48 protein-coding genes (1 of these 48 running past the window's edge) are annotated in these 57,671 nt (G+C 53.0%); 35 read left to right on the forward strand and 13 right to left on the reverse strand.

Annotated features, from left to right (window positions below; genetic code table 11):
* Positions 1-245: 245 nt before the first annotated feature.
* A complete protein-coding gene (locus tag FPZ49_RS25535) occupies positions 246-1,898 on the forward strand; it encodes a hypothetical protein (RefSeq protein ID WP_144852496.1) in 1,653 nt (550 codons plus the stop codon).
* Between the two features lie 17 nt (positions 1,899-1,915).
* Here FPZ49_RS25535 and FPZ49_RS25540 read toward each other — a convergent pair whose 3' ends face one another.
* The gene (locus FPZ49_RS25540) at positions 1,916-2,230 is read right to left on the reverse strand and encodes a hypothetical protein (RefSeq protein ID WP_144852498.1); all 315 of its coding nucleotides are present in this window, start codon (positions 2,228-2,230) and stop codon (positions 1,916-1,918) included.
* 121 nt (positions 2,231-2,351) lie between these two features.
* Between FPZ49_RS25540 and FPZ49_RS25545 the strand changes: the two genes are divergently transcribed.
* The 12 genes from FPZ49_RS25545 to FPZ49_RS25600 all read left to right on the forward strand — a co-directional run bounded on the left by FPZ49_RS25545 (position 2,352) and on the right by FPZ49_RS25600 (position 13,931).
* Positions 2,352-3,197, forward strand: coding sequence for a sugar phosphate isomerase/epimerase family protein (locus FPZ49_RS25545; protein WP_144852500.1), 846 nt, complete (start codon positions 2,352-2,354; stop codon positions 3,195-3,197).
* Between the two features lie 170 nt (positions 3,198-3,367).
* Positions 3,368-4,057: a GntR family transcriptional regulator gene (locus FPZ49_RS25550; protein WP_144852502.1), complete on the forward strand. Its 690-nt coding sequence runs from the start codon at positions 3,368-3,370 to the stop codon at positions 4,055-4,057.
* Positions 4,058-4,077: 20 nt separating this feature from the next.
* Complete coding sequence (locus FPZ49_RS25555; protein WP_144852504.1) at positions 4,078-4,977, forward strand: dihydrodipicolinate synthase family protein; 900 nt, start codon at positions 4,078-4,080, stop codon at positions 4,975-4,977.
* Positions 4,978-5,027: 50 nt separating this feature from the next.
* Positions 5,028-6,197, forward strand: a complete 1,170-nt coding sequence (locus FPZ49_RS25560) for a mandelate racemase/muconate lactonizing enzyme family protein (RefSeq protein WP_144852507.1) — start codon at positions 5,028-5,030, stop codon at positions 6,195-6,197.
* Positions 6,198-6,327: 130 nt separating this feature from the next.
* On the forward strand, positions 6,328-7,866 hold the full coding sequence (locus tag FPZ49_RS25565) for an extracellular solute-binding protein (RefSeq protein WP_144852508.1): 1,539 nt from the start codon (positions 6,328-6,330) through the stop codon (positions 7,864-7,866).
* A gap of 151 nt (positions 7,867-8,017) precedes the next feature.
* Positions 8,018-9,181, forward strand: coding sequence for an oligogalacturonate lyase family protein (locus FPZ49_RS25570; protein ID WP_144852511.1), 1,164 nt, complete (start codon positions 8,018-8,020; stop codon positions 9,179-9,181).
* A gap of 1 nt (position 9,182) precedes the next feature.
* Positions 9,183-10,025, forward strand: a complete 843-nt coding sequence (locus FPZ49_RS25575; protein ID WP_144852513.1) for a fumarate hydratase — start codon at positions 9,183-9,185, stop codon at positions 10,023-10,025.
* A 21-nt stretch (positions 10,026-10,046) separates the two neighbouring features.
* Entirely contained in the window at positions 10,047-10,601 is a 555-nt protein-coding gene (locus tag FPZ49_RS25580; RefSeq protein ID WP_144852515.1) for a Fe-S-containing hydro-lyase, read from the forward strand.
* A complete protein-coding gene (locus FPZ49_RS25585) occupies positions 10,552-10,878 on the forward strand; it encodes an aldo/keto reductase (RefSeq protein WP_261381613.1) in 327 nt (108 codons plus the stop codon). Before FPZ49_RS25580 ends, FPZ49_RS25585 begins: the two co-directional genes overlap by 50 nt.
* A gap of 133 nt (positions 10,879-11,011) precedes the next feature.
* Complete coding sequence (locus FPZ49_RS25590) at positions 11,012-12,382, forward strand: ABC transporter substrate-binding protein (protein WP_144852519.1); 1,371 nt, start codon at positions 11,012-11,014, stop codon at positions 12,380-12,382.
* A 209-nt stretch (positions 12,383-12,591) separates the two neighbouring features.
* Positions 12,592-13,284 carry an ABC transporter substrate-binding protein gene (locus tag FPZ49_RS25595; RefSeq protein WP_144852521.1) on the forward strand — a complete coding sequence of 231 codons (693 nt, stop codon included), beginning with the start codon at positions 12,592-12,594 and terminating at the stop codon, positions 13,282-13,284.
* Between the two features lie 26 nt (positions 13,285-13,310).
* Positions 13,311-13,931 carry an extracellular solute-binding protein gene (locus tag FPZ49_RS25600; protein WP_144852523.1) on the forward strand — a complete coding sequence of 207 codons (621 nt, stop codon included), beginning with the start codon at positions 13,311-13,313 and terminating at the stop codon, positions 13,929-13,931.
* Between the two features lie 50 nt (positions 13,932-13,981).
* On the opposite strand, the gene FPZ49_RS25605 is transcribed toward FPZ49_RS25600, so the two are convergent.
* The 3 genes from FPZ49_RS25605 to FPZ49_RS25615 all read right to left on the reverse strand — a co-directional run bounded on the left by FPZ49_RS25605 (position 13,982) and on the right by FPZ49_RS25615 (position 15,974).
* A complete protein-coding gene (locus FPZ49_RS25605; RefSeq protein WP_186446098.1) occupies positions 13,982-14,413 on the reverse strand; it encodes a threonine/serine exporter family protein in 432 nt (143 codons plus the stop codon).
* Entirely contained in the window at positions 14,410-15,192 is a 783-nt protein-coding gene (locus FPZ49_RS25610; RefSeq protein ID WP_261381614.1) for a threonine/serine exporter family protein, read from the reverse strand. Before FPZ49_RS25610 ends, FPZ49_RS25605 begins: the two co-directional genes overlap by 4 nt.
* 137 nt (positions 15,193-15,329) lie before the next feature.
* Positions 15,330-15,974 (reverse strand): DUF3967 domain-containing protein, encoded by a 645-nt coding sequence (locus tag FPZ49_RS25615; protein ID WP_186446095.1) that lies wholly within the window; start codon positions 15,972-15,974, stop codon positions 15,330-15,332.
* Between the two features lie 220 nt (positions 15,975-16,194).
* On the opposite strand from FPZ49_RS25615, the gene larA reads away from it, so the two are divergent.
* From larA to FPZ49_RS25630, 3 genes are all read left to right on the forward strand, one after another.
* Positions 16,195-17,460, forward strand: coding sequence for a nickel-dependent lactate racemase (gene larA, locus FPZ49_RS25620; protein ID WP_144852529.1), 1,266 nt, complete (start codon positions 16,195-16,197; stop codon positions 17,458-17,460).
* A gap of 76 nt (positions 17,461-17,536) precedes the next feature.
* The gene (locus tag FPZ49_RS25625; RefSeq protein WP_144852532.1) at positions 17,537-18,685 is read left to right on the forward strand and encodes an MFS transporter; all 1,149 of its coding nucleotides are present in this window, start codon (positions 17,537-17,539) and stop codon (positions 18,683-18,685) included.
* Positions 18,686-18,782: 97 nt separating this feature from the next.
* Positions 18,783-19,721, forward strand: coding sequence for a metallophosphoesterase (locus FPZ49_RS25630; RefSeq protein WP_144852534.1), 939 nt, complete (start codon positions 18,783-18,785; stop codon positions 19,719-19,721).
* A gap of 105 nt (positions 19,722-19,826) precedes the next feature.
* Here FPZ49_RS25630 and FPZ49_RS25635 read toward each other — a convergent pair whose 3' ends face one another.
* Positions 19,827-20,711: a helix-turn-helix transcriptional regulator gene (locus tag FPZ49_RS25635; RefSeq protein ID WP_144852536.1), complete on the reverse strand. Its 885-nt coding sequence runs from the start codon at positions 20,709-20,711 to the stop codon at positions 19,827-19,829.
* Between the two features lie 113 nt (positions 20,712-20,824).
* Here FPZ49_RS25635 and FPZ49_RS25640 point away from each other — a divergent pair, with 113 nt between their 5' ends.
* From FPZ49_RS25640 to FPZ49_RS25655, 4 genes are all read left to right on the forward strand, one after another.
* Complete coding sequence (locus tag FPZ49_RS25640; RefSeq protein ID WP_144852538.1) at positions 20,825-22,417, forward strand: hypothetical protein; 1,593 nt, start codon at positions 20,825-20,827, stop codon at positions 22,415-22,417.
* A 43-nt stretch (positions 22,418-22,460) separates the two neighbouring features.
* Entirely contained in the window at positions 22,461-23,159 is a 699-nt protein-coding gene (locus FPZ49_RS25645) for a rhamnogalacturonan acetylesterase (protein WP_144852540.1), read from the forward strand.
* 87 nt (positions 23,160-23,246) lie between these two features.
* Positions 23,247-23,900, forward strand: a complete 654-nt coding sequence (locus tag FPZ49_RS25650; protein ID WP_144852542.1) for an SGNH/GDSL hydrolase family protein — start codon at positions 23,247-23,249, stop codon at positions 23,898-23,900.
* Between the two features lie 294 nt (positions 23,901-24,194).
* Positions 24,195-25,553: an ABC transporter substrate-binding protein gene (locus FPZ49_RS25655; protein ID WP_144852544.1), complete on the forward strand. Its 1,359-nt coding sequence runs from the start codon at positions 24,195-24,197 to the stop codon at positions 25,551-25,553.
* Between the two features lie 164 nt (positions 25,554-25,717).
* Here the strand turns inward: FPZ49_RS25655 and gcvPB are convergent, their stop codons facing one another.
* Genes gcvPB through gcvT form a run of 3 tightly spaced genes read right to left on the reverse strand, consistent with a single transcriptional unit; the run spans position 25,718 to position 29,718 of the window.
* Positions 25,718-27,193: an aminomethyl-transferring glycine dehydrogenase subunit GcvPB gene (gcvPB, locus tag FPZ49_RS25660; protein ID WP_144852546.1), complete on the reverse strand. Its 1,476-nt coding sequence runs from the start codon at positions 27,191-27,193 to the stop codon at positions 25,718-25,720.
* Positions 27,190-28,542 (reverse strand): aminomethyl-transferring glycine dehydrogenase subunit GcvPA, encoded by a 1,353-nt coding sequence (gene gcvPA / locus FPZ49_RS25665; RefSeq protein ID WP_144852548.1) that lies wholly within the window; start codon positions 28,540-28,542, stop codon positions 27,190-27,192. Before gcvPA ends, gcvPB begins: the two co-directional genes overlap by 4 nt.
* Positions 28,543-28,593: 51 nt before the next feature.
* The gene (gcvT, locus tag FPZ49_RS25670) at positions 28,594-29,718 is read right to left on the reverse strand and encodes a glycine cleavage system aminomethyltransferase GcvT (protein ID WP_144852550.1); all 1,125 of its coding nucleotides are present in this window, start codon (positions 29,716-29,718) and stop codon (positions 28,594-28,596) included.
* A gap of 181 nt (positions 29,719-29,899) precedes the next feature.
* On the opposite strand from gcvT, the gene gcvH reads away from it, so the two are divergent.
* On the forward strand, positions 29,900-30,298 hold the full coding sequence (gene gcvH, locus FPZ49_RS25675) for a glycine cleavage system protein GcvH (protein WP_144852552.1): 399 nt from the start codon (positions 29,900-29,902) through the stop codon (positions 30,296-30,298).
* Between the two features lie 67 nt (positions 30,299-30,365).
* Here gcvH and FPZ49_RS25680 read toward each other — a convergent pair whose 3' ends face one another.
* Entirely contained in the window at positions 30,366-30,851 is a 486-nt protein-coding gene (locus FPZ49_RS25680) for a GAF domain-containing protein (protein WP_144852554.1), read from the reverse strand.
* A 224-nt stretch (positions 30,852-31,075) separates the two neighbouring features.
* Here FPZ49_RS25680 and FPZ49_RS25685 point away from each other — a divergent pair, with 224 nt between their 5' ends.
* Together FPZ49_RS25685 and FPZ49_RS25690 are read left to right on the forward strand one after the other, a co-directional pair.
* Positions 31,076-32,431, forward strand: coding sequence for a plastocyanin/azurin family copper-binding protein (locus FPZ49_RS25685; RefSeq protein ID WP_144852556.1), 1,356 nt, complete (start codon positions 31,076-31,078; stop codon positions 32,429-32,431).
* 90 nt (positions 32,432-32,521) lie between these two features.
* On the forward strand, positions 32,522-33,880 hold the full coding sequence (locus tag FPZ49_RS25690; protein WP_144852558.1) for a multicopper oxidase domain-containing protein: 1,359 nt from the start codon (positions 32,522-32,524) through the stop codon (positions 33,878-33,880).
* 76 nt (positions 33,881-33,956) lie between these two features.
* On the opposite strand, the gene FPZ49_RS25695 is transcribed toward FPZ49_RS25690, so the two are convergent.
* The gene (locus tag FPZ49_RS25695) at positions 33,957-35,648 is read right to left on the reverse strand and encodes a methyl-accepting chemotaxis protein (RefSeq protein WP_144852560.1); all 1,692 of its coding nucleotides are present in this window, start codon (positions 35,646-35,648) and stop codon (positions 33,957-33,959) included.
* A gap of 77 nt (positions 35,649-35,725) precedes the next feature.
* Positions 35,726-37,018: an MFS transporter gene (locus FPZ49_RS25700; protein WP_144852562.1), complete on the reverse strand. Its 1,293-nt coding sequence runs from the start codon at positions 37,016-37,018 to the stop codon at positions 35,726-35,728.
* Positions 37,019-37,125: 107 nt separating this feature from the next.
* On the opposite strand from FPZ49_RS25700, the gene FPZ49_RS25705 reads away from it, so the two are divergent.
* The 8 genes from FPZ49_RS25705 (at position 37,126) to FPZ49_RS25740 (ending at position 46,596) form a co-directional block, all read left to right on the forward strand.
* Positions 37,126-38,388, forward strand: coding sequence for an ATP-binding protein (locus FPZ49_RS25705; protein WP_144852564.1), 1,263 nt, complete (start codon positions 37,126-37,128; stop codon positions 38,386-38,388).
* A gap of 186 nt (positions 38,389-38,574) precedes the next feature.
* Positions 38,575-39,915: a M20/M25/M40 family metallo-hydrolase gene (locus FPZ49_RS25710; RefSeq protein ID WP_144852566.1), complete on the forward strand. Its 1,341-nt coding sequence runs from the start codon at positions 38,575-38,577 to the stop codon at positions 39,913-39,915.
* Positions 39,916-39,958: 43 nt separating this feature from the next.
* On the forward strand, positions 39,959-41,494 hold the full coding sequence (locus FPZ49_RS25715; RefSeq protein ID WP_186446097.1) for a glutathione ABC transporter substrate-binding protein: 1,536 nt from the start codon (positions 39,959-39,961) through the stop codon (positions 41,492-41,494).
* Between the two features lie 63 nt (positions 41,495-41,557).
* The gene (gene nikB, locus FPZ49_RS25720) at positions 41,558-42,478 is read left to right on the forward strand and encodes a nickel ABC transporter permease (RefSeq protein ID WP_144852569.1); all 921 of its coding nucleotides are present in this window, start codon (positions 41,558-41,560) and stop codon (positions 42,476-42,478) included.
* Between the two features lie 15 nt (positions 42,479-42,493).
* Positions 42,494-43,402 carry a nickel transporter permease gene (nikC, locus tag FPZ49_RS25725; RefSeq protein WP_144852571.1) on the forward strand — a complete coding sequence of 303 codons (909 nt, stop codon included), beginning with the start codon at positions 42,494-42,496 and terminating at the stop codon, positions 43,400-43,402.
* A gap of 15 nt (positions 43,403-43,417) precedes the next feature.
* Complete coding sequence (locus tag FPZ49_RS25730) at positions 43,418-44,422, forward strand: ABC transporter ATP-binding protein (RefSeq protein ID WP_144852573.1); 1,005 nt, start codon at positions 43,418-43,420, stop codon at positions 44,420-44,422.
* Positions 44,397-45,362, forward strand: coding sequence for an ABC transporter ATP-binding protein (locus FPZ49_RS25735; RefSeq protein WP_144852575.1), 966 nt, complete (start codon positions 44,397-44,399; stop codon positions 45,360-45,362). Before FPZ49_RS25730 ends, FPZ49_RS25735 begins: the two co-directional genes overlap by 26 nt.
* A 46-nt stretch (positions 45,363-45,408) precedes the next feature.
* On the forward strand, positions 45,409-46,596 hold the full coding sequence (locus FPZ49_RS25740; RefSeq protein ID WP_144852577.1) for a M20 family metallopeptidase: 1,188 nt from the start codon (positions 45,409-45,411) through the stop codon (positions 46,594-46,596).
* A 65-nt stretch (positions 46,597-46,661) separates the two neighbouring features.
* On the opposite strand, the gene FPZ49_RS25745 is transcribed toward FPZ49_RS25740, so the two are convergent.
* Positions 46,662-47,573: a LysR family transcriptional regulator gene (locus tag FPZ49_RS25745; RefSeq protein WP_144852579.1), complete on the reverse strand. Its 912-nt coding sequence runs from the start codon at positions 47,571-47,573 to the stop codon at positions 46,662-46,664.
* A gap of 97 nt (positions 47,574-47,670) precedes the next feature.
* On the opposite strand from FPZ49_RS25745, the gene FPZ49_RS25750 reads away from it, so the two are divergent.
* A complete protein-coding gene (locus tag FPZ49_RS25750; protein WP_144852581.1) occupies positions 47,671-49,074 on the forward strand; it encodes an NAD-dependent malic enzyme in 1,404 nt (467 codons plus the stop codon).
* Positions 49,075-49,129: 55 nt separating this feature from the next.
* Here FPZ49_RS25750 and FPZ49_RS25755 read toward each other — a convergent pair whose 3' ends face one another.
* Positions 49,130-52,882 (reverse strand): S-layer homology domain-containing protein, encoded by a 3,753-nt coding sequence (locus FPZ49_RS25755; protein WP_144852583.1) that lies wholly within the window; start codon positions 52,880-52,882, stop codon positions 49,130-49,132.
* A 314-nt stretch (positions 52,883-53,196) separates the two neighbouring features.
* Here FPZ49_RS25755 and FPZ49_RS25760 point away from each other — a divergent pair, with 314 nt between their 5' ends.
* From FPZ49_RS25760 to FPZ49_RS25770, 3 genes are all read left to right on the forward strand, one after another.
* A complete protein-coding gene (locus FPZ49_RS25760) occupies positions 53,197-55,359 on the forward strand; it encodes a hypothetical protein (protein WP_144852585.1) in 2,163 nt (720 codons plus the stop codon).
* A 4-nt stretch (positions 55,360-55,363) separates the two neighbouring features.
* Positions 55,364-57,439, forward strand: coding sequence for a beta-galactosidase (locus FPZ49_RS25765; protein WP_144852605.1), 2,076 nt, complete (start codon positions 55,364-55,366; stop codon positions 57,437-57,439).
* A gap of 188 nt (positions 57,440-57,627) precedes the next feature.
* On the forward strand, positions 57,628-57,671 hold the 5' portion of the coding sequence (locus tag FPZ49_RS25770; RefSeq protein WP_144852587.1) for an ABC transporter ATP-binding protein. Its footprint extends 976 nt past the window's final position; only the first 44 of its 1,020 coding nucleotides appear in the window; the start codon lies at positions 57,628-57,630; its stop codon lies off the right edge, out of view.

Raw genomic sequence — 57,671 nt, forward strand, 5'->3', positions numbered from 1 at the left:
AGGGCTGAAAAGTTTACTTTCTCGTTATCTGGAACTTTGTTAACCTTTTGGAACCGCCGTATGCGGACCCGCATGTACGGTGGTGTGAGAGGACGGGGGCTAGCCGCCCCCTCCTACTCGATTGTATACCTTAATCGGAGTTCATGTTGCTCGTCGGAAAAATGTTCATTGTTTTTACCGCGGCTGGTAGGTATAGTGGATTCGAGATCACCGTATCAACCGTACCCTGAGAATGGAGTTGACCTATGAATTCAACATCGATGCTTGAGCAGATGACCTACGAACAGCGTTACCTTATTCATCAAGCAATGGCGGATCTGGACCCGCAATACGATGAAACCGCTCAGCTATTGGTGTACTCCAGCGGCCGGCACAATGTGCGGGAGAGCAGCCATTATTTGATCGGTCTTTTGATCCGTAATGCGCCAGGTGATGTGGCAAGAGCCTGCGATATTATTGAGCGAATCATCGACAATCAGTATGATCTGCCCGACGAAATTTACCACGGGACCTTCAAGCGCGCACCGCAAGAGCCGAACCCACCATGCGGGAGCCTGCCGTGGAAGTCGTTTGCGCCGGGGTTTGCTTATTTTCTCGATACGACCTTAGCCCAAATATCGGCGGAGCTAAGCCAAGGGAACAAGGAGCTGGAGCGGCGTTTTCAAGCGGCTGTGGACCATGTCCTGCCTACAGTGTGGACAACCTACGACCCGAACTGGCGGGAGTTTATTGCATGTGATTTTGCCGCCGTTCTGGCTTATTTCGAAGAGCTGCTGCCGGCTGAGCTGGTGCGGCGGATGGAAGCGTCCATGGTCTTGGCGGTCAGGGGTTCGATTGACAGGCGCCGCTCGGATGCCATTCCGATGAATACCAATATTGAATTGATGCATATTTTTATCTGCGATTTTTATGGGCACCGGTTGAACAATCCGGCATGGATCGAGCATGCGCACGAGGAAGCCCAGCGCTTTTACGAGTCGTTTGTGGAATTCAAATCGTTCGCGGAATTTAACTCGACCACCTACTACAGCGTGGATCTTATGGCTTTGGGGCTATGGAGAGCCTGCGGAAAATCGGAATCGATTCGAGCGATTGGCCGCGAGGTGGAGTTGGGACTATGGGAAAATATCGCCTTATTTTATAACGCGGAGATGGCCAATTTGTCGGGTCCGTTCACACGGGGCTACGAGATGGAAATGACTGAGCACAGCATGCTTGGTGTGATCTTTTTTCTGGTGCTTGGCAGGGGATACGAGCATTTGGTCGTTCCCAATGTGGAGTCGGCGTCCGATCCGCTGCTGGCGCTGGTAGGCTTCCAAGTGCCCGAGCATGTGAAACCATATCTGCTGCAGCATCAAGGGGACCGGCAGGTGGAGAAGCAGTTCCGGGAGCTGTGTGAACGGAGCAAGCCCGGTGAGAACACGCCGCTTTGCACCGCCACGGCATGGATCGAGCGGGATGTGATGATTGGGGGCATGGCCGGTAGTCTAAATACGAGCGGTCAGCTGCATCCAGCAACCCTATATTGGAAAACGGAAGCCGGGAAGCTGTACACGATGAGGCTGCTTCGGCGCGAGCCCGGCGGCCGGTGGGGCGCTCACTATAGAGGGATTACCTACAACGCCAAAGCAGAGAAGGACCAGCTCAGCGTTCAAGTGCAATTCGATACGCCGAGAGAGCTCGAGCTGTTCTTTGAAATTAGCGGGGAGCAGCTAGATTCTGCTGAGATCACGGACTCTTTCTGGAGATTGCCCGGTCTAAACCTGGAAGTTGAAGCGAATGCGCCATCGCCAGTAATTGTACAGCGTGACGGGGGGCTGGAAATTGTTTATCCTTATCAACCTGCGGCGGGCACAATCGGGCAGATGAGCTTTATTTTGAAACGGGTACAGACATAAAATGAATGCCGGGAGGCTCAATCGTACTTATCCTCATCCAAGCGGCACTGACGCTCTACGATGAGCTCGGCTTCCGTCTCGAAATTCAAGTACAGCGGAGCCGGCAGCTCGTCGGTGAGCTCTTTCATCAGAGGCAGCTCCAGCAGCTGCTCTAGCGTTTGCGGCGGCGATCCGAGCCCGTCGTACCATTCGCGTACCGCGTCGATAAACCGGTAAAAGGCGGCTTCAAAGGCGTTAGCGGACTCTTCAGCGTCGTCACCGGAGGCCCTCGACATGGCATTCCAATGGTTTAAAGCGATTGTTAAGGTTTGCTTGACTTTGACCTGGTCCATCACGGATTCACTCCTTTAATGTATCTTTCTCTTCAGACAAGACTATCCGAATTCGGCTTTGACATCAAGTTTGGCCTAGCAAGAGGCTTTGATAAAATACGAGACAAGGAGAGGTTTCGGCATGATCGTAGGCTTAGGGGAATGGGGACTTCATTATAGGACCATTGAGGAGCATTGCAAAATTACGAAAGATTTCGGGCTGCGCTACTTGGAGCTGGGCATCGGAGGCGACTTCCCGGGCAGGATTTCAAGGGAAGCGGGACAGAAGGAGATCGACGAAGTGATGGCTTGTCTTAACGACTATCACATACTGGCCCCTTATGTAGCGCTGGAAAATGATTTTACGCTCGAGGACCCGGAGGCCGTGCAGCAATCCAAAGAGCGCGTAGCCGGCGATATCCGGCTATCGGCTAAGCTCGGTGCGACCCATGTGCGGCTGTTCACCGGCTTCGAGCTGGCTTCGAACATGACGGAGGAGCGCTGGGCTCGCATGATCGGTGCGTTCCATGAGATGCACGCGCTGTGCTCGAAGCTTGGCCTTGTGATCTCGATCGAGACGCACGGTCGCAACACCCCGGTGGGCAACGGATTTATTCACGAGCCTACAACGTCGACGGATTGGGCGTGCCTTCAACGCCTGCTTGCCGAGCTTCCTCCGGCAGTCGGCTTTAACTTTGACCCCGGCAACCTCAAAGCCTGCGATCCGGCGCGTCCGCTCACGGACTATGCCAAGCTGCTCGGCAGCCGGATCAACTACTGTCACCTGAAGGACTGGAAGCCGGTAGACAACCACTGGATCGCCTGCGCGCCGGGGGATGACGACCTGGATTATGACACACTGCTGAAGGCGGTGCCGTTTCAAGGCGCCTATCTGATTGAGTACGAGCAAACCGGCGACGTCATCGAAGGCATCGGCCGCAGCTTGAACTATTTGCGCTCCATTCGCCCGGATTTGCGGGTGGAGTAGCATAAGGGCCACCCATTGGGGTCAATACGGACCTCATGGGTGGTCTTTTTTTAAAAACTGACTATTGAAAAAAGTAAACGCTTACGTTATTATCTGATATATCATGTATCAGATTTCTGGAATCTCAAACTCTATCAATAACGATGAATCGCCAAAAAGAGGATGATGGCATGGAATTCAACAACACCATTTCGGATTACATAACGTCCCGAACCCGCTCTATTCGCGAAGTGGTGTATGAGACGTTGAAGGAATCGATTGTATCGGGTCAGCTTGTTCCCGGGCATCACTTGAGAGAGCGGGAGCTGGCGAAATCGTTTGGCATCAGCACCACGCCTTTGAAGGAAGCACTGAGACGATTGGAGCAAGAAGGGCTCGTGACGACAAGCGCGAGAAAAGGCACCTATGTCGCTAGCGATATTATGACCTCGATCGAGGAGATCAACTGGGCCCGGTCCGCGCTGGAGGGTGTTGCCGCAAGATTGGCTGCGTTGAAATTTACCGAACAAGAGGCGGCGGAATTCACTGCGATCATCGACCAAATGAAGCAAGCAACCCAGCAAAAGGACGCTGAGGCGCTGATTGTCTTGAACGACAGCTTTCACGAGATGATCCGCACCATGGCGAAAAATAACTATATTTATCAGCAGATCAAGTCGATTCGTTCGTTCGCTCTTAGCTTTCGAAAGAAAGCGCTTTCACATCCGGACGAGCTGAATCGCGCATACTTTGAGCATAAGTGGATTTATGACCACGTTATGAAAAGGGACGCCGAAGGCGCAGAGCAGGCGATGATCTCCCATATCCGCCGTACGATCTCTTTCGTCAAAGAAACGAATCAGATGCCCCCCACAACTTAGCGAGAGAGGTGCTGCAACCGATGTTCACAGAGCTGAAGCAGAAGCTGAAAGGGATTAACGCGATTAATGTGACGCCCTTTACAGAGCAGCAGGAAATTGATTGGGATGCGCTGAGACTCAACGTTGAATTTTTGGTCGAGCAGCAGATTGAAGCGGTGTACCCGTGCGGGAATACCGGAGAATTTTATGCCCTTATGATTGAGGAAGCGAAAGCGGTTACGACATACGTGACCGAAGTGGTCGCGAAGCGGAGCCTGGTGATTGCCGGCGTAGGCTACGATGCAAAGACGGCTTGCGAGCTGGCGAAGCATGCGGAAGCCGCGGGTGCGGACGGTTTGATGGTGCATCAGCCGGTCCATCCGTACTTAATGCAGAACGGACTAGTGAATTACTATAAGCAGATTGCAGCCAGCACGAAGCTGCCCCTGATTTTGTATGTGAGAAGTGAGCAAATCACGGAGGCGGTCCTGCGCGAAGTGGCGGCACTGCCGAATGTCGTTGGTGTCAAATATGCCGTCAACCACCTGCCGTCGTTCACCAAGGCGGTTCGAGCCGTGAAGGAACCGATCGTATGGATTTGCGGCACAGCGGAGGTATGGGCGCCGTACTTTTTTGCCGCAGGGGCTGAAGGCTTTACCTCCGGTCTGGTGAACGTCGATACCCGCCGTTCCTTTGAAATGCTTGGTTACCTGAAGGTAGGGAACTTCAAGGAAGCGCTGGACGTTTGGGAAGACGTCTATGCCTTCGAGGAGCTTCGGGCCAAGCATAACAACGGCAACAATGTCAGTGTCGTGAAGGAAGCCATGTATCAGCTCGGATTATTGCCGACGAATACGGTCCGGCCGCCGATCGGTACGCTGACGGAGTCGGAGAAGCAAGAGGTTAGCGCCATGCTTCGTCGATGGGGCTTAACCCAATAATTCCTAGATTGAAAGCATCAGATTAACACCAATTTGAAGGAGATTTCATCATGATAGTTACGGACGTGAGATTAACCGTAGTCGGAATGCCCAGACAGACAGGCTTTATCAGCAAGCATGCGATCGTAGAGCTCGCAACCGATGAAGGAATCACGGGAATCGGCGAAATGTCAGACTTCTCCCACCTGCCGCAATATTCGATCGACGTGCGGGATTTGACAGGCGTGCTGAAAAAAATCCTCGTCGGCCAAAATCCATTCGATATTTCCTTGATCAACCGCGAGCTGCTGAGCCATTTTCCGGAGACGATGTTCTATTACGAGAAGGGCAATTTTATCCGTAATGGCGTGGATGCCGCGCTGCACGATCTCTGCGCCAAGTCACTAGGCATATCCGTGGCAGATTTTATCGGAGGACGGCTCAAGGACAAGATCAAGGTCTGCTACCCGATCTTCCGTCACCGGTTTATGGAAGAAGTGGAGGAGAATCTTGCCGTTGTGCGTGAGCGGTTCCGCCAAGGCTTCGACGTTTTCCGGCTGTATGTCGGTAAAAACCTCGATGCAGACGAAGCGTTCCTGGATGGTGTGCGAAGAGAGTTCGGCAGCCAAGTGACGATCAAGTCGCTCGATTTCAGCCACCTGCTGGACTGGAAATCGGCAGTGCAAGCAACCAAGCGCTTGTCGCAATATAACTTCCAGCTCATCGAAAGCCCGGCGGTGCAAAATGATTTCGAAGGCCTGCGCAATTTCCGCATGAAGGTTGATCATCCGATCAGCGAGCACGTGTGGAGCTTCCGCCAGCAGTATGAAATGATCCGCCACGACTCGATTGATATTTTCAACATCTCGCCCATTTTTATCGGCGGCATCACGAGTGCGCGTAAGGCAGCGGCGGCCGCTGAAGTGGCAGGTAAGGGCTGCTTGATCGGCACCACGCAGGAATTGTCGATCGGTACAGCGGCGATGGCGCATCTGGGCAGCTCGCTGGTGAACCTGAACTTTACCTCCGACCCGACCGGTCCGGAATTGTACGTCGGCGACATTGCGAAGCAGCCTGTGAAATATGAGAATGGTTACTTGTTGGTTCCAGACCGCAACCTGCCAGGACTTGGCATGGAGCTGGATTGGGAGCAAATTGAAAAATATAAAGTAGACGATTTAAGCTGGGGCAGCGTATCCGTACATCAGCTCCAGGACCGCACGTCACAGACGGCAAAGTAAGGTAGCTTTTGGCCTTTGAGGTTGCCCGGCGAATAGCAAGAGGAAGAAGCGTTCGCCGGGCGGGCATCCAGAGCGTTCTGACATCGAGCTTTACATCTTTTTTAACATATAAGAGAGAGGGAGTTTTTCGATGAAACGTAAACAATGGATTGCGACACTGGGGGCATTCACGCTCGCAGCGGGTGTTATGGCGGGATGCAGCGACGGAGGAGCAGCGACAAAGAAAGATGCAGCTACTCCGGCCAAAAAAGAGGATACGGCTTCTCAAGCGCCGCTTGATATCACGCTGGCGGTTCCACAGGTAGGAGACATTCCTGAGAAGGGGAATGTAATTGAACAGGAAATCGAGAAGTACACCAATACGAAGCTTAGTTTTCAATGGATTCCAAGCTCCACCTACGATGAGAAAATCAACGTAATGATCGCCAGCGGCGATTTGCCGAAAGTGATGCGCGTCAACTATGTTGCAACCGTTATCAGTGCCGCACAGAATGGAACGTTCTGGGATATCACGCCTTACCTCAAGGATTACAAAAACTTAGCCGCTCAAAACCAGCAGTACTATGAAAACATCAAGATCGACGGCAAGCTGTACGGAATTCCGTTGTACCGTGAAATGGGACGTCCGGCCGTCATTTACCGCAAAGACTGGTTCGACGCGCTGGGTCTGAAGACTCCGAAGACGCTGGACGACTGGTACAACTTAGCGAAAACGCTTACGACAGGCGACCCGGATAAGAACGGCAAGAACGATACCTATGGCTTCATGCTGGATAAAAAATTCAACGATGGCGTAAACTCGGTACTGACTCGGATTGCCGTTACACAAGGCGGGGTCAATAAGTACGGAGTAGACGGCAGCGGTAAAATCACACCGGAATTTTTGACTCCACAGTTTGTGGATACGATGAAATTGTTCAAGCGCTTGTATGCTGAGAAGCTGATCAACCAAGATTTCCCTGCACTCGATGGCGCCGATATGGATAAGAAATTCGAGTCCGGCACCGTGGGGATCAAGATTAACGGTGTAGCAACGAACGCAGCAAACATTATGGACCGCCTGACGAAAGTAGTTCCTACTGCGAATCTGGAGATTACGCATTGGGAAGGACCGCAAGGCAACAAAATTGCCGCCCAAAGCGGTAACAACGGCTTCCTTGTGTTCCCTAAATCTGCAGTAAAAACCGAAGCGGATTTAAAGCGCCTGCTTACCTTCTTTGATAAGCTGCTGGATGAGAAAATGTCCACGCTGCAAAAGCGCGGGATTGAAGGCAAGCACTACAAGAAAGTGGACGGCGGCTTAGTAGAATGGGTCGACCTGACGGCATTCAACCGTGAAGTAAAACCATACCGCGATGACCTGCTTAACTTTGAAACCTACAACGTTCCACAGCTGAAAGATACACCGCTGGCTATGAAGGGCTACAAGATGGAGCCGGAAGGTCTGAAGTTTGCCGTGAACAATCCGGTCCTGACGCTGTCTTCCAATACGTATTCGGAGCGCGGTAAAGAGCTGGATACGATGATGAACGACGCTGAAACCCAATACATCGTCGGCAAAATCGATGATGCTGGCTGGGCTGCTGCGGTCGACAAATGGCGCAAAGCAGGCGGCGACAACTTGATCAAAGAATACGAAGCTTCCTGGGCTAAAGTAAATAAAAAATAGTAATCATTTACGATCATAAGCAAGGCAGTTTAGAGCTTATTCTTAAGTTCTAGCTGCCTTGCCCTTATTTTAGCGAACAAGTTAAATACGGAAGATTGAGTGTTCTCCGTTCCTCTGGTTAATTAATACGTAGTGCGAAAGGAGTGACAGTATGATCGGTAGAACGTTCCCGTCGGAAAAAAGGGCCTATATGGATGAGACCACAGGCAAGCGCATCTGGCAGCTGACATCGGGCGGCTCCAACAATTATCATCTCTATTTCACGGACAACTCGTTTTCTCTAGGAGATCAAGAAATTTACTTCCTATCGGATCGCTCTTCGCCCAAGCCGGAAGTGTACAATTTTTTTCGGATGGATCTGAAGTCAGGCCTCATTACGCAATTGACGGATGAAACCGGCGGCATTCAAAAGCACACCAAAAGCCCGGACAGCGAGCTTCTCGTCTATGTGACCGGCAACCGGTTGAGGAAACTCAACACGCGGACCCTGCAGTCCGAAACGCTGTATGAAGAGACGGGCCAATTTAAGCTGGGCTCGCCGTTCATTAGCCCTTGCAAGACGTATGTCGGAATTATTCGCAACGAAGATGTCCAGATCGAGCGCGGGGCGAATTATGCCGGGTTTAAGGAATCGATGTTCGCGGTCAAGAAAGCGTTTATTACGTTGGTTTACCTGGACGGCTCGAAAGCGGTGGATGTGTGGGAGGATACCCATTATCTGGGACATTTCCAATTTGCGCCGGACGACTGCACCTTGGCCATGTTTTGCCATGAAGGGCCGTGGAACCTGGTGCATCAGCGCATGTGGCTGCTGGATACGGTGGCGCGATCGGTTATACCGTGCTTCCGTCAACAGGAGGACGATTGCGTAGGGCATGAATTTTGGACACGGGACGGCCTCATTTTCTTCGATAATCGGAGAAAAGGGCACGACGGGACGATCACATCCAACCGGACGCAGGCGACGGTACATGAGGAAGCTGCTGACGGTCAAATTCCGTATGTGGGACTGGCGAACAAACAAGGCGAGGTCGTCCGAACGATTGATCTGCCTTACTATTGTAACCATTACCATGCCAATAACGACAATTCGCTACTCGTAGGCGATAATGTGGATGATTTGGTGCTGATCGACTTAACGGCGGAGAAGCCGGAGCCTGTTACGCTATGCACGCACCGCACTTCTTGGTATGACAATCGCAGGCATGCGCATCCGACCTTCAGCTGGAACGGAGAGCAGATTCTGTATGCCTCGGACCGAGAGCAAAGTAAAAACAACTTGTATTTAGTGGACCTTGGAAAGGATGACGAATAGCATGCGCACAATTCATACAGACGAGATTCGAGACACGGTGGCCAGATTATGCTGGGAGGCCTGCTATTATTTGCCGCCGGACATTCTAAGCGGCTTCAAGAAAGCGGAGCAGAAGGAAGTATCTCCGCTCGGCAAGTCCATACTGGGACAATTGATCGAAAATGCGGAGTTGGCGACAAGCCAGCACATGCCATACTGCCATGACACAGGACTGGCTGTAGTGTATGTGGAAGTAGGCCAGGAGGTACATATTACCGGCGGAGCGTATCTGGATGCCATTCATGACGGCGTTCGCAAGGGCTATGACGAGGGCTTCCTGCGTAAATCCGTCGTGGGCGACCCTCTGCTGCGCGTCAATACGAATGACAACACTCCTGCGGTCGTACATACCGAGATCGTGCCTGGGGATCAGATCAAAATTACGGTGCTGCCGAAGGGCGGCGGCAGTGAGAATATGAGTGCCATGAAGTTCCTGCTGCCTGGCGAAGGGGCCGAAGGGGTCAAGCAATTCGTGCTCGACACGATTATTGCCGCAGGCGGAAAGGCTTGTCCTCCGCTGGTCGTCGGTGTGGGCATCGGGGGCAGCTTTGACAAGGTGACGGCGATCGCGAAAGAGGCGGTGCTCCGTGAAGTTGGCGAGCATCACCATGAGCCGCACCTCAAGCAGCTGGAGGAAGAGCTGCTGGAAGCGATCAACAAAACCGGCATTGGCCCGCAAGGCCTCGGCGGCGTCAGCACGGCGCTGTGGGTAGCGGTGGAAACGTACGCCTGCCATATTACCGCGCTGCCGGTTGCAGTCAACATTCAGTGCCACGCGGCCCGCAAGAAAACCGCTGTGATTTGACGGAGAGGAGCATACAACAACATGACACAATACCGCCTAACGACCCCACTCACCGATGAAGTAATTCGACAGCTGCAGGTCGGCGACGAAGTGCTGTTGACCGGAACGATCTATATGGCCAGAGACGCGGCGCATAAGCGCATGATTGAGCTGTTGGAGAAGGGCGATCCGCTGCCCGTTGATTTAAAAGGGGAAATTATTTTTTACGCCGGACCTTGTCCGCCGAAGCCAGGGCAAATTATTGGCCCAGTGGCGCCGACGACGGCATACCGTATGGATCCGTATGCACCGGCTATGTATGAGTACGGCGTGAAGGGAGCCATTGGAAAGGGGCCGCGCCGGGATATGGTGAAAGAAGCCTGCGTCCAATATACAGCCGTTTCCTTTGCTGCGATTGGCGGTTTGTCCGCCGTGCTGAGCCAGAAGATTAAAGCTGTCGACATCGTGGCCTACGAGGATCTCGGACCGGAAGCGATCCGCAGACTGCAGGTGGAGGACTTCCCAATGCTCGTGGCGTACGATGCGCATGGGAACGACCTATACGAGCAAGAAATCGCAAAATATCGTCAAGTGTAACCACGCCTATTACTACGAGATCGCCGAACGCTTCACTGCGCACGCAGCGGAACACGGTGTGAATGCTGCCAGCTTGGCGATGGCCTGGGTGATGTCGCATCCTGCAGTGACTGCGCCGATTATCGGGGCCCGCACGATGGAGCAGCTGGAGCTGGCCATTGCCGCACAGGATATTCACCTGACGCCGGAGTGGCGAGATGCCATCTCGGCGCTGTCGATTACGCCGCCTCCTGCAACGGATCGCTCGGAGGAGCAGGAGAAACCTCGCATTTCGTAGAAAAATCTAAATTTTACACAAGCTGACCTAGAAATAACCCGATTGTGTGCGCTTACAATCCTGTATAATTTTACTTATGGGTCACTTAAAGGTTATCTATATAAAAACGATCAGATGATGGAGGGGTTGCAACATGATGGGGAATAAGAAGTTGAAAGGGCTTCCAGTCGCACTTTCTTTGGTAATGCTGGGGGGATTGCTAGCCGCTTGTAATTCCGGAGGAGGAACAGCTCAGCCAGCGGCAACGGCCGAGCCGCAAGCCAAGGGTGCCGGCGCAGCAGATCCTGCCAAGCAAGTGAGCGAAGCTCCGGCAGAGCTTACTTTCTACGTAGCTATCAACGGGTGGACGGAAGAACGTTTCAATGAAGCGTACGGAAGCCAGATTAAGAAGAAGTTTCCGAACTATACGCTGAAATTTATTCCTCAAGGAACTGCAGGCAACAAGACGCTGGAGGGCGTCATTACATCCGGGCAGAACGTCGATATTTTGATCACCTCCATCGGTTTGACCTCCTCCTTCTTGACGCAGTTTGATATGCAGTATGATATCAGCGATCTGATCAAGAAATATAATTATGACTTATCCCGTCTGGAGCCTTCGACGATTGAGATCCAGAAGCAGCTGTCCGGCAATGGCGGCATCTATGGACTTCCGGTCAGCACCACTTCGGCGGCGCTGTTCTACAACAAGGCCATCTTTGATAAATTTGGCGTCCCTTATCCGAAAGAGGGCATGACATGGGATGAGCTGTACGATCTCGCGAAGAAGATGACGCGCAATGACGGCGGCCAGCAGTACAAAGGGATGACGATGTCGGTTCAGCACTTGATGCTGCTTAACCAATTGTCGGCGCCGCATTTGGAAGCGAAGACGTATAAAAACCAGTTCACCACCGACGTATTCCGTCAAGCGTTCGAGAACTTGGCCCGCTTCTACACGATTCCTGGCAACGGCCTCGTGAACAACAAGTACAGCAAGGCCAGCCAAGAGGAGCCATTCTACAAGGATCAGAACGTGGCGATGTATGCAGCTCTCAGTACTACTGGGGATGTCTTCAGAGAATCGATCGACTGGGATATGATTCAGCTGCCGTTCTTCAAGGATAAGCCGGGCATCGGACCGCAATCGTATCCGAACTACTTCTACTTGTCCAAGGCGAGCAAGAACAAAGACGCGGCGTTCCAAGTTATGGCTTACGTGACGTCGGATGAGTTCCAGGAGTTTATGAACAAGAGTGGTAACCCTTCAATCTTGAAGGATCCTAGCAAGCTCAAATCGACCTTTGCTGCTGACGCTTCCTACTTCAAAGGCAAAAACGTCAAATCAATGCTGCCGGCTAAATTCGCTGCTCCGACGGAAAAGTCGAAGTACCAGACGATTGCGGATACCGAGATGCAAAATGCGCTCGTCGATTATGCTACGGGTAAGAAGGACATTAACTCTGCCCTCCGTGATGCAGGTGAACGTGTAGATAAAGCCATCGAAGCTGAGAAGAAGAAGTAAGGAACTCCTCTTAAAAATTGCGCCCAAGCATTGTCAGATATTGCCAACTGGATTATAATGGTCATATCAAGACGTGAACTAGGGCCGAGATCAGGAGAAACCCGAGCGCGTTACACGATTGCTTCCAAGTGAAGCGAGGTGTGACGCGATCGGGTTTTTGTTTTTTCCTGCATCAATTCACAACGGCTCGTTAAGAGGAGGGGTTTCGAATGAGAAGGAAGAAGGCGATGACGATGCTGCTCAGCTTGTCCTTTCTGGGAGCGTTTGCACTGGCTGGCTGCGGACAAGGCGCACAAGGAGTGGAGCAGCCCGGTACCGGAGCGAGTAAGGCGGAGGCTGTGAAGTCGGAAGGGTACAATAATGAGCCGGTGACGCTGACGTTTTACTCTCATAACGCGGGGGTCTTGACTGATGCAGACTTGGAGGAGCTGGTGACGAAGCCGGTGAAGGCCAAGTATCCGAACATTACGCCTAAGCTAGTCACCGGCACCAAGCTGGATGCGCTGATCGCTTCCGGGGATGTGCCCGACGTCATTTTGACCAGCAACTATTATTTGCTCGATCTGCTGCAGCTGGGGCTGGGGTCGGATTTGAACGATTTTATTAAGCAGGAGAAAATGGATTTCAGCAAATTCGAGCCGGAAACGATCAACGTAATGAAGGGCTTCGGCGACAAAGGGGAGTTCTTCGGCATTCCGTATGCGATGAATTATGGGATGCTGCTGTATAACAAGGACATTTTTGACAAATTCGGCGTACCGTATCCGAAGGATGGGATGAATTGGAGCCAAGTGCTGGAGCTTGCGCGAAAAGTGACCCGCATGGATCAAGGCACGCAGTATATCGGACTGGATCTGCAATCGCCGACCCTGCTGACCCTCCTTACGGCCTTGGGGTGGTAGACGAGAAGCAGGAGAAATCGGTCCTAATGACCGACGCCTACAAGAAGGTATTTGGGATTTATGAGCAAAATTATGGCATCCCGGGAAGCGTCGAGCCTGGCAAGAAGTATTCCTTCGGCATTGATTATTTCCTAAAGGACCAGAAAACCGCGATGTTCCCTTACTGGCATTCAGCCATCACGGCCAGGCTCCCCCAGCTGAAGGAAGCGGGCAAAGGCTTTAACTGGGACCTGGTCTCGTTCCCTTCCTTCGATGACAAGCCGGGCTTCGGCCGGGAAATCGACTTCCATCTGGCGATGGTGACTCCGAACAGCAAGAATAAAAAAGCAGCCTATGCCGTCTTGAAAACCCTGGTCAGCGAAGAAGCCCAGAAGGCGATGAACCGCGGGACACGCATTACCGTCCTGAAGGATCCTGCGCTGAAAAAAGAAGTGTCGGTCGACACGAAGCTGTACGAAGGCAAAAACCTGCAAGGGATTTTCACCGTGAAGCCGGCTCCGCTGCCGAAGGCGACCAAGTATGACGTCAAGCTGTATCCGTACCTGAGTGAAGCTGCCAAGAACATGGCCTACGATAAAAAGGATATCAACACGGTGCTCCGCGAAGCGGAAGAGAAGGCCAACAAATTTATTCAAGAAAATAAATAAGGCAAGCCGACATGGCCTGCCTTAGACTTAGAGCAATCGAAGAAGCAAGGCTACAGCCTGGACCTTCGAATAGCCTGATTGATGACCTCCGAGCATACGAGTCCGAAGGCAATCGCGCCCGAGATCATGAACGCCTTCGCGCCTAGCTGTACTGCCAAATCGTAGTGGTTCTCGACTACGTTCCGCATGGCGTCATAGGCAGTGCCTCCCGGCACCAGCGGGATGACTCCCGAGACACTGAACACGATGATCGGTGTTTTGTAAATTTTGGCCAGCACTTGGCTTAGCACCGTGACGAAGAAGGAGGCCGCAAGCGAGGCCATAATCGCACCCACCGGCAGCTCCTGCAGAAGCACGTAGAGCAGCCACCCAAGCATGCCGACGAAGCCGCAGGGCAGGAGTGTTTTTCTCGGTACGTTGAACAAAATAGAAAAGGCGCTGGACGCAACAAAGCTGGTGAGGAGCTGCTCGATAATGATCAGAAGAACCCCTCCCCACTGTAAAAGGCCAACACAAATGCGATGCCCGAGCCGATGGCAAAGGCGGTGAGAAACGCCTCCGCGCCCTTGGACACGCCTGAAACGAAGTGGCCCGCCATCAAATCTCTTACGGCGTTGGTAATGAGAAGGCCCGGCACAAGCGGCATGACGGAGCCGATAATGATTTTATCCAGGTCATGGCCCAATCCGCTGCTAACCCAAAGGCAGGAGCAGAGACCGATGACGAGCGAGGCCAGCCCTTCGGCAAACAGCTTGATCGACACGAGGCGGTGCGTCAGCACGAGCACCGCATAGCCGATGCCGCCGGAGATCGCGGCTGGGATAAAGTCTCGCCAGGTGCCCTGAAACATAATCAGGAAGCATCCGCTGGCTATGGCAGCGGCGAGCAGCATCACGGTGAACGGATAGCTCAGATTGGCCGCTTCCGTCTGTTTCAGCAGCGTTAGAGCTTCCTTCATGGAAAGCTCACCTTGAGAAAGGCGCCGGGAGACATCGTTGACGATGGTTACTTTGCGCAAATCCGTGGACCGTTCGGTGATGCGGACCAATCGGGTCGTCAGCGCATCTCCCTCGGTGGAAAAGATGATGCCGGTCGGGGTAACAAAGCTGTGCGCGTTCTCGATGCCCAGCGCTCCGGCCATGCGGATCATCGTATCCTCGACCCGGTACGTTTCCGCGCCGTTCTCGAGCATCATTTTGCCGGCTAATAAGATGAGCTCCACGACTTCCTGCGTCGCATTCGCTTGATGGGCTTGATACACCGCAAAGTCACCTCGATTCGTACATAAGACATTATGAAACCCACGGGTTTTGTCCGTGGGTTAAATGTTATTATACCATATTCTGCTGTACGAATCACGAGCGGGGGACATGGCTGACTAGAGACGAGGTTACTTGGTTACGTCAGCGGGGGGATGAGCTTCCATATCATTTTCCACCATTTTTTTTCCTTGGCTGCGGCGACCATACGCTTGGTTTCCAGCATTTCGCGGATCAGCACGGTCACTTCTTCATCGCGCGTCCGGATGTACTCGTCGATGGAAGCGAAGGCGTCGTCAACTTTTTCCTCTTGTGCACGGAGCTTTTCCATCATTTTATTGTGCTTGACCTTGAGCACGGTGAACTCGACGTCGAGATGGTTCGTGAGGGTTTGCAGCTGATAGAGCTGATTATCTGTCTTCTTCATGTATTGATGCATTTGAGTCTCAATCTGCTGATTGACGATGTCAATAATTTCCTCCCGGGCTACCGTTGGGGAAGGCGGGGCAGCGGAGACGGAGGGGGTCGTGCTGCCGCCGTTCGTGTACTTCTCAGCCAGCTCCTTGATCGCCGGTACCAGCATATGGCCTTGCATTAAGCGCTGCTTTAATTCTTTGATCACCGTCAGATCCTGAGGTGCGAATTGCCTTGCGCCGTCCGCGCGTTTGGCCACGGCGTAGCCATTCCATTCCAGGAGCACACACCAGCGCTGCAAGGACACGGCGGGGACCAATAGCTCGTTTGCTGCATCTTCTAGGGATTTAGGGGATGAATTACGCTCCATATCGACGATACACCTCTTTTGACTAAGCATTTCTCTTACTATAGTAAAGGCAATCTAGTAAAAAGGCTGTCGAAGTGCGATGTCAAAATAAAAAATAAACGCTGCGGTCCATGCTGCGTAAGCGCCTGGTCTAGTTGAGTTGCCCATTTTTATTGAGAAAATATAGCAGATACGCTATAGTTTTAAATGACAAACAGTTCCAGAATAGGAGTGAATCATCATGCGCTTGTCTATGCTGTATGGTAAAACCGGTTTAGAGGTAGAAGTACCAGACCACGCTGTAGTTATTGAGCCGCGTCACCTGCCTGGATTAGAGGATGAGAAAAGCGCTGTTATGGAAGCGCTACACCATCCGATTGGACTTGCCCCGCTACAAACCCTCGTGAAATCAACCGATAAAGTCGCGATCGTCATCAGCGATTTGACCCGCCCAACCCCCAATCACAAGCTCGTGCCCTGGCTCATTGAAGCACTTCCTCATGTTCCTCATGAACAATTCGTCATTATTAATGGAACCGGAACGCACCGGGATCAAACTAGAGAAGAATTCGTTCAAATGCTGGGGGAGTGGGTCGTAGACCATATCCGGATTATCAATCACCATTGCCATAATAAAGATGAGCTGAGCTTAATCGGCCGCAGTGAGTTTGGCTGTGATGTATATTTGAATAAAGAGTATGTGGAAGCGGATTTCCGGATTGTGACGGGATTTATTGAACCGCACTTTTTTGCCGGATTCTCGGGAGGTCCGAAGGGGGTCATGCCGGGGATCGCGGGGATCGAGACGATCTTGACGTTCCATAACGCCAGAATGATCGGCGATCCGCTTGCGACGTGGGGCAATATGACGGGCAACCCGCTGCAGCGGATGGCTGGCGAGGTCAACCGGTTGTGCAGCCCGCATTTGATGCTGAATGTGACACTGAACAAGCATAAAGAGATTACGAAGGTGTTTGCGGGCGAGCTGTTTGCAGCACATGAGGCGGGCTGTACATTTGCCAAGGAGCATGCGATGGTCCCGGTGGATCAGCGCTTTGACGTCGTGCTCACGTCCAATTCCGGATATCCGCTCGATCAGAACCTATATCAAGCGGTGAAGGGCATGAGCGCCGCTCATAAAATCGTGAAGCAAGGCGGGACGATTATTTGTGCCTCGGAATGCTCGGACGGAATACCGAATCATGGGAATTATGCCGAGATTTTGCAGATGGGAAAGACGCCGCAGGAGCTGCTCGAGCTGATCAATGATCCAGCGTTTTCCAAGTTTGATCAATGGCAGGTACAAAAGCAGGCTGTCGTCCAAACGTGGGCGGATGTGCAGGTCTACTCCTGTTTACCGGATGAAGATATTGAGCGTGCGATGCTGAAGCCAGTACACAACATCGATCAAGCTTTGCAAGAGTTGAAGAAAAAATATGGGGAGCAGATGTCCGTTGCCGTACTGCCTATGGGGCCGCTTACAATTCCTTATGTTAAAGGGGAGTAAGATGGAAATCCCGGAAGCGACTGGGGGTTCATTTCCCGGGCAATCAAAAGGCAGATGAAAGCGGGCGTAGACATCGATGATTTATTTTCTGCTGTATTATTCCATTGTGTATATGGGTAATGCGATTTACGGCACGTATATGCCGGTTTACTTTCAGTCCGTCGGCGCCTCGCCATCGCAAATCGGCACGCTGCTAAGCTTGGGTCCGCTTGTTGCCATCCTTGCTCAGCCGGTCTGGGGAGCGGTCTCGGATCGCTCGAAGAGCAAAAACACGGTGCTGATGCTGCTGATCATCGGAGCCGGAGCGGCGATGCTGCTTTTTCCGCTGTCGACGGCGTTTTATTACTTATTGGCTATCGTTTGCGTATTCACGTTTTTTCAGACGTCCATCTTCGCCATCAGTGATGCGATTACGCTGGAGGAGCTTGAGAAGCAGAAACGCTGGTCGTTCGGCCCGATTCGGCTGGGGGGCACGATTGGCTTCGCGATCATGTCCCTCACCTTTGGCTTCATCGCCAAGACGAATATCGGTTACTTGTTCCCGATCTATGCGTTCGTTATGATGGTTTCCTTCGTGCTGGTGACTCGCTTTCCCCGCATTTCGGGATATCAATCGACGGGGAACAAGATGCGAGTGTGGGTGTTGTTCAAAAATCGGAAATTGATGACTTATTTAGCGATCAACCTGATTATTCAAATTACGCTGGGCTACTATTATACGTTCTTTCCCGTTTACTTCCGGGGGCTTGGGGCGGACAACGTCCTGCTGGGCTGGTCGATGGCCATTTCCTCGTTCAGTGAAATTCCGTTTCTGCTGTTTGCAAGCCGTATTTTTAAACACATTCGAATTACGCATATTTTACTGATCTCGTGCACGGCGGCAGGGCTGCGATGGCTTTGCTTTTACTTGACGGTCGATCCGATCTGGGCGCTGCCGGCGCAGGTGTTACACGGACTTATCTTTATCGTACTGTCGGTCACAATGGCGATGTATATCAACCAGGAGGTCCCGAAAGAGCTGAAGGCCAGCGGCCAAACGCTCAATGCACTGCTCAGCTTGGGGGTAGCTCGAATTATCGGCAGCTTTGCAGGCGGCTTTGCGAGCGAGGCGTTCGGGATGCGCAACGTATTTTTGTACAATACTTGGATCGCTCTAGGCTGTGCTTTTCTTGTATTTCTCGTCAGCTTGCGGGAAACAAGGGAACGCCGCTTGGAGGGGGAATGATCTGCAATGTGGAGGTCATTCTTTTTTTTGTCAGCCTTTGGAATTGCTGAGGGGTATAGTAAGAGAAGTTTGAATTTCGTCGAAGAGGTGACAACGTATGCTTGAAACGGCGAAACCGTTTTCAATTATCTTAGTTCCGGATACGCAAATCATGACCGCACGGCATCCCGAGCTGCTGCACCCCATGTGCAAGTGGATTGCCGATCAGGCGGAGGCGCTGAATGTACGCATGGTGCTGCACTTAGGCGATGTGGTCAATAACGGCGCGAGTCAGGAGTCGCAATACCAGCTTGTGGCAGACGCCTTGGATGTAATTCACCAAGCAGGCCTTCCGATGATGCTGGCCATGGGCAATCACGATTATGACAATGAGGTGAAGCAGGACCGAAGCGCGGTCATGTTCAACCGGCATTTTGGCCGTTTTTATGAGCAGCAGACTTGGCTTGGAGGAACTTACGAGGCAGGCGCTATAGAGAACAGCTACGCACGCATGCAGCTCGGCGGCTCGCCCTATGTGTTTCTGGTGATGGAGTTCGGTCCTCGAGACGAGGTGCTCGCCTGGGCCGATCGGATTTTGCAGGAGCATGCCGACCACAAGGCCATTATCGTGACCCACTGCTTTATGTATATCAACGGCAAGCGAAGCCAGCCCGGCGATGCGCATAATCCAAAAATATACCCGGGGGCCACTGGAGCTAATGATGGGGAGGATGTATGGCATAAGCTGATCAAGAAGCATCCCCGGCTGATCGGCGTGTTCTCAGGGCACCAGGTGCCGGTCAATGTCAGCCACCGGACGGACCTCGGCGAGCAGGGCAATGTCGTACTTCAGGCGTTCCAGAACTGGCAATCCAGCGAGCGGGGAGGAGAAGGGCGGCTGCGCATCTTAACGATCGATCCCGAAAATAGCACGATGAGCTTAGCGGTCTTTAACCCGAGCAGCGGCAATTATGAGCATGAAGCAGGGTACCAGGTGGCGCATTCGTTTAAAGAAGTGACACCCCCTTTTGAGTCGACCGTGTTCCCGACGCTTTAGGGGTAATAGGACAATTAAATGAAAAAAAAGTGCAAATTCCAAGAAGAATCTGCACTTTTTATATGTTATGGTTACTATTGAATGGTTGAATGATGATAGCCTAGGTTAATCTTGGTGCTCGAGGGAGTACGATTTACGGTATTTAAGCGGCGTCGTTCCAATCATCTTCTTGAACGTCGTATTAAAATGAGACACATGCTCGAAGCCGACATTGTGCGCGATGGTAACGATTTTTTCCTGACTCTCCCGAAGCTGCTTTTGCGCTTCCTTCACCCGCACGGCAAGCAAATATTCGCGGAATTGGAAGCCGGTCAGCTTTTTGAATATGCGGCTCAGGTAAAAAGGGCTGATGAAAAATTGCTTCGCTACCTGGTGCAGCGTGATGTCTTCATGATAATGCTGGTTTAAGAAGGCGGCGATTTCAGAAATTTTCTCGTGCATCGGATGGGCAAAGGGCTGATGCTGGTCGGTCTGGTGCGGCTCGTGACGGCGAATGCGGACGAGCAGCTTGATCAGGTTCGCCTGCACAAAGGCTTCATAGCCGAGCCGCTGCTGGCGGCATTCGGCGAGCATCTCCTGCACCATGCGGTAAATTTCAGGCTGCTCCGCTTCCGAGAACCGGAGCAGGCAGGAGCCCTGCGCAAAGGGCAGCAGCTCTTCACCGGACACCCATTCCATCGAGTGGAGCAGCTCCGGCTTGAAATTGATCAGAATGCGCTCGAATTCCTGGACATTCGGGCTGGTGGTGGTGCGGTGCAGTTCGTGCGGGTTAATGATGACGAGATCGCCCTGCTTCGCCGTGTAGACCCGGTCGTTGATAAAATAGATCCGCTCCCCTTTCACCAAGTAGAAGATTTCGTAGTACTCATGCAGATGGAAGCTGTTCATCGCCACATACCCGTGACGGTGCATGTGCTGAACGGTCAGCGCGTTGTCGCGTATGTGATAGGTAGGCCAGGCGGTAGAGTCCGGGTTGGGCTGGGCAGACATGGGTTGGATCTCTCCTTTGCAGTATGCACAATACCTTAGGTTGCTAGATTGATAGTAGCAAAAAATCGTCCGAAAAGCATGAAAAAATGATATGATTTTGGAGGGATGGCAGGATGACGATGAATTCACGCGGCGATGTTTTTATCAGGGCCGTGGCGCAGTTTGCGGATACGGTGCTGGAGCATGGGAAAGACCGGTACGGCAGCGCTGCCACGCCGCTTCTGGCCGATGGGCTGCAGGTGCAGACGCTGGCGCCAGTCGAGTGGTCATCGGATGGCGAGCGCTGGATCGTTTCGAACCTGGCGAATCAGCAGCATTTGTTTCGCACCCTCGTAGGCTTAAGTCGGCTGACGGGTGAGGATAAGTACCGGCATGCGGCGGACGAGGCGCTTCGCTACGCGTTTCAAGAGCTGCGCTACGGCGATTTGCTGTGGTGGGGCGGACACATGACCTTTGATCTGGCGGACAAAAAGAAGGTGTTCGCCTCGGACAAGGGTCCCCAGCATGAGCTGAAGTGCCATTTTCCGTTCTATGAATGGATGCATGAGGTGGATGAGGTTGAGACGCGCAAGTACATCGAAGCGTTCTGGGACAGCCATATTACGGACTGGTCCAACCTGGAATTCAGCCGCCATGGCAAGCCGGTTGAGGCCCCGGAGGGCGGGGTTTGGAGCCGGACGTATGCCGGCGGGGAAGTGTTTTTTGAAGGGCGCGGGCTCACCTTCATCAATGCGGGCAGCGACTTGATCTATGCGGCATCGATGCTGCATAAGTTCAGCGGCGACGAACGGCCTTTGCAGTGGGCGAATCAATTGGCGCGCCGGTACGTCGAGACCCGCCATCTCAAGACGGGACTGGGCGGGTATCAGTTCAGCATCTCGATTTTGCCGGGTCAACGAGGCGATCGGGCCATTGAGCAGTTCGGGGAGCAGCTGCGCCAGCATCAGCCGATTGAAGCGACGCTGACTTCGTTTCGCCAGCTGCGAACCATTCTGGGTCCGGCGGCGATCTGCAAGCTGACGTTGGCCGAGAAGCTGGGCAGCGCAGGCGAGCAGCTTGGGCAGTGGGCAGCGGAGGATTTGGCCGCCTATGGCCGATATGCCTACGACATGCACGATAATACGTTCCATCCGATTCTAACGAACGGAACCAGGTTAACCGGACTGGTGATGGAGAAAGACGGGTATTACGGCCGGAAAGGCGAGGCGTTCAAGTCGGGTAAAGGTGATGCGCTGCTGTTATGGTCTTATGTGCTCGGCTTCCGCCAGACCGAAGATTCGTTCTTGTGGAGCATCGCCCGCAATATTGCGCTGGATCTTGGTCTTGGAGAGATCGGCAGCGCCCCTGGCCAGCCGCCAGCACTCCTCGTTGAAAGCGCATGCAGCGATCCGCTGGCGATTTGTGCACTGCTGGAGCTGTATCGGTGGAGCGAGGCGGAGCCGTACTTGGCTGCGGCGGAGCACATCGGCCATCGCGTTCTCGAGCGCACATTCCGCAACGGCCTGTTCTTGCGCTCAGAGGATCTGGCGTATGTAAAGCTGGATTGTCCTGAAGCGTTAATTTTGCTGCAGCTGGCAGGCGCATTATCCGGCCGATTGGATCTGGTTCCGGCCTACGTCGCCGGACAAGGCTTTTTCGGTGCCGCCTATGACGGGCTGGGGCATAAGACCGATAATGATTGGCTTTACCGTCAAACGAAGGCATGATTGAATACAAGAGGTACTAGAAGTGGAAGGAGTCCGCACGAAAATGACATCCAATGAAGCTGCACAGCGCGGCATCCAAGTATTTATTGCAGGCGATTCGACGGCTGCAAACTACCCGCCGGAGCACTCGCCGATGGCCGGGTGGGGACAGCGGCTGGGGGAGCTTTTTCAGCCCAGCATTACGGTAGTTAATGCAGCACGCAACGGCCGCAGCTCCAAGAGCTTCATCGAGGAAGGCCTGCTGGAGCAGATTGAGCAAGGCATCGAGCCTGGCGACTATTTCCTCATTCAATTCGGTCACAATGACCAGAAGCCGGATGAGGAGCGGCATACCGAGCCGGATACGACCTATCCGCAGCAGCTCAGCCGGCATATCGAGCTGGCCCGAAGCAAGGGAGCGCATCCGATTTTGCTCACGTCGGTGGAGCGCCGACATTTCGGCCCGTCGGGCGAGCTGATCCCGTCCCACGGGGAGTATCCGGCAGCGGTTATGCGCCTTGCAGATCAGCTGCAGGTGCCTGTGCTGGACCTTTGCGCGAGAACACAGTCGGCCTATCGGGCGATGGGCGCGGAGGACTCGAAGGCGTGGTTCGTCTGGCTGAAGCCGGAGGAGCACGCAAACTACCCGGAGGGGCTGGAGGACAACACGCATTTTAACGAGACCGGTGCGCTGGAAGTGGCCAAGCTGGTCGCTGAAGAATTGAAGCAAGCGGGAATTCCGCTGGCTCAGTGGTTGCTGTAAAGACTGTAAAGACTGTAAAGACTGTAAAGACTGTAAAGACTGTAAAGACTGTAAAGATGAATACAAACCCATGGGAGGACGTAGAACATGATTTTTGGGCAAAATGACAAGCTGGTTATGATTGGTGACTCCATTACTGATACAGAGCGTAAACGCCCGCATGGCGAAGGCCGAAACGATTCCTATGGCAAAGGGTATGTATCTGTGGTCAATTCGCTCATTCAGACCGTGTACCCGGAGCTGGCGCTGCGCATTATTAACATGGGGATCAGCGGCAATACCGTGCGCAACCTTCAAGAGCGCTGGCAGACGGATGTGCTCGACCTGAAGCCGGATTGGGTGTCCATTCTGATTGGGATCAACGACGTGTGGCGCCAGTACGATCAGCCTCTGATCACCGAATCCCATGTGTATATCGATGAATACCGCAGCACGCTGGAGGAGCTTATTCAATCGACGCTGCCTTCCGTCAAAGGGATCATTTTGATGACGCCATTTTATATCGAGCCGAATCAAGCCGATGCTATGCGCAGCACGATGGATCAATATGGCAAGGTCGTCAAAGAGCTGGCCGAAACGTACGGAACGAAGTTCGTCGATACCCAGGCGGCGTTCACCCCGGTTTTGGAGCATATTTATCCGGCTGCCTTGGCATGGGACCGCGTTCATCCCAGCCTGATCGGTCATTCGACGATTGCCAGAGCGTTCCTGCGTGCCGTAGGGTTTGACTGGAACAAGTAAAAAGTGAACGCCTCACGGCGCGCGCTAAAAAGGGAGTGTCCCCTGCTATCGATACGGCGGGGGAGTCCCATTAGCCATTTTGGACAATGGGATATTTCAGATGGATTCGAGCAAAAATTTTAAATTTTTTCCTGAAAACCGCAAAATAGTATAAAGATTAGCAGAAACAGATATGGTATGGTTTGTCTAAGCGACAAATTAAAGCGCTTTCTTTGAGAGTGGGGCATCATGGAATGGAGGTCTTTCCGATCGCGTCGGACAAGCTTCTTGGGTAAATAAATAGGGGGGAAATCCATGGTCAAAAAAAGTTTGTTAGTATCGGCTGCGGTGATGGTAGCCTTGACGTCCGCGTGCAGCAACGGCAGTAAGCAGGAAGCGAAATCCGATCCGGGTACGGCCCCGCAGCAATCACAGCAAACGCAGCAGCCAGCACAGCCGGCGGTCAGCAAGGATCCGGTGGAGCTGGTCCTGTATTCGACAGCCGCCACCTCGGAGGAAGAGGTCAAGCAGAAGTACAGCGATCCGATTCAGAAGCAGTTCCCGAATATTAAGATTAAGTACATCAAAAAAGCGGCCGGAACGAACATTGACGAGTTGGTCGCTGCAGGACAGCAAATCGACATTTATTATGAAAGCGTTAACTTTTTTAATACGGTGACGACCTATCAGCTCGGCTATGACATGACGGATCTGATCAAAAAACATAATATCGATGTGGGCGCCTTTGAGCCGACGATGATCGATTATGCGAAGGCGATGTCCAAGAACGGCGGTATTTATGGGCTGCCGGTGTTTACGCAGAACGTCATTTTATTTTATAACAAGGATATCTTCGATAAATTCGGCGTACCTTATCCGAAGAACGATATGACTTGGGACGATCTTCAGGAGCTGGCCAAGAAGCTGAACCGCAATGACGGCGGCAAGCAATATCTGGGCTTCGCATCGTCTCCTTCGCATACGCTGAGAGCCAATCAGTATTCGCTGACCTTCCTGGATCCGAAAACGGATAAAGCGACGATCAATACCGCTGAGAAGTGGAAGCAAATTTATCAAACCTATTATGTGACCCCATCTGCCGATCCCGGCTTTAAAAAGACGATGGTAGAAGCGCTCAAGAACAAGCTGCCGTACAAGGATCCGTTCTTGAAGGACCGGAATTTGGCGATGATTGCGTACTTGTCCGAGCTGGACTGGGCCGCTTCGGGCTCCGAAGGCATGAACTGGGATATCGCGGCGCTGCCGACCTTCAAGGATCTTCCGGGCGTAGGCTCGTCCGCGTACCCATTCTATTGGGGCGTGACGGCGCAAAGCAAGCATAAAGATGAGGCGATGGAGGTCATCAAGTTCCTGACGGACAAGGATTATCAGACGAAGCAAGCCCGTGCAGGCACGATGACTTCGCTGAAGGACGATGCGATTAAGAAGCAGCTGGGTCTGGACAGCAAGTATAAGGATAAGAACTTGAGCGCGATTTTCTACAACAAATATGCGCCGATGCCGGTGAAATCGAACTACGAAGGCGATGCGCAAAAAGCGTTCGAAGACGCCACCCACGAGGCGGCGCTCGGTAACACCGACCTCAACACGCTGTTCCGCAAGATCGAGGAAGGCGCCAATAAAGCGGTCGACGCGGTAAAAACGAAGAAGTAAGCGAACACGGTCTTGTACGCAAGCGATTGCGGGCAAGGCCGTTTTGCGTTTTCTGAGCCTCGCGGCGTAAAGCTTGCAGCGAGCGAGGTATAAAAAGAGCGGCGAGCTGCTGCGCTTCAATCGTGAGTTGAAGTGCGGGGCTCGCCGCCGGTTTTATTTTTTGTCTACCCGCAGGTGCAGTTCAAAATTGGCTTGCGCGCCGCCTGTGTCTCATCCAATCGCCTGACCACGGTATGGTGCGGCGCTTGTCGCAGCAGCTCCGGCTCATGCTCCGCCTCCCAGGCGATCTGGATCATCGTCTCGATGAACGCATCTAGCGTTTCCTTGCTCTCCGTCTCGGTCGGCTCGATCATTAAGCATTCCTCGACGTTAAGCGGAAAGTAGATTGTCGGCGGGTGGTAGCCGAAATCGAGCAGCCGTTTGGCCACGTCGAGCGTGCGGACGCCGAAGGGGAGCAGCTTTTTGCCGGATAGGACGAATTCGTGCTTGCACACCCGGTCGTAGGGGGCTTCGAAGTAGGGCGCCAGCCGCCGCAGCATATAGTTGGCGTTCAGCACTGCGCACTCCGACACCTGCCGCAGCCCCTCCGGACCGTAGGTGCGAATGTACGTATACGCGCGAACCAGAATGCCGAAGTTGCCGTAGTACGGCTTGACGCGACCGATCGACTGCGGCTTGTCGTAGTCGAAATAGTAGGCGCCGTCGGGGTCCGGCTTCCGTTCGACCGTTGGAGCGGGCAGGAACGGCTCCAAAATTCGCTTCACTCCCACAGGACCCGCCCCTGGTCCGCCGCCTCCGTGCGGGGTGCTCATCGTTTTGTGCAGGTTCAGGTGCACGACGTCGAAGCCCATATCGCCCGGACGCGTGATCCCCATGATCGCGTTGGAGTTTGCGCCGTCGTAATAAAGCAGGCCGCCCGCTTCATGGACGATCGCGGCGATCTCGACGATGTGCTGCTCGAACAAGCCGAGCGTGTTTGGATTCGTCAGCATGAGCGCTGCCGTATCCGGTCCCACGATGGCTCGCAGCTCGGTCAAATCCACCAAGCCGTCCTTGTTGGACGGGATCGTGATCGTCTCAAAGCCGGCGACCGTGGCGCTGGCCGGATTGGTGCCGTGGGAGGAATCGGGGACGATGACCTTGGTGCGGCGCTCTCCCCGGCTCTCGTGATACGCGCGGATCATCATGAGCCCGGTCCATTCGCCGTGCGCCCCTGCGGCCGGTTGGAGGGTTACTTTGTCCATGCCGGTAATTGCGGCCAGATCGTTTTGCAGACGGTAGAGCAGCTCAAGCGCGCCTTGAATCGACGCTTCCGGCTGGTAGGGATGGATGCGGGCGAAGCCGGGCAGCCGGGCGACGTCCTCGTTGATCTTCGGGTTATATTTCATCGTGCAGGAGCCGAGGGGATAAAAGCCATTGTCGATGCCAAAATTGCGCCGGGACAGCGCGGTATAATGGCGGATCACATCTACCTCGTACACCTCGGGCAGCTCAGGGGGCTGCTGGCGCAGCAGGCCGCTAGGAATCAGCTCGGTCAGCTCCTCGGCAGGTACGTCGCAGGGAGGCAGCGAATAAGCCACCCGTCCCGGCTTGCTCAGCTCAAAAATCAACGGCTGCTCCTGTTCATGCGGCCGCTTCATAGACACGCCCCCAATCGTCGTGCAAAGTGATCGATCTCATCCTTTGACCTTCGCTCCGTCACCGCAATCAGCAGATGGCCGGCCAGCCCCGGATCATCCCTTCCCAGATGATAGCCCGCGATAATGCCTTCTCGAAGCAATTGTCGCTGTATGTCATCGACCGACGCTCTTTCCGGCAGCCGGATCACAAATTCATTGAAAAACGGCGAGGCAAACGCCAAGCTTACGCCAGGTACTTGGGTTAGCGCTTTGGCGGCGTAGTGCGCTTTGTGCACATTGAGCCGGGCGACCTCCTGAATGCCCGATTTGCCCATGACGGACAAATAGACGGAGGCGCCGAGCGCGAGCAGCGCTTGATTGGAGCAAATGTTGGACGACGCCTTCTCGCGCCGGATATGCTGCTCCCGGGCCTGCAGCGTCAAGACGAAGCCGCGCTTGCCGTCGCGGTCGACGGTTTGGCCGGAGATGCGGCCGGGGACCCGGCGCATCCATGGGGTGGCTACGGCGAAATAGCCGCAGGTCGGCCCGCCCATCGAGGGGGCCGTGCCGAACGGCTGCGTATCGCCGACGACAATATCGGCGCCGAGCTTGCCGGGCGCCTCGAGCAGACCCAGCGACAGCGGGTTCGCGCTGACGATGAGCAGGCCGCCGGCGGCATGGATGAGTGCCTCCACCGCCGCCAAATCCTCTACGCAGCCGAAGAAATTCGGCGTCTGCACGATGACGGCTGCCGTATCCTGGGTCACGGCAGCCTCCAGCTCCGTCCAATCCGTCACGCCGTCTGCGCAGCCGACCTCTGCGACCTGCAGCTGCAGCCCGCGAGCGGTCGTCCGCAGCACCTGCCGCGACTCCGGATGCACGGAGCGCGAGACGACGAGCCGCTTGCGCTTCGTCGCGCTGCAGGCCAGTGCCCCGGCTTCCGCCAGCGCTGTCGCGCCATCGTACATGCTGGCGTTCGCGACGGCGAGACCGGTCAGCTCACAGATGTACGACTGAAATTCGAACATCGCCTGCAGGCTGCCTTGACTGATCTCCGGCTGGTATGGCGTATACGCGGTGTAAAATTCGGAGCGGGACAGCACATGGTTAATGACGACCGGAATGTGGTGGTCATAGAGTCCAGCTCCTAGGAAGCTGGTATACCGCTCCAGATCGGCGTTTCGCCCGGCGAGCTCCCGCATATGCCGCAGTAGGGAGGGCTCATCAAGCGCTTCCGACACAGGCAGTGTCCCTTGGTAGCGGACGGCTTCGGGAATATCGGCGAACAGCTCCTCGATGGAGGAGATGCCGATCGTTCGCAGCATATCGGCCCGATCCGCTTCGGTCATCGGTAAGTAGTGATGCAGCATGGGCTCATCTCCTTTGGTCTCCTGATCTCCTATTCTTCTGACCTCATGGCGTCAGCGTTTGGGCCGTTTGTAGAAGGGAGTGGGAACAACGCGGGCTTGCAGTCGCTTCCCCCGGATCTCCACCCACAGCGCTTGCCCCAGCCCGGCGTGCTCCGCATCAACCAGCGCCAGCCCGATCGCGCGTCCCAATGTCGGAGACAGCGTGCCGGTTGTCACCGCTCCGACCGGGGAGGCATCGGGAGCGGCAGAGCCGGCGTAGACGCTGTAGCCACAGCGGGGAATGCCCCGGTCCAGCAGCTCAATGCCGACCAGCTTGCGCTTCAGCCCGGCTTGCTTTTGCTCCAGCAGGGCGCTCCGCCCGATGAACTCGCCTTTGTCCAGCTTCACGAAGGGCTGAAGCCCGGCCTCCAGCGGCGAGATCGCAGCGGACAGCTCCTGGCCGTAAAGCGGCAGCCGCGCTTCGAAGCGAAGCGTATCCCGCGCGCCGAGGCCGGCTGGCAGCAGCCCATCGCCGCTCCCGGCAGCCAGCAGCGCTTGCCAGAGCGCCGGGGCATCCTGCGACGCCGTGTACAGCTCGAAGCCATCCTCCCCGGTATAGCCGGTGCGGGAGACAAGGGCGGGGACTTCGCAGACGGAGACATCTCGGGCAAACTGAAAGCTTTTTAGCGAATCGATAGGGTAAGAAGTCACTCGAGAGAGGATGTCGGCTGCCTTCGGACCTTGAAGCGCCAGCAGCGCGGTCGATTCGGAAACCTCCTTTAGAGACACCTCTGGGAAGGCAGCGGCATGCTCGTTCAGCCAAGCCCAATCCTTCTCGATATTGGATGCATTGATCACCAGCATAAACTCGTCCTTGGCCAAGCGGTACACGAGTAAGTCATCCACCACGCCGCCGTCGGGGTAACAGAGCAGGCTGTACTGCGCAGCGCCGTCCTCCAGCCGTTCCACGTCATTGGTCGTCATGTGCTGCAAGTACGCCTCGGCCTTCGGCCCTGTTACCATGACCTCGCCCATATGGGAAACATCGAATAAACCGGCATGGGAGCGCACGGCTTCGTGCTCTTTTTGAATACTGACGAATTGAACGGGCATCTCCCAGCCTCCGAACGGGATGCATTTCACGGCTGCAAAGTCAGCGTATAACGGGAATATGGGGGTTCGCTTCCATTGGCTCATGCTCCGCCTCCTTATGTTGCAACTGTTACATCCGGAACCATGATGTCAGTTGTCAACAATGTTGCAACTGTTAGCTCTTCTTACATATTTACTCCAGCGGACGGCGATTTATGAAGGCATATCCTGTCCTTGCGGGCGGTATGCTGTAGAGAAGCATGTAATCGAGGAGAGGTGGAGTCAGATGAGCACAGTAAGACCGGATCTGCTATACAGCGAGGAGCATGAATGGGCGGAGGTGCTTAAGCCGGGCACGGTGAGAGTCGGCATTAGCGCGTTTGCGCAAAGCCAGCTCGGAGACATTGTGTTCGTGGAGCTGCCGGAGCTCGGGCAAGCCGTGCAGGCTGGCGAAAGCCTCGGCACGATCGAGTCGGTCAAGACGGTGTCCGATTTGTTCGCCCCGGTATCCGGGAAGGTATCCCGAATCAATGAGGAGCTGCTGAACAAGCCGGAGGCCGTCAACGAGGATCCGTATGGGGAAGGCTGGATGGTGGAGATCGAGCTGGATTCGCAGGACGGGGAAGCGCTGAAGAGGCTGCTGACCGCGGAGCAATATGAGGCGTACATCGAAGCGGCACATTAAAAAAAGGACCCTAAGTCCGAGAAGCGGGAGCTGATCCTAATCTCGGTCTAATAGGGTCCTATCTTGTTTAAATAAACTTCACCAGCATCTCGCAAAACTGCTCCAGGTACGCTTGATCCACCTCATCGAAACGCGCCTTCTCCGGCGAATCGATATCGAGCACACCCAGCAGCTCTCCAGTGCTTGGGCTGATCAGAGGGACGACGATCTCGGAGTTCGACGCGGCGTCGCAGGCGATGTGACCGGGAAACGCATGCACGTCTTCCACGAGAATCGTTTGGCGCTTGTCGACAGCGGTGCCGCATACGCCTTTCCCCACTGGAATGCGTGTGCAAGCGGGTAGGCCCTGGAACGGGCCGAGCACCAGCTCCGAACCTTTTAATAAATAGAAGCCGACCCAATTGATTCGGTCTAAGCATTGGCCGAGCAGGGCCGCCGCATTAGCGAGATTGGCGATGGCGTCCGGTTCATCCTCAAGCAGATGCCGAAGCTGTTGAATAACCAGCCTGTATGTATCTTCTCTTGTACCCTCATAGCGCTGAACTTGAAACATCGGGATTCCTTCTTTCTGTCAAGATCTGAGTTGCACATCCATGAGCTAAGCCTATAAAGTTTGCGGATAAATGTCAACTTATAAGCGCTTTTATCGAAAAAGCATGAATCATATAAAGTATTAGTCAAGTTGATAAATTCAGCTTAATAAACCAATTGTATCCATTTTTGCATAGTATAATGATCATGTTTTGAAAACAACAATTGTAGGAGGTTTTGGAATTCATGGTGCGGAAGTTGGGGTTGTCCATCTTGGCATTGCTTTTATCCTTGTTTGCGCTGGGAACTGTGTTTGCGGCAGATAGTGCGCCTGCGAAGTGGGACGTTGCGGTCGGCAAGCAGGGCGATGGCGTAAGCATCGACTCGATGTTTCCGAAAGTGATTTACATTAACGAAGGAGATACTGTAACGTTTACGAATGGTGCCGGGTTTGCGCCGCACACTGTCACGTTCTTGGCCGGATCGGCTCCGCTATCTCCGCAGGATCCCGCGAATTTGGCTCCGAACAGCCCGGACGGAGTGAAGTGGGACGGCAAAAAGCTGCTGAACACTGGCGTCCTAGAGCCAGGCAAATCCTTCACCATTACCTTTACCGCATCTGGCGCCTACCCCTATTACTGTATATTGCACCCGCTCATGAAAGGAACCGTTGTCGTCATTCCGAAAGGCCAGCCGATTCCGAGCGTGATCGAGCAAGCCGCTTCCGCTCAAGCACAGCTGGATGATTTGCAAGCCCAGTCGGATACGCTGTTTAAAGCCTCCCAAGACTACGCGGTTGTGAAAGACAAGAATGGCTCGCTTACATACCAAATTGAGGCCGGTGCAGGGCATCAGGGCTTTACGATCAACCGGATGATGCCGGAGACACTCTATATTAGCGAAGGGGACTCCGTCGAGTGGACCAACGCGAATCATTACGAGCCGCACTGGGTGACGTTTAATAAGCCGGCGAATTTGAGCTTTTTCGATGACCATGGGGGCTTCAATCCAGCATTTATGCCTCCTACGGGCGGACCCGTATTTGATGGTACCGGATTTTTGAACTCGGGGATCATTGAAGCGATGAAGTCCTACAAGCTGACCTTTTCCAAAGCAGGCTCCTACCAATATGAATGCTACCTGCACACCGGGGATAAAATGGTCGGAACCATCGTGGTTGCTCCTAAAGATTCAATTAAAGTCCTCGTCAATGGCAAGCCGCTGATTTACGATTATAAGCTGCCGCATCTGCACAATAACCATGTCTATGCTGCCATCGTACCGTTTGCGGAAGCGCTGGGCGGTAAAGCCGAGTGGAATGCGAAGCTGTCCGCGGTCGTAGTGAACATCGGCGGCCCATTCGCTCTGCCGACCGAGCTGAAAAATACCGATGGCATGAAGGTCATCATCAACGGCAAGCAGCTGATCTATGGCTTTGAGCCAGGTCCGCATGAGCATGACGGTCACAGCTACGCTTCGCTGCAGGAGATGGTGAGCCTGCTCGGCGGCTCCTATACGTGGGATGAGCAGACCCAAACGTTCTCCGTCCATCTCGGATACGCGATGGGTGCAGGGATGGGAATGGACAGTCACTCCCACTAAGCGCGTCGAAGCTCTAAATTTAAAAGAGAGAGGCAGCCAGCTGCTTCTCTCTTTAACGCTGTATAGGGGATAGGGAGGATAAACATCCGTATGAACAAAAGAATGCGAAGCCGGCGTACCTTACTGCTGCTTCTAATTGTTTTGCTGCTGTCGTGCATGAATGGAAGGCTGCTGCCTTTGCCTGCGGCCCAAGCCGCAGAGGTGAAAAAGTTTCAGCTGTATGCGACCGACGGGCATTTTACGATGCCGGACGGCGAAAGCCTGTATGTGTGGGGCTACAGCTTGAAAAATGAGCAGGGTACCGCGCAATTTCCCGCGCCGAAGCTGGAGGTGAATGAAGGCGATACGGTCGAAGTGACACTGACGAATATTGGCCCTTTAAAGGATGATATTAAGCTGCTGGCGCATACGATTCATTTTCACGGCTTAGATACGGATCAAGCGAATGATGGCGTACCGCACACGTCGCCGGCTGTACAGGTGGGGGAGAGCGTGACGTATCATTTTACCGCCGATCATGCGGGGACGTATTTCTATCACTGCCATGTAGATACGGTGGAGCACCTGCAGATGGGCATGTTCGGCGCCTTCATCGTGAAAGCGAAGGACGGCGTCAATCAGGCCTGGACGGGCGGTCCGGCCTACGATAAGGAGTATGTGTTTTTGCTTAATGAGATTGATCCCGTATGGCATCATGCGGTAGAAACCGGTACGCCGTATGACCGGACGGATTTTCACCCGCGGTATTGGACGATTAACGGGAAAGCCTACCCCGATACGGAGACGGATCCGGATTCCATGATCGAGGGCAAGGTCGGAGATACGGTGCTCGTCCGGCTGATTAATTCCGGCTATAATGAGCATTCGTTTCATATGCACGGGCATCATTTTTGGGTCATCGCTTCGGACGGACGGCCGATGGCCAGCCCCATGGAAAAGGATACAATCAACATCGGTCCAGGCGAACGGTACGATATTCTAGTGACCTTCACCCAAGCCGGCATGTTTCCGTTTCACAGCCATAACATCGTAGATAATACGAATAACGGCGTGTATCCGGGCGGCTTGCATACGATGGTGCACATCGTTGCGGCATCAGACTCAGCGCAGGGCGGTACTATGGAGCATATGGGTCATCATGAGCCGGCACCTGCGAATCAGGGGGCAGCCCCCGCAGTTGATCCTTCGACAAGCGCTACCGCAGGACCGCTGGTAGAAATTAACGCATCGGCCTTTTCCGAGAAGGAGCTGCATATTCAAAAGGGCACGAAGGTGACCTGGGTGAACCGCGACTCGCAAATCCACACGGTCATCGATCTGAAAAGTCGGTTCCGCAGCGGCAACCTGGTCAAAGGCGACCAATTTAGCTACACGTTCGAGGAAGCCGGGACGTATATTTATTATTGCTCCACCCATCCGAGCATGGAGGGGAAAGTCATCGTGGAGTAGGGGCAGAAGCGAAGGACTCTATTTTCTCATCCTTCGCTTCTGCTGTTCACTCTTTAGGAGAGCTTTCTTATTACGTTTATTTCAAAGTAAAGCGGGACAGCACCTCATTCAGCTCCTCTGCGAGCCTAGCAAGTGCTTGGGAGGACGAAGTGATCTCTTCCATGGTGGCGAGCTGCTCTTCCGTCGAAGCGGAATTGCTCTGGCAGGCGGCCGCCACATCGTTGCTGATTCCGGACACGCCTTCCACCAGGGTGACGATCTGCTGGCTGGAAGCCGCCAAATTGCGGGTGGTGGCAGCGGACTGGTCGACGTGGCGGGATACGGATGCGACGCTCGCTTCGATGTCGTGGAACACCTTGTCCACTTGTTCGGCTTTGGTCAAGCCCTTCGTGACCCGATCCGTTCCGGTGAGTACTGCACTCGCCGCTTGCTCGGTTTCCAGCACAATTTCTTGAATCAGCTGCGTAATTTGACCCGCCGATTGGCCGGATTGATCCGCCAGCTTGCGGATCTCTTGGGCTACAACGGCAAAGCCTTTGCCGTGCTCACCTGCCCGAGCGGCCTCGATGCCGGCATTGAGCGAGAGCAGATTGGTGCGGTTAGCCAAATCCGTAATCATGCTCGTGATGCCGTGAATTTGCTGTGAGCGCCCGCCGAGTGATTGAATGGCGGCTGCGGCTTGCTGGACCGTCAAATGGATGTCCTTCATCTGCTGCAGTACTTCCTGGACGGCTACAGCGCCTTTGGCGGATGCCTCCGAGGCGGTTTGCGCCAAGCGGGAAATTTCTTCATTACCGTCAAAGACTTGCTGAATACCATCCGACATATGTTGAATCGCCTGTACTGCCTCTTCCACGTGGCGCTGCTCCTTCTCCGAGCCGGAGGCGATCAGCTGCGTCATGTCAACGATCTGCTCAGTGGCCTTGGACGTTTGCTCGGAGCTTGCGGCCAGCTCTTCTGAGGAAGCAGCCACTTGAATGGCTGTGTCTCTGGCTTGTAGGAGAATCGAGCGCAGATTGCGCACCATGCGGTTAAACGACGACGTCAGATCGGCGATCTCATCCTTGGAGCGCACCTCGATTTCACGGCTCAGGTCGCCTTCACCGTCCGCAATCTCCTTCAGCTGGCGGTTGATCAGCCCGAGCGGCTTGGTGATGGAGCGGGAGAGCAGCCAGCCGACAAAGGCGGCAATGACCACCACAGCGAGGAGAACCACGAGCATCACGAGATTTTGCTGGTCTTTTTCCTCATGTCGATCCGCGATATCCTGGCTAATCTCTTGATCGAGCTTGTCCATCAGCTGATTGAGGACGGTATCCAACTGCTTACGGACGGTACGTTCATCCCCCAGATGGGCCGCGAGCGCGTCTTTGGCCGCCCCAGCTTTCACTTTGGCTAGAACCTGCTTGCTGGCATTGGAATACTGCTCGAACTGCTTCTCGATCTGAGCCAGCGCTGCAGCATCGGAATCATCCAGCGTCGGATTCGTTTTCATGGAGGACAGCAGAGCTCCGATCTGCTTCTCTTTGTCTGCCATTTCCGTAGGATACTGCGCGTCCCCGGTTAATAAATAGGCACGTTCATCATTGGACATCCCGGTAACTCGGTACTCAAGGGCATTTAAATCGGTTCGGAACTTGCCATCGTTCAGCATTTCCTCAAAGTTGTTCTGGGTGCTCATGCGCTGTTCATAAGTGAAAGCGGTAAGAGCAAGCATGAGGGCAATAATAACGAAAAACGAAAGAAACAGCTTCATACGAATTTTCATTAAGCAACCCCTTTTCTCTGTTGTGATGGTGGAAACGACGATATAAAAATATTCGACAAATCTTGCTAAAAACCTTTCTAGCTAATCGTTTCCTTCTGCACTTTTTGCCGCTGAATCCATCGCAAAACCATGGGCGACACAATGATGAGAAACGTGAGCGAGCCGACCACCCGCGCGGAGCCCAGGATGGACATGCAGACGTCGTAATGGATCGAGGCGAACAGCTGCATACCGATAATGGGGGCAAAAATCGCCGATACCTGCGACAGCGTCGTATAGATCGCGATGCCTTGCTGACGGCCTTGATCCGGTACCAGCTCGAGCAGCCGGTTGAAGACGGATTGCTGGAAGCCTGCGGTAGCAACGCCCCCGATCAGATCGTAGACGTAAATCCAATTCATATCCGGCGCATAGACCCAGCAGTAGGGGGTAACCGCGAGCGTGAGCGCGGACCAGAACACGGTGAGTCCCGTCCCTTTCCGGTCTGCGAATCGGGCCCATACACGAAAGCCGATCAGAGTCCCGATCGCGCCGACAATCGTGTCGATGCTCATCATCGTATTGGTGGCGTGGAGCATATCGACCTTCACCTTTGTATAAATCGGCCATGCGGCCTGCCAAGTGAAAATGTAGATGATCGCGCTGGCGCAAAACAAGTAGTACGGGCGTCCGGCTTGCAGCTTGAATGCCTGTGCAAAACTCCGAGTAGTAAGTCCGCTTCGGACGCTTGGGCCTGTCTCCGCAGCTGCTGCGACTTCCGCTGCTGCCTGCTCCTCGCTGGGGATGCGAAGCTTCATGAAGTACCATGTCTCCACAATGGCTGCCGCAAAGCCGATCGTAAACGCCACCTGATAGCCGAGCGGATAAGGAAAGCGGTCAATGCCCCAGCCGGCTACGAAGGCGATAACCATGCCGACAAGCCCCGTCCAGATGTTGCGCTGCGAGAATACCCTGTTGCGGTAGCTGATTGGAATCAGCTCGCCCATCATCGACTGCCAGGCCACGGCAATGACCGAGTTGGTCGCATTATACATCCCGACAAGTAAAATCAAAGCCGTCATGGCGGAAACGTCCAGCAGAGGTACGAACACCAGCAAAAAGTAAAAGAACCGGCACAGCAAAATGAGTCCGGCAATAATGCGTTTTTGCTTTCGAAAGCGCTCGATGACCATCGAGACCGGCAGAGTAATCAGAATGGTCAGGAGGGCGGGGATGGAGGAGAGCAGGGCATAGTCCGTATTCGTGGCGCCCAGCTGGGCGGCGAGCACTCCGATGAACGGGGTGACGAAATTAAATCCGATCGACCAGGCAATTCCGTTCCACAGGTTATTGCGAATGTTGCTGCGAAGCACTTTGTACTCGGCTTTCATGCGGGCACCTAGTTTCTTGAAAAAGTTTAGTCGCTTTTTAAGTACAATTGTAACTTATTCCGTAATGATGGTAAAATTGAACATTATAAGCTGGGGCTGGTGAATGCATGCTTGTGTTTAACTATACCGTTGAGGAATTGCTCCTGAATGTGTTCTTTGTCATGTTTCCATTATTTTTCTATCAATTCTTGATGAATGAAAAAATGGAAGAGAGAGTCGTTCTCAAAAACGTACTCTCCAGCGTGTTGTTCGGGGCTTCGATGGTTCTCTGCATGACCTTCCCCATTACTCAGCAGGATACATACCGCTTCGATTTTCGCATGATTCCCTTTCTATTATCGATATGCTACAGTACTCGTCTCATTTCGCTTCTCTTATTTGTGGTCCTGATCGGCACCCGGTTCATGATAAGTGGCGGTGATGGCAATTATTTAAATCTCATCTCCACGACGACGGCCATGATCATCATGTTTCTAGTGGAGAAGAAGTACAACCGCCTTTCCTTAACCCAAAAGGTGATCGTGCTGTCCATGATTACATTCCTCTCCAAAATGATGGCCGCGCTCTGCAAGCTCTTTTTTGACCCCAGCTACTTTATCAACGATGTCATTGTATTCAACTTCCTTCAGGCGGTCTTTATGGGCATGACCGTATACATCATCGAATCCATCCGAAAAAATGTCCAGCTGCGCAAAGAACTGATCGACTCGGAGAAAATGAAGGTTGTCAGCGTCATTTCCGCCTCGGTTGCTCATGAAATCCGTAATCCGCTTACGACGGTGCGAGGGTTTATCCAGCTTTTGACGCAATCGGAGGTTGCCCCGGAGAAAAAGCAGCAGTACGGCCAATTATGCTTGGAGGAGCTGGATCGTGCCCAGCAAATTATTAACGATTACCTCGCCTTGGCTAAGCCTCAGCCAGAGAATATCGATAAGCTCGATATCAGCGAAGAGATCAGCTACGTCAGCAAGGTGCTTACTTCATATGCGAACTTGAACGGGGTGGAAATCATCGTTCAATTCGAGCCTGGCCTCGAGATATCGGGCGACCGCTCCAAGTTCAGGCAGAGCTTGATCAACCTCGTGAAAAATGGGATTGAAGCGATGATCGGGCGGGGAGGCGTGCTGGAGATCACGGCTCGCAAGCAGAAGCGCTCCGTTGTGCTCTCGATCCATGATTCCGGCAACGGCATGACCCACGAGCAGATCAGCCGGCTCGGCACGCCGTACTTTTCCAACAAGGAGAAGGGCACCGGCCTCGGCACGATGGTTTCCTTCAACATCATCAAGAGCATGATGGGCAGCATTAACATCACCAGCGAGGTAGGCAAAGGCACCGTGTGCCAGATTGTATTTCCGCAGCAGTTATAGTGTAAGCCTCCTGGCAATGACTTCGGTTGTTGCTCGGGAGGCTTTTTTGTGTGCTTCCCAAAAATATTTAAAAAAAAATTTTTATAAATAACCCATAAAATTATAAATTAAACATTTGATCAACCGGGTGCTATACTTACCTCATATTAATGTTTTGTGAATGGAAGAGACGAGGGAAGCGGCCTTATGGAACAAGTATATCGTTACATCGAAGAGCACAAGGACATGTATGTATCGTGGCTGCAGGAGCTATGCCGGATTCCGAGCGTTTCCACCCAGGATCGAGGTATCGAAGAGGCTTCGTCCATGGTGGAAGCGCTAGTAAGGCAAATTGGCGGATCTGCGGAGAGCATTCCCACTAGCGGTCATCCGGTCGTCTACGGTGAATTTTTTTCCGGAAAGACGAAAACGATTTCATTTTACAACCACTACGATGTCCAGCCGGAGGATCCGATCGAGCAATGGGAATGTGATCCATTTACGGCCGAAATTAAGGATGATAAACTGATTGTTCGTGGAGCGGCGGATAACAAAGGAGCATTGATGGCGCGGCTGTGTGCCGTTCATGCCTATCTGCAGGTATACGGCCAGCTGCCTGTGAATTTGAAGTTTATCGTCGAAGGGGAAGAGGAGCGGGGCAGCCTCAACTTGTCCGATTTTATCGAACAGCACCCCGACAAGGTTCAGGCTGATCTGTGCATTTGGGAGAATGGGATCGTGAACGACGATGGCAGCTTCGAGTTAAAGCTCGGTACGAAAGGCATTCTCTACGTGGAATTGATTGCTAGAGGTGCCAATACCGATATGCACTCGCTCAACGGCGCCATCATCGAGAATCCCGCCTGGCGGCTGGTGTGGGCACTGAGCACCTTGAAAAATCGTGGTGAAGAGGTTCTCATCGACGGATTTTATGATCGTGTGGCTACGATTACGGACGGGGAACGCCGTCTTTTGGAAAAGCAGGTATATCCCGAAAAGGAAACGCTGTCACGTTATGGATTGGATCAATTTCTTTTGGGCTTAAGCGGGATGCCGCTTAAGGAAAAGCTGATTTTTCAGCCAACCTGTACGATTTGCGGCATGGTTTCGGGTTATACAGGGAAAGGTTCGAAGACCGTGCTGCCATCCGAAGCGAGAGCGAAGCTGGATTTTCGCCTTGTTCCTGACCAAGATCCGGAGGAGATTGTACAGCTGCTCCGAGCACACCTGGATTTGCATGGCTTCGAAGATATTGAGATTGTGGCAAGGAAAGGCTCCAGAGCTGCGAAAACGGACCCGGCACATCCGCTGGTGCAACAGGTAATGAAAGCAGCCGAGGCCGTAAGCGGGAAAGCGCCGCAGATCGTACTGATGAATCCCGGCTCGGGACCGATGTATCAGCTTTGCCAGCAGTTTGGCATCCCTACCGTCGGGTTCGGTGTAGGTAATAGCGATTCGCGTAAGCACGCTCCTAATGAGAACATTTTTATCCGCGATTATGTAACTGGTATCAAAATGGCCGCTGCCGTTATCCATGAACTGGCTTAGCGCACGGGCTGATTACATAGGACAAATAAAGGGGGAACTCGTTTTGAAAAGGGCATTATTAGGTATCGCGTTATCTGCTGTTCTGGTTCTATCCGCATGCAGCTCTTCCCAATCCTCTAGCGGGGCGGCGAATGAGCCGAAGGATCTTGTCGTGGCCTTTGGCTCCGAGCCGGTTACTTTGGACCCGCAGGATACCAGCGATGGCATTTCCAACAATGCCAATGAGCTGATTTTCGACAAGCTGGTGACGCTCGATAAGAACAACGCCATCGTGCCGCAGCTGGCCAAAGAATGGACCACGTCTCCCGACGGGAAGAAGATCACCTTCAAGCTCCGTGAAGGCGCGAAATTCACTGACGGCACACCGGTCAATGCGGAATCCGTAAAATACACGTTTGACCGCGTCATTAACAAAGACAACAAGCTGAACCGGTATTCGTTGTACGCCGAGTTTATCGATAAAGTCAACGTGGACAGCGAGTATCAAGTCAGCTTCGACCTCAAGTTTCCATTCGGGCCTGCTTTGATCACCTTCGCTCATACCAACGGCGGCATTCAAAGTCCTAAGAATATTAAGGAAAAAGGAAAGGACGTCGGTAAATCGCCCGTCGGCTCCGGTCCTTATAAAGTGAAGGAATGGGTGCCGGGCAATAAGCTCGTCTTCGAGGCGAACCCGGATTATTGGGGTGAAAAGCCGAAGATGCGGACCATTACGTTCAAGCCGGTAGCGGAAAACTCTGCGCGCTCCGTTATGCTGGAGACCGGTGAAGCCGATATCATCGTGCCTGTCGTTACTACCGATGTGGATCGTTTGAAGAGCAACGATAAAGTGAAAGTGAGTGTAGAGCCGAGCTCCCGTAACCTCTACATGTCCATTAATACGACCAAAGCGCCGTTTGATAACCCGAAGGTTCGTCAAGCCGTGAACTACGCGGTGGATAAAGAAACGATCGTGAAGAAGATTTTGTCCGGTCAAGCCAAGGTATCCGATGCCGCCATTGGGGAAATGGTCTGGGGCTATTCCTCTGCAGGCGCCTATCCGTATGATCCGGAAAAAGCGAAGCAGCTGCTGGCTGAAGCTGGCGTGAAGCCGGGCACGACGATCAAGCTGTGGACGCCGGACGGACGCTACTTGATGGACCGTCAAATCGCCGAGTTTATTCAAGGCAATCTGCAGGCGGTAGGCTTTAAAGTAGAATACCGGAAGTGGGAGTTCGGCGCCTTCCAAGAAGCGACCCGCGATCCGAAAGCCGAATTCGACCTGGCGCTCAACAGCTGGGGAACGTCCACGAATGATGCCGACTGGGGCTTGCGGCCGATCTTGATGACCAAAGGCGCGAGCAACTACTCCAAGCTTGCCGATCCGCAGCTGGATGCGTTGATCGATAAAGGGATGAAAGCTGCTTCTCCGGACGAGCGCAAAAAGATTTACAGCGATGCGCTGAAGCTGGTCAAAGACCAGGCCCCTTGGATTTTCTTGCTCGACTATAAGCAAACGACAGGCTACAGAAGCAACTTGGACAATGTGTACAGCTGGAGTAACGAGCGTCTGATTTTGCGTGACGTAGTGAAAAAATAAGCAGGCTGCGACAACAGGGGGAGCTGGTTCCCCCTGTTGTATTCATAAAAGGAGGCACCGATTTTGCTCAGCTATATCGTACGGCGCGTGCTGCAGATGATTCCAACCTTAATTGGTGTATCCATTCTAGTATTTATCCTGATTCATTCCGTTCCCGGAGATCCGGCGCGACTCATTGCAGGCAACGAGGCTAGCGAGCAGGATGTGGCGCTTGTCCGAGAGCGTCTTGGCTTGAATCAGCCCTTGTATATGCAATATGGGCATTACATCGGACAGCTGCTTCATGGCGACCTTGGAACCTCGCTGCGTTCCAACCGGCCCGTGATGACCGAAATTCTGACCCGCTTCCCTACGACGATCATGCTGACGGTGATGGCCATTGTCATCATGGTGCTTGTCGGTTTGTTTGCCGGAATCATGTCAGCAACGAAGCCCAATAGCGTCAGGGATAATGCTACGATGATGTTTTCGCTGTTCGGCATTTCGATGCCGATCTTCTGGCTCGGATTGATGCTGATTTTGATCTTCTCATACTATTTGCGCTGGCTGCCGTCGGGCGGCAACGATGGAATCAAATATTTTATCCTTCCGGCTGTGGCGATCGGCTTGTCGTCCTCCGCGATTTTGGCTCGTTTAACGCGGTCCTCGGTGCTTGAGGTGATTCATCAGGACTTTGTCCGCACGGCGCGCGCGAAGGGCGTGAAGGAAAAGGTGGTCGTCTTCAAGCACACGCTGAAAAATGCGCTGATCCCGATCATCACGATCATCGGTCTCGAATTCGGACATTTGCTAGGCGGCGCAGTGCTGGCGGAAACCGTTTTCTCGATGAACGGCCTTGGCCGATACGTCATTCAATCGATCCAATTCCGTGATTATCCGGCCATTCAGGGGACCGTGCTTTTTATTGCCGCTCTGTTTGTGGTGGTCAACCTGATCGTCGATCTTTGCTACAGCCTAGTGGACCCTCGGGTCAAATACGAATAGGAAAGGAGCTCAATCATGAGTCAGTCAGCGTTGACATCCGAAGCCGGGAGCGGGAGCAACCCGTTCGAGCGGGCGTATACCCCGCGATCGCCGATTCAGATGATGATCAGCCGATTCAAAAAGAACAAACGGGCCATGGTCGGTCTGTGGATGGTGGTCGTCTTTATCGTGGTCGCTCTGCTTGCACGGTGGATTGCTCCTTATGACCCGTACGCGCAAAATATGCAAATCATGCTGGAATCTCCTTCCTGGAGCCACCCGTTCGGAACCGACGAATTCGGTCGCGACATTTTATCCCGCATTTTATATGGATCCCAAATTTCGCTGATGATCGGGATTGTCGGCGTGCTGATCTCCGTCGTGTTGGGCGTCGCCTTAGGAACCATAGCAGGCTATTTTGGCGGAAAACTGGACGCGCTCATTATGCGGATTATGGATATTTTCATGGCGTTTCCGAGCTTTTTGCTGGCACTGGCCATTGTTAGTGTACTCGGGCCGAGCATGCTGAATTTAATGATCGCCATCGGAATTTTCTCTGTACCGACCTTCTCCCGGATTTCCCGTGGAGCCGTCATTTCTGTGAAAAACAAAGAATACATCGAGGCAGCCCGAGCCATGGGGGCGACGAATGCGCTTATTATTTTTAAACATGTCATCCCGAACAGTATTGCGCCGATCATCGTCCTTTCCACTTTGCGGATTGCAACGGCCATCTTGACGGCCTCGGGCCTCAGCTTCTTGGGCATGGGCGCACAGCCGCCGACACCGGAGTGGGGGGCCATGCTCAGCACGGGAAGGGAATACTTGCGTACGTCTCCCCATGTGAGCACGATCCCGGGTCTGGCCATCATGTTTATGGTGCTCGCGTTTAATATGCTGGGCGACGGTCTGCGCGATGCGCTCGATCCAAAGATGAAGCTGTAAAAGGAGGGACAACCTTTGAAGAATAAGCTGCTTGAGATCAAAGGACTGCAAACGTATTTTTATTCCGATGAAGGCGTTGTTCCTGCGGTGGACGGGGTCGACATTACGATTCACGAGGGGGAGACGGTCGGCATCGTCGGCGAGTCGGGCTGCGGCAAAAGCGTTACCTCCCTCACTACGATGCGTTTAACGCCGGGAAAAGTGGTCGGGGGCACGATTGAGTTCAACCGGAACAACATTTTATCGCTGACGGAAGAGGAAATGAGAGCCCTGCGCGGTAATGATATCGCCATGATTTTCCAAGAGCCGATGACGTCGCTCAATCCGGTCTTTACGATCGGGCAGCAGATCGGCGAAGCGGTGGAAATTCACCGTAATTACTCGAAGCAGCAGGCTAGACAGCATGCAATTGAGATGCTGAAGCTGGTTGGTATTCCACGTCCGGAGCAGATTGTGGATGAATATCCGCATCAGCTGTCCGGAGGCATGCGGCAGCGGGTCATGATCGCCATGGCGATGTCCTGTGAGCCAAAGCTGCTCATCGCTGATGAACCGACTACGGCGCTCGATGTGACGATTCAGGCGCAAATTTTGGATCTGATGCGCAAGCTGAAGGACGAGAACAACACGGCCATTATGATGATTACTCATGACCTGGGCGTCGTCGCAGAAATGTGTGATCGTGTCATTGTGATGTACAGCGGGAAAGTGGTGGAGCAAGGCGATGTCGTGACGATCTTCACCAATCCGCAGCATCCCTACACGCAAGGCTTGATGAAATCGATTCCGACCCTCGAAAGGGGCGAGAAGCGCCTCTATTCCATCAAAGGCAATGTGCCGATTCCAGGCAGCTTGCGTGAAGGCTGTACTTTTGCTCCGCGTTGCGATATGGCCATGGACGTCTGCCGTAGGCAAGCGCCGCAGCTGGTGGAAGTCGAGCCGGGGCATTTCAGCCGCTGCTGGCTCCATTCATCCAATGAGGGAGAGACCCGAAATGAAACAGCCGCTCATCGAGGTTAAAAACTTAAAGACGTATTTCCCCATCAAGAAGGGGCTATTGGGTCGAACTGTCAATCATGTGAAGGCCGTCGACGGATTAAACTTCACAATCTATAAAGGAGAAACGCTGGGACTCGTTGGGGAAAGCGGCTGTGGGAAATCGACCACTGGACGCTCCATTCTCCAGCTGCTGAAGCCTACCGAAGGGGAAGTGTTGTACGAGGGACAGAACCTGGTCGATATGAACCCGAGACAGCTGCGGAAGCTGCGTAAAGATTTGCAGATGGTGTTCCAGGATCCTTACGCTTCGCTTGACCCCCGATTGACGGTGGGCGATATCATTGCCGAGCCGCTTCAGATCCACGGCATGGTCAGCGGAGCCGAGAAGGATCGCCGGGTGGAGGAGCTGCTGAATGTCGTCGGCTTAAGCAGCTACCATGCGAAGCGGTATGCACATGAGTTCAGCGGCGGTCAGCGGCAGCGGATTGGCATTGCCCGGGCGCTCGCCCTGAATCCGAAGCTGATCGTGGCCGATGAGCCGGTTTCAGCACTGGACGTATCCATCCAGTCGCAGGTCATTAACTTGATGCAGGACTTGCAGGAGCAGTTTCAATTGACCTATTTGTTCATTGCGCACGATTTGAGCGTAGTGAAGCATATTAGCGACCGGATCGGTGTCATGTACCTGGGACGCATCGTAGAGCTGGGAGACAAACAAGAGCTGTTTGAGAATCCGAAGCATCCGTACACCAAAGCGCTTTTGTCTGCGGTGCCTGTACCGAATCCTCTGGTGAAAAGGGAACGCATTGTGCTGCAGGGTGACGTGCCGAGTCCGGCGAATCCGCCCTCCGGCTGTACCTTCCATCCGCGCTGCAGGGAATGCATGGCGATCTGCCGCACGGAAAAGCCGGAGTTAAAAGAAGTGAACGGCCAATTTGTGGCATGCCATTTATACAATTAGCAAGTATGTAGAGTATGTAGAGTATGTCGGGTGGAGGTAGAAACCAATGAATGCGGACAAACAAAGCATCTATCGCACGGTGGACGGCCTTAGATCATTACTGATCGGGATGAATGAATTTATTCATGACCATCCCGAGCTGGGGAACAACGAATTTCAAGCGGTGGAGCTATTGACCCGCACCTTAGCGGAGCATCACTTCGATGTGCAGGTCGGGGTTGCCGGCTTGGCAACAGCCTTTACTGCAACCTATAAGAATAAAACCGGGGGCCCAACGATCGGCCTGCTATGTGAATACGATGCTCTGGAAGGGCTGGGTCATGGCTGCGGTCATAATTTGCAGGCCGCTTCCATCACCGGGGCTGCGATCGCGCTATCCAAGCACTTAGGCGATTGGCCGGTCACCCTGGTGGTGTATGGCACGCCGGCGGAGGAGACGACCAGCGGCAAGCTGCCGATGATCCAGGCGGGGCTGTTTGACGGACTGGATGTGGCGTTGATGATGCATGGCGGGGACCGGACGACCGTGGACGGCAAGTCGCTGGCGATGAATCTGGTGGATTTCATATTCGAGGGCAAAGCGGCCCATGCGGCGGTTGCTCCAGAAAAAGGTGTCAGTGCGTTGGACGGCGTGCTCATGACCTTCAACGCGATTGAATATTTGCGGGAGCATGTCCGCTCCGATGTGAAGATGCATGGCGTCATCACCAATGGGGGAACAGCAGCGAATATTGTGCCTGAGTATGCATCGGCACAGTTCTACGTGCGGGCCGCCGACCGGCCATATCTTGACACCGTGGTCGAACGCGTCTATAACGCTGCGCGCGGGGCTGCACTGGCCACCGGGACGAGCTTGACGATCAACGAGGTCAAAAAGTACGAGAACAAGGTCAACGTCGACCGTCTGAATCAACTGCTGCTGGAAAATGCGAGAGAAGCCGGCATCCAGGATATTTCGCCTCCACGTGCAAGCACGGGCTCAACCGATTTTGCCAATGTGACGTATTTGCTTCCAGGGGCTTGCTTGCGAGTAGCGTTCGTTCCTTTCGGGACATCCAGTCATTCCATCGAATGGGTGGAAGCGGGAACAAGCGAAGCGGGGCACAACGCCGTAGTATCAGCCGCCAAAGCGATCGCCGGAGCCGGATACGATTTGATCGCGCGGCCGGAGCTTTTACAGGAGATCAAGGACCAATTCGAACGCTCCAAAGCGGAGTTTCTATCGCACCGTTAGTAGGTTAGAACACCCAGACTGAAGAAAGGAGAATGAGACGCTCTTTCTTCAGTCTTTCTTTTTCCCTACTCCATCGGCAGATGCAGGTTCAATGATTTGATATACTGGACAAATTCCTTGACCAGATTGAGCTCCAGTGCGGATTCCTTGTAAATGAGCCACGTTTTTCGTACGAGCGGTTGTCCGTTCTTGAACAGCATCTGGTACTTGAAGAAGCGGTCTTGGGGCTTCAAGCAAATCTCTGGAACGATGGAATAGCCGAGGCCATGCTGGACGAGCTGCTTGCAGGTTTCGTAGTTGTTGACGTTCATCGTAATGAGCGGGGGCACTTCAAAATGGTCCTTCCACCAGCCGTCGATCGCTTCCATAAGCAGCGTGTCGGGCTTGTAGCCGAATTTGTTCATGGGCGGCGTGTCGGAGCGATAATTGATTCGCGGCAGCTCCGGAAGCTTCTCCAAGTGGATCTCATCATTGGATATGAGATAGAACGGCTCCTCATTGATCAAATATTTTTGGTCGACCCAGTTGAAGGTGCCACGTACGATGCCGACATGAAAGGTGCCATTTTGCAGGGATTGAAAAATTTCCTGGTTCGGACTCGTATTGAGGAACACTTGGATTTTGGGGTACTGCTGGAGAAAATGATGAAGGATCGGTGCTAGCCTGTACTGAGTAAAATGGCTGGAAACCCCGAGACGCAGCGTGCCTTGGATTTCACTTTTGAGGTTGGCGATAAACTCCTTGAAGCGATGCTCTTCTTGCAGCGTCTTCTTCGCGTACTCGACCAGATGCTCACCCTCGGAGGTGAACTTGATGTTTTTCCCCTCTTTTTGGACGATTTGCAACTGAAACTGCTTTTCCAGCTGCCGGATTCGATAGGTCAAAGCAGGTTGGGTGATGTAGAGACGTTCCGCGGCTTTGGACAAATTTTGTTCTTCATAAATGATCAGTAAAACTTCGCAATCCTTCACGTCCATGACGTCAAGCAACCCCTTGATTAGTCTTGATATCCCTTTATTATACTGCGTTTAAGGATCAGATACCAAATTGAAAGAATCGGAGGAACAAGGAACCATGGCACAAACGAGCGTAATCTTGCGTCTGGAATTGAATCATGAGCAGGTGACCTTTGGAGATGTGGCTGGGGTCATTGCGCAGGCGGGTGGTGACATTACGTCGATTGATGTGATCCGTCCGGGCAAAGCCTCCTCCGTGCGGGACATCACAGTCGATGTAACCGAAGCGGCGGAAGCGCGCGTCATTGAGGCGCTTAAGCAGCGCGAGGGTATCAAGCTCGTCAATGTTTCGGATCGCACTTTTCTGGTGCATCTCGGGGGGAAAATCGTAACGCAGCCGACGATGCCGATCAAAAACCGAGAGGACCTCTCTCGCGTCTACACCCCAGGGGTGGCGCGTGTTTGCACGGCCATTCATGAGGATCCGAAAAAAGCGTACTCGCTTACGATTAAACGGAACACGATTGCCGTAGTCAGCGATGGTACGGCTGTGCTGGGGCTGGGCGATATCGGACCCTTCGGCGCTGCGCCGGTGATGGAAGGAAAAGCGATGCTGTTCAAGCAGCTCGCTGGGGTGGACGCGTTCCCAATCTGTCTGGACACGAAGGACACGGACGAAATTATCCGCACCGTCAAAGCGATTAGCCCCATCTTCGGCGGCATTAACTTAGAGGATATCGCTTCGCCCCGCTGCTTTGAGATCGAAACGCGCCTCGCCGAAGAGCTCGATATTCCCGTCTTCCACGACGACCAGCACGGTACGGCTGTAGTGGTCATTGCCGGTCTGCTGAATGCGCTCAAAGTCGCCGGGAAGCGAATGGAGCACATTCGTGTGGTCGTGAACGGGATTGGCGCAGCCGGAGTGTCCATTTGCAAAATGCTGCTAGCCGCCGGGGTCTCCAAGCTGGTCCCGGTCGATCGGGACGGTGCCATCGTGCAGGGAGAGACCTATGCGAACCCGATGTGGCAGTGGCTCGCGAAGCAGCCGCAGGTGGAGGCGGTGCACGGCTCGCTGAAAGAAGTGCTTGCTGGCGCCGACGTGTTTATCGGCGTCTCGCGAGGCGGCCTGCTGGCGGCAGAGGATGTGCAGCGCATGGCGCCGGGAAGCATCGTCTTCGCCATGGCGAATCCGACACCGGAGATCGACCCGGAGGAAGCGCTGCCGCATGTGCGCGTCTTCGCCACCGGTCGGAGCGATTATCCGAACCAGATCAATAACGTGCTCGTGTTCCCAGGGCTGTTCCGAGGAGCGCTCGACTGCCGGGCGCGCCGGATCAATGAACCGATGAAGCTGGCGGCAGCCCGTGCCATCGCTTCGGTCGTCACGGATGCGGAGCTGAACGAGCAATATATTATCCCGAGTATATTCAACGAGCAGGTGGTGGTGAAGGTGCGCCACGCGGTAGTGGAAGCAGCGATTCTAACCGGCGAAGCCCGCCGTATTCCGCCGGATTTCCGGTAATAGGCAAAAAATCCTCCACAGCTTGAAGCTGGTGGAGGATTTTTTGTTATAAACATTAGTTAATAAATTGGACGTATTGCAGCAGACGCTTCAACATGACGGTCGCTTCTGCACGAGTGGCATTGGCCGCAGGTGCAAAGGTGTTGTCCGTAGTGCCGTTGACGATCTTGGCATCGACTGCGGCGGATACAGAGGCTTTGGCCCAGCTGCTGACGGTAGTGCTATCCTTGAACTTATCAGCGGAGTCTTTGCCTTCTTTCGGCTTCTTCCCAGCGAATTCAGCTGCTCTAGCGATCATCACTGCGATTTGCTCACGTGTAATGGTATCGTTAGGCCGGAACGTATTGTTCTCAAAGCCGGTTACCAAACTTGCTTTGGCTGCGGTGTTGACCGCTTCTGCAAACCAGTCGGTGGCAGCAACGTCTTTGAAGGAGCCTTCTTTTACTGTGTTCAACCCAAGTGCGCGTACGAGCATGGAGGCAAATTCGGCACGCGTTACACTTTGATTCGGAGCAAAAGTAGTTTCCGAAGCACCGTCTACCACAAGCTTGGAAGTCAGGAGCTCGACATCGGCTTTCGCCCAATGGCCGCTCAAATCATCGAAGGTCCGTTTATTCTGAATCACCGTATAAATACTGTTGCCAGGGCGTTTCATCGTCACTTCCGTCTTGCCGCTCGATTGTTTAAATGTGGCAGGAACGAACATGAATTTGCCGGTTTTTGCGTCGTATCTTACCGCTGTGGTAGTACTTCCATCGGCTGTGGCCGAGAGAGTAATCGTTCTAGGCACATAAATGCCTTTGAAGTCGGAAATTTCTTTTTCATTCTTACCCGCTCTTGCCACAAGGGAATAGTCTACAATGCTGCCTAGTAACTTCATACCGCCACGCGACGCCGTATCATTCACATCTTGGGATAGCTTTCCGCTCACCGTCTCTATCCGAACTACAATCGTGACATCTCTAGGGTCAACTCCAAGCGATTTGGCTAAGGCTGCTGCATCGATAGCTTTAATCGGCAGGTCATAAGTCGTACCATTTGCCTTGATGGACAAGACCGTGCCGCTCGCGCTTTGTTGCGCTTTGACAATCCCGTCTGCTGGTAATTCTAGAATCGAAATCGGCTCTTTACCTTCGACTTGAATCCTAATTTTTTGCTTGCCAGCGTCCGCATCTTTAACTGCGTCGATTCCTCTCAAGAAGCTGTCTGTATTAACAGAGACTTTGGTAAGAGTCTTGTCGCCGTCTTTATCACTAGTTTCTTGGACATCCAAGCTTACGTTGCCGTTCTTGTCCCTATTGACATATGCGATACCTTGATCGGAGCTGCTGCTTCCGCCATTGCTGCTACCTCCGCCGCCGCTAGGCGTGGATTGTTTTTGAGGCACTATGGAAGCTTCGGAAGAGTTGGCGCCTTCCACACCGTTAACAACAGGGCTGATTACATAATAGTTCGCTACTGACAGAACAGGGGTCAAATCAGTATATACCGTACTTGTGACGGTTCCGATCTTGGTGTACGGACCACCGGTAGTGCCGCCCCGTTTAATATTGTAGCTTGCAGCTCCTGTTACGGCAGGCCAGCTTAACGATACGGAGCCATCCGCGATGGAGTTCGTGGCAGTCAATGTTAGCTTTGGCACGGCTGCGCTAGTTTCGGTCTGTAAGTAGGTGTCGCTTGGAACCGAATTGATCACCGATTGAACCGTGTAGTAGTAGGTCGTTCCGTATTGCACAGAAATATCCATGTATGTTGTGCCCGTGACTGTGGCAAGCGGAGCATAGCCGCTCTGAGGAGTCGTGCTTCGCAGGACATTATATCCCGTTGCTCCTGCAACACTGTCCCAAACTAAGCTGACTTGAGCCAAGCTGGCAGTTGCTTTCAGTCCTGTTGGGGCCGGAAGTGCGGTGAACGGCTTTACATTGACCTCGGCCGAATTAGTACTTTCTTCAACGCGATTGCCTGCGGTCACGATGTAGTAATATGTAATGCCATTGGTCAGCAGAGTATCCGTGTACGTAACGGAGCTAACGCTTGCGCTCGGCGTAACTGTGCCCACCGTTGTATAGGACCCACCAGCCGTTGTGCTGCGTTTCAAGTTATAGTAAGTCGCTCCGGTTACCGTACTCCACGTCAGATTTGCCGTTGTATTTCCAGGGGCAGCTGTTACGCTAGCTGGTGCTGTCAGGGGCTGAGGAATGATTCTCACTGTATTGGAGCTGCTGCTAATCGATCCATCCGATGCAACCACATTGTACTTATAAGTCGTCCCATTCGTTAACCCGGTATCCAGGTAGGTGCTTTCCGTAACTGCAACTGGGATTGTCGCCAGAGGCTGATAGGTAATTCCATTGTCTAAACTCCGATTAACGACGTAGTAAGTCGCTCCCGCTACGGTGTTCCAGAATAGCCCTACTTTTTGATTCCCTGAGCTGGCACCTACAACCGGAGGCTGAAGCATGTTTGGTGTCGCCGTCGCCTCGCTTGATTTCAAGCTCTCGCCAATGGCAGCATTGCTCCATGTGACCGTGTAATAATATGGCGTTCCGTTCGTCAGTCCTGTATCCAAATAGCTTGGCGAGGATAAATTACTAGCAATTTGCGTAAAATTACCGCCGCTCGTATCACTTCTGTATACATTGTAGCTTGTAGCGTTGGTGACTGCGTTCCATGACAGTGCAACCTGCCCGTTATCAGAGATGCCTTTTAAGCCCCCTGGTCCGTAACTGACGGATTTAAAGACGAAGTAGGCATTTTGATTGTTGTCTGCTACAGCGTAGTAATAAGTGTTGCCGGAAGAGAAGCTGCCGGTGTCTGTATATGTACAAATATTATTGCTGCATGTTACGCCAACGGTTGTGGACTGGAAACCAACCGTGGACGTTCCTGACAAGGAAGGCACGGAAGTCGGATTAACAATATTCCACACGCCCGCTGGATCGGAAGACTTTTTAACGGTGTAAGTAGTTGAACCGTTGGTTTGTGACCACGACAAGGCGACGGCAGAAGTGGATGCTGAGGTGATTGATAATGCCGGCGCCGAGGCGAAGGTCGAAGGTACTGTAAAGTCATCAAACAAAACATTACCAACTGCATAAAGCCCTAATTTAGCAGCTTTTAGCATAAACGTGTTGTCAAATTGGCTGATCCCGGTCCCGGCTCCCGTGGAGGAGACGGTATTAACGATGTTTGAACCCGTTTTTGCATGCGTCGTTTGGTTGGCGTCATACAAATTCGTTGTAATTTTTTGATTCGCGGAGTCGATAGTAACTTCGATTACATACCAATGGTTAGCTGTTATAAAGCCAGTGTAATCAGCTGAGCCTATACTAACGCTGGTCGAACCGTTCCCGTTATTGTACTTTTTTATCTCCAATCTGGTTTTCGTAGGACTAGACGAGCTGTTAACCGTCACATCCGCTAAGTACCTGTCGCCGTTGTCCACATTTCGAAGTACAAAGCCTGCTTTGGTCGTTTTCGGATCCGTAAGCTGGAATGCAACGGAAACCGAGCCGTCATAATAGTTAAGCGCTTCATTGTACAATTGGTAGGAAGTCGTTGTCGTGTCTGTATTTGCAAGGGCCTGATCTCCGCCTACACTTTGCACCTTCCAAATTTTGTTCGCCGCAGCGGTGGAGGAGTTTACCGACCAATAAGCGCTGGATCCTCCTGGAAAGCTGCTCAACGTATAAGTCGAGAAGTCATCCGTAAGGGGGACCGCTGCTGCGGCTTGTCCCATTGGCAGCAAGCTGAAAATTAAAAACAAACTTAATAAAGAATGAATGAGCGCGTTGGATCTTCTTTTCATTTAATGATGATCTCCTTTCGAGTATTACTATAGAGTAAAGAAAGCGATTACAAAACTTGCTTTAACGAGTCATTGCGTATGCGATGTCTCCTCCTCATGTATAGTGGTTCCAAAGTCCCATTTTAATCTAGTTGTATGATAAAATAAATCATATCCGAACTTTATGTACTGTGATATACGGATTATTTTACTTTTTATAGTTATTTTTTACTAAAGCTGACCATTTCAATAACCCTTGCACATAGTCTTGCTTGTATGGGACAATTAATAAAGTAAAATATAGGGATTTTTTAGCACATGGGGGACTTCGGCAGATGGACATGATAGGTGACGCAGGCAGCACTTCCGGTTATTACAGTTCATATTCCGACAGCTCGCGTCAACCCGTTGTCCATTCCTTCGATCTTTCGAGCCTTAGCGATTGGACACAGCGGTTACAGCAGCTGCGGGCGAATGATCTCTATCCTTTGAATGGGAATAAGTACGATCCAAACGTCGAAAGCATTCAAAAGCAGCTGGCTGCGTTAGGCTATACGGATATGAACGGCGAACTGCTCAACATCACGGGTCTTTTCGGCTCGCATTCGCGCAGTGCATTGCAGAAATATTTAAATGATTACGACTTTCAACATTTTACTTTCGCCGCACGTGACCATTTGGATGGATTGTTGGTAAGCAATCTCATTCCATTCGACTCCCGCAACTACAGCAATACGGCTCAGTATGCGCAAATCTATTTGAAAATTCTGGGCTATACCGATCCCACAGGACATCCATTGAAACTTGACGGGTATTTCGGAAGAGATTCGAATCAGGCGCTTCGCCATTTTTTAAACGACAACGGGATTTCGTCCTTTACTGAAGAGGCATTTCAACAGTTGAAAACGGCAGCCTTGAACAAAATTGACTCAGAGCCCGCTCCATATGTGCCCCAATACCCGCTTGGGATGAACCATTTTGGGTTCGCCTATGGCGGTTTGGACAAAGTGTCCAGAGACAATTTAAGCCATGCGATTGCGGCCATTAAAGGCTTGAAGTATGTTGTCACCACGGAGCCTGGCGCGCATTCGATTGAATCAAAATTTATTGCGGAGCAAGTGAAAGGTACAACCCGGTTGTTCGGTTATGTCAACTTAGGCCCTGAAAATCAGCACGATCCGAGATCGGATTGGGTTCCAATTCCTTTGGACAAACTCAAACAAGCCATTGATCGAATTCAAGAAAGCGGGTTTTACGGTGTTTTTATTGATCAATTCGGATTCGATTACCAAGAGACCAGGGAGCGGCAAAATGAGATTGTGGACTACGCTCATTCCAAGGGTCTTTACTGTATCGCCAATGCTTGGTTCCCGGAAGATGCGATGAGCAGCAGAGTGGTGGCGAACGGGAATCCTAATGGGCTGCCTTCCAGTCTGGGGCCGGGGGATTATTATTTGGCGGAGAGCTTTATGAAGAGCGAGACCGTCTATGGAATGACTTCAGCTTTTCTGGAGAAGTACCTTCGGATGCGAGATTTACAAGAACAGACCGGGGTAGGAATCATAGGGCTTACTTACAAAAATCCGGAGCAATCGTGGCAGGACGCCTTAAGCGACAATCGGATGTCCAATTATCTAGCACAGATTCTTGGTTTTAAGGGCTATTGGTTTTCTGATCAATTGGTCAGTTTAACTCAAGGTGTATCCGATGCGGGCTCCATTGGCTCGCAATTGGTAGAGCCGTTACATGAACAATCTACCGGAATTTATGTAGCCAAGACCGATCAATACGAGGTCACGGTCGTAAGCGGCGATGAACCTCACATGATGTTAAAGCCTTTATCGGGCGACGGAGAAGTTATTCATCTTGGCAAAGCCTCGGTCAACGACGACATTGTCTTAAGCGGCCTGTCCCCAGACAACCAACGCGCCATTCAGCGAAGATTAAACAGATTAGGATACCGAGATTCAGACGGGAATCCACTCGCAGAAGACGGCTTTATCGGTTCTGTAACTACATCGGTATTAAATGCGTTCTTGGAATCCAACGGGTTTTTCAAGCTAAAACCAAGCTCCAAATTAAGCGTAAGTACGGTAATCACGCTTTTTAGTTCCAATGCGATCAATGCCGTCGGAGCGAAAGGACTTCCAGATGCGAAGGACCCCAAGGCAGCCGAAGGGTATATCTCCGCGGACCGTATCCGTAAACTAATGGACGGCAACAGCAGGGCTTTGACTACCGCATCGGAAGCGGAGAAGAACGAACTGAGGCAAGCCAATCAGACGTTGGGAAAGCTCATCCAAGCCAGCTATGACCCGATTAGCGGTGAGTGGTCGTATACCAATGCCAATCAGGGCATCTATGCGGATGCGATAAAAATATGGATCCAAAGCAACACTAGAAACGGGCTCTCAGCGGGAACGGAAGAAGTTAGGCTGAAACTTCAAAATACGAATGCGCTGCTGATGGAATTGATTGGCGTTGAAACACATGAGTGAAGGGATGATATTACAGATGCTCAGCAAACATGAACCGATCAGCCGCAAGGTGCCCAAAATGCTGCATGGAGGAGACTACAATCCGGAGCAGTGGATCGCTTATCCGGACGTGCTGGAAGAAGATATCCGCTTAATGAAGCTGGCAAATTGCAATGTGATGTCTATCGGGATTTTTGCGTGGACGGCACTGGAGCCCGAAGAAGGCCAGTTTACGTTCGAGTGGCTGGACCAGGTACTGGCGCGTTTTGCTCGTAACGGCATTTACGCTTTCTTGGCTACGCCAAGCGGAGCGAGACCGGCCTGGATGTCGGCTCAATATCCAGAAGTGCTTCGCGTCGGAGCGAATCGCGTTCGCAATCTGCACGGCCGCAGGCACAATCATTGCTATACGTCTCCGGTATTCCGTGAGAAAGTAACAATTATGAACCAAAGGCTGGCAGAGCGGTATGCGCACCATCCGGCGGTCATCGGCTGGCATCTGTCCAATGAATATGGCGGCGAATGCCACTGCGACTACTGCCAGGAAGCGTTTCGCGGCTGGCTTAAGAACAAGTATGGCTCGCTCGACGCGTTGAATCATGCCTGGTGGGCGGCGTTCTGGAGCCACACCTATACCGATTGGTCGCAGCTCGAGTCGCCGGCGCCTCAGGGTGAGACCAGCTTGCATGGGTTGAACCTGGATTGGAAGCGCTTTGTTACGGACCAGACGGTTGATTTTTGCCGCCATGAGATCGTTCCGCTGAAAGCTGTCAATCCGGAGTTGCCGGTGCTCACGAACATGATGTACTACTACGAGGGGCTGAATTACTGGAAGTTCGCCGACATTTTGGATGTCGTGTCCTGGGACAGCTACCCGACGTGGCATGACGGGGAAGATGCGATCGAGCAGGCATCGCGTGTGGGCATGATGCATGACATCCTCCGCTCCATCAAAGGCAAGCCGTTCCTGCTGATGGAAAGCACGCCGAGCATGACGAACTGGCAGCCGATTAGCAAAACCAAGCGCCCAGGCATGCATCTGCTGGCCTCCTTACAAGCGGTGGCGCATGGCTCGGATTCGGTGCAATATTTTCAGTGGCGGAAAAGCCGGGGCTCCTTCGAGAAGTTTCATGGTGCGGTAGTCGATCATGCGGGGCATGAGCATACTCGCGTGTTCGGCGATGTGGCAGAGGTCGGCAGCGCGCTGGACAAGCTGGATGCGGTTGTCGGTACGAACGCACCTGCTGAAGTCGCCGTTATCTTCGACTGGGAAAACCGCTGGGCTGTGAAGGACGCCCAAGGACCGAGAAATAAGGGCATCAAATATGAGGAAACCGTAAGACGCTTCTACCGTCCGTTCTGGGAGCGGGGCGTGCCGGTCGATGTGATCGATATGGAGCAGGACTTCAGCAAGTATAAGCTGCTTGTCGCTCCGATGCTGTACATGGTTAGACCGGGCGTAGGCGAGCGGATTGAGCAGTTTATGCAAAATGGCGGCACGTTCGTGGCGACATACTGGTCGGGCATCGTGGATGAGAGCGACCTGTGCTTCTTGGGTGGCTTCCCTGGTCCGCTGCGGAAGACGCTTGGCATCTGGTCGGAGGAGATCGACGGGCTGTACGACCGCGATGTGAACGGCGTGGTCATGTGTGCCGGCAACGAGCTAGGGCTGGAAGGCAGCTATGTGGCGCATGAGCTGTGCGATTTGATCCATTTGGAAGGCGCGGAGGCACTGGCGACTTATGAAAGCGACTTCTATGCCGAACGTCCGGCGCTGACCGTGAACCGGTTCGGGCAAGGCAAAGCTTACTACGTCGCCTCGCGCAACCAAGATCCGTTCTACGGTGAATTTTTGAGCAAGCTGATTGAGGAAACAGGCGTTCTGCGGGCCATCAACTCCGAGCTGCCTAGCGGTGTAACCGCTCAGCTTCGCACGGACGGTGTGAACGACTATGTGTTCCTCATGAACTTCGGCGAGACGGAGCAGACGGTAGCGCTGGATCAGCCGAAGTATACCGATTTGCTTACAGGAGAACAGGCCTCGACTGACATCCAGCTGCCTAAGTACGGCGTACGGATTTTGCGACGGGTGAAGGGCTAATTCCAGCTTCTTTATAGGGGGTGTTCCAAAGCAGCTCGTCTGCTTACGGGGCAGCCCCTACGCTTTTTTGCAGGGAGATTTATTTTTGCACCTTCGCATGGAAGGAAACGGAGCCTAATTCATAGAATATTCATTAAATAAACGTTTTGCGGCTCTTGATTTACAAGTTGGAATGAAGGTGATGAGGATTGACGCAGCCGATTTTACAAATCGAACAGTTGCGAGTTTCGTT

Source organism: Paenibacillus cremeus (genome assembly GCF_007786445.1).
Lineage (GTDB): Bacteria > Bacillota > Bacilli > Paenibacillales > NBRC-103111 > Paenibacillus_G > Paenibacillus_G cremeus.

What these genes read in the sequence shown, in the direction of transcription:
- FPZ49_RS25535 (WP_144852496.1), top strand. Translation starts at nt 246, where the DNA reads ATGAATTCAACATCGATGCTTGAGCAGATGACCTACGAACAGCGTTAC.
- FPZ49_RS25540 (WP_144852498.1), bottom strand. Translation starts at nt 2,230, where the DNA reads ATGGACCAGGTCAAAGTCAAGCAAACCTTAACAATCGCTTTAAACCAT.
- FPZ49_RS25545 (WP_144852500.1), top strand. Translation starts at nt 2,352, where the DNA reads ATGATCGTAGGCTTAGGGGAATGGGGACTTCATTATAGGACCATTGAG.
- FPZ49_RS25550 (WP_144852502.1), top strand. Translation starts at nt 3,368, where the DNA reads ATGGAATTCAACAACACCATTTCGGATTACATAACGTCCCGAACCCGC.
- FPZ49_RS25555 (WP_144852504.1), top strand. Translation starts at nt 4,078, where the DNA reads ATGTTCACAGAGCTGAAGCAGAAGCTGAAAGGGATTAACGCGATTAAT.
- FPZ49_RS25560 (WP_144852507.1), top strand. Translation starts at nt 5,028, where the DNA reads ATGATAGTTACGGACGTGAGATTAACCGTAGTCGGAATGCCCAGACAG.
- FPZ49_RS25565 (WP_144852508.1), top strand. Translation starts at nt 6,328, where the DNA reads ATGAAACGTAAACAATGGATTGCGACACTGGGGGCATTCACGCTCGCA.
- FPZ49_RS25570 (WP_144852511.1), top strand. Translation starts at nt 8,018, where the DNA reads ATGATCGGTAGAACGTTCCCGTCGGAAAAAAGGGCCTATATGGATGAG.
- FPZ49_RS25575 (WP_144852513.1), top strand. Translation starts at nt 9,183, where the DNA reads ATGCGCACAATTCATACAGACGAGATTCGAGACACGGTGGCCAGATTA.
- FPZ49_RS25580 (WP_144852515.1), top strand. Translation starts at nt 10,047, where the DNA reads ATGACACAATACCGCCTAACGACCCCACTCACCGATGAAGTAATTCGA.
- FPZ49_RS25585 (WP_261381613.1), top strand. Translation starts at nt 10,552, where the DNA reads ATGGGAACGACCTATACGAGCAAGAAATCGCAAAATATCGTCAAGTGT.
- FPZ49_RS25590 (WP_144852519.1), top strand. Translation starts at nt 11,012, where the DNA reads ATGATGGGGAATAAGAAGTTGAAAGGGCTTCCAGTCGCACTTTCTTTG.
- FPZ49_RS25595 (WP_144852521.1), top strand. Translation starts at nt 12,592, where the DNA reads ATGAGAAGGAAGAAGGCGATGACGATGCTGCTCAGCTTGTCCTTTCTG.
- FPZ49_RS25600 (WP_144852523.1), top strand. Translation starts at nt 13,311, where the DNA reads ATGACCGACGCCTACAAGAAGGTATTTGGGATTTATGAGCAAAATTAT.
- FPZ49_RS25615 (WP_186446095.1), bottom strand. Translation starts at nt 15,974, where the DNA reads ATGGAGCGTAATTCATCCCCTAAATCCCTAGAAGATGCAGCAAACGAG.
- larA (WP_144852529.1), top strand. Translation starts at nt 16,195, where the DNA reads ATGCGCTTGTCTATGCTGTATGGTAAAACCGGTTTAGAGGTAGAAGTA.
- FPZ49_RS25625 (WP_144852532.1), top strand. Translation starts at nt 17,537, where the DNA reads ATGATTTATTTTCTGCTGTATTATTCCATTGTGTATATGGGTAATGCG.
- FPZ49_RS25630 (WP_144852534.1), top strand. Translation starts at nt 18,783, where the DNA reads ATGCTTGAAACGGCGAAACCGTTTTCAATTATCTTAGTTCCGGATACG.
- FPZ49_RS25635 (WP_144852536.1), bottom strand. Translation starts at nt 20,711, where the DNA reads ATGTCTGCCCAGCCCAACCCGGACTCTACCGCCTGGCCTACCTATCAC.
- FPZ49_RS25640 (WP_144852538.1), top strand. Translation starts at nt 20,825, where the DNA reads ATGACGATGAATTCACGCGGCGATGTTTTTATCAGGGCCGTGGCGCAG.
- FPZ49_RS25645 (WP_144852540.1), top strand. Translation starts at nt 22,461, where the DNA reads ATGACATCCAATGAAGCTGCACAGCGCGGCATCCAAGTATTTATTGCA.
- FPZ49_RS25650 (WP_144852542.1), top strand. Translation starts at nt 23,247, where the DNA reads ATGATTTTTGGGCAAAATGACAAGCTGGTTATGATTGGTGACTCCATT.
- FPZ49_RS25655 (WP_144852544.1), top strand. Translation starts at nt 24,195, where the DNA reads ATGGTCAAAAAAAGTTTGTTAGTATCGGCTGCGGTGATGGTAGCCTTG.
- gcvPB (WP_144852546.1), bottom strand. Translation starts at nt 27,193, where the DNA reads ATGAAGCGGCCGCATGAACAGGAGCAGCCGTTGATTTTTGAGCTGAGC.
- gcvPA (WP_144852548.1), bottom strand. Translation starts at nt 28,542, where the DNA reads ATGCTGCATCACTACTTACCGATGACCGAAGCGGATCGGGCCGATATG.
- gcvT (WP_144852550.1), bottom strand. Translation starts at nt 29,718, where the DNA reads ATGAGCCAATGGAAGCGAACCCCCATATTCCCGTTATACGCTGACTTT.
- gcvH (WP_144852552.1), top strand. Translation starts at nt 29,900, where the DNA reads ATGAGCACAGTAAGACCGGATCTGCTATACAGCGAGGAGCATGAATGG.
- FPZ49_RS25680 (WP_144852554.1), bottom strand. Translation starts at nt 30,851, where the DNA reads ATGTTTCAAGTTCAGCGCTATGAGGGTACAAGAGAAGATACATACAGG.
- FPZ49_RS25685 (WP_144852556.1), top strand. Translation starts at nt 31,076, where the DNA reads ATGGTGCGGAAGTTGGGGTTGTCCATCTTGGCATTGCTTTTATCCTTG.
- FPZ49_RS25690 (WP_144852558.1), top strand. Translation starts at nt 32,522, where the DNA reads ATGAACAAAAGAATGCGAAGCCGGCGTACCTTACTGCTGCTTCTAATT.
- FPZ49_RS25695 (WP_144852560.1), bottom strand. Translation starts at nt 35,648, where the DNA reads ATGAAAATTCGTATGAAGCTGTTTCTTTCGTTTTTCGTTATTATTGCC.
- FPZ49_RS25700 (WP_144852562.1), bottom strand. Translation starts at nt 37,018, where the DNA reads ATGAAAGCCGAGTACAAAGTGCTTCGCAGCAACATTCGCAATAACCTG.
- FPZ49_RS25705 (WP_144852564.1), top strand. Translation starts at nt 37,126, where the DNA reads ATGCTTGTGTTTAACTATACCGTTGAGGAATTGCTCCTGAATGTGTTC.
- FPZ49_RS25710 (WP_144852566.1), top strand. Translation starts at nt 38,575, where the DNA reads ATGGAACAAGTATATCGTTACATCGAAGAGCACAAGGACATGTATGTA.
- nikC (WP_144852571.1), top strand. Translation starts at nt 42,494, where the DNA reads ATGAGTCAGTCAGCGTTGACATCCGAAGCCGGGAGCGGGAGCAACCCG.
- FPZ49_RS25735 (WP_144852575.1), top strand. Translation starts at nt 44,397, where the DNA reads ATGAAACAGCCGCTCATCGAGGTTAAAAACTTAAAGACGTATTTCCCC.
- FPZ49_RS25740 (WP_144852577.1), top strand. Translation starts at nt 45,409, where the DNA reads ATGAATGCGGACAAACAAAGCATCTATCGCACGGTGGACGGCCTTAGA.
- FPZ49_RS25745 (WP_144852579.1), bottom strand. Translation starts at nt 47,573, where the DNA reads ATGGACGTGAAGGATTGCGAAGTTTTACTGATCATTTATGAAGAACAA.
- FPZ49_RS25750 (WP_144852581.1), top strand. Translation starts at nt 47,671, where the DNA reads ATGGCACAAACGAGCGTAATCTTGCGTCTGGAATTGAATCATGAGCAG.
- FPZ49_RS25755 (WP_144852583.1), bottom strand. Translation starts at nt 52,882, where the DNA reads ATGAAAAGAAGATCCAACGCGCTCATTCATTCTTTATTAAGTTTGTTT.
- FPZ49_RS25760 (WP_144852585.1), top strand. Translation starts at nt 53,197, where the DNA reads ATGGACATGATAGGTGACGCAGGCAGCACTTCCGGTTATTACAGTTCA.
- FPZ49_RS25765 (WP_144852605.1), top strand. Translation starts at nt 55,364, where the DNA reads ATGATATTACAGATGCTCAGCAAACATGAACCGATCAGCCGCAAGGTG.